This is a genomic window from Comamonas avium (assembly GCF_014836675.1).
Classification (GTDB): Bacteria; Pseudomonadota; Gammaproteobacteria; order Burkholderiales; family Burkholderiaceae_C; genus Comamonas; species Comamonas avium.
Genome location: NZ_JACSQK010000006.1, coordinates 57,672 through 114,320, shown reverse-complemented (window position 1 = coordinate 114,320; position 56,649 = coordinate 57,672). Strand labels below are relative to the sequence as shown.

50 protein-coding genes, 3 tRNA genes and 2 pseudogenes (1 of these 55 cut by a window edge) are annotated in these 56,649 nt (G+C 56.8%); 24 read left to right on the top strand and 31 right to left on the bottom strand.

Annotation, left to right across the window (positions count from 1 at the left end):
- The 8 genes and pseudogenes from H9646_RS12890 to H9646_RS12855 form a co-directional block, all read right to left on the bottom strand.
- Positions 1 to 76, bottom strand: a tRNA-Gly gene (locus H9646_RS12890).
- 59 nt (positions 77 to 135) lie between these two features.
- Positions 136 to 211: transfer RNA gene (locus H9646_RS12885), tRNA-Gly, on the bottom strand.
- Positions 212 to 319: 108 nt separating this feature from the next.
- Complete coding sequence (gene lon, locus H9646_RS12880; RefSeq protein ID WP_191723779.1) at positions 320 to 2,764, bottom strand: endopeptidase La; 2,445 nt, start codon at positions 2,762 to 2,764, stop codon at positions 320 to 322.
- Between the two features lie 113 nt (positions 2,765 to 2,877).
- Positions 2,878 to 4,140, bottom strand: coding sequence for an ATP-dependent Clp protease ATP-binding subunit ClpX (gene clpX, locus H9646_RS12875; protein ID WP_191723778.1), 1,263 nt, complete (start codon positions 4,138 to 4,140; stop codon positions 2,878 to 2,880).
- Positions 4,141 to 4,246: 106 nt separating this feature from the next.
- Complete coding sequence (gene clpP, locus H9646_RS12870; protein ID WP_191724056.1) at positions 4,247 to 4,855, bottom strand: ATP-dependent Clp endopeptidase proteolytic subunit ClpP; 609 nt, start codon at positions 4,853 to 4,855, stop codon at positions 4,247 to 4,249.
- Between the two features lie 154 nt (positions 4,856 to 5,009).
- Complete coding sequence (gene tig, locus H9646_RS12865; RefSeq protein WP_191723777.1) at positions 5,010 to 6,320, bottom strand: trigger factor; 1,311 nt, start codon at positions 6,318 to 6,320, stop codon at positions 5,010 to 5,012.
- Positions 6,321 to 6,873: 553 nt separating this feature from the next.
- Positions 6,874 to 7,530: pseudogene (locus H9646_RS18465) on the bottom strand (IS5 family transposase); the annotation flags it as partial.
- Positions 7,497 to 8,015, bottom strand: coding sequence for a GNAT family N-acetyltransferase (locus tag H9646_RS12855; protein ID WP_225214186.1), 519 nt, complete (start codon positions 8,013 to 8,015; stop codon positions 7,497 to 7,499). The gene H9646_RS12855 and the pseudogene H9646_RS18465, both read right to left, overlap by 34 nt.
- A 129-nt stretch (positions 8,016 to 8,144) precedes the next feature.
- Between H9646_RS12855 and H9646_RS12850 the strand changes: the two genes are divergently transcribed.
- Positions 8,145 to 8,297 (top strand): hypothetical protein, encoded by a 153-nt coding sequence (locus tag H9646_RS12850; RefSeq protein ID WP_225214185.1) that lies wholly within the window; start codon positions 8,145 to 8,147, stop codon positions 8,295 to 8,297.
- 56 nt (positions 8,298 to 8,353) lie between these two features.
- Here H9646_RS12850 and H9646_RS12845 read toward each other — a convergent pair whose 3' ends face one another.
- Positions 8,354 to 8,506, bottom strand: coding sequence for a hypothetical protein (locus tag H9646_RS12845; protein ID WP_191723775.1), 153 nt, complete (start codon positions 8,504 to 8,506; stop codon positions 8,354 to 8,356).
- Positions 8,507 to 8,987: 481 nt separating this feature from the next.
- On the opposite strand from H9646_RS12845, the gene H9646_RS18725 reads away from it, so the two are divergent.
- The 3 genes from H9646_RS18725 (at position 8,988) to H9646_RS12835 (ending at position 10,314) form a co-directional block, all read left to right on the top strand.
- Positions 8,988 to 9,194: a hypothetical protein gene (locus H9646_RS18725; protein WP_370551196.1), complete on the top strand. Its 207-nt coding sequence runs from the start codon at positions 8,988 to 8,990 to the stop codon at positions 9,192 to 9,194.
- A 111-nt stretch (positions 9,195 to 9,305) separates the two neighbouring features.
- Positions 9,306 to 9,653, top strand: a complete 348-nt coding sequence (locus H9646_RS12840) for an RNA recognition motif domain-containing protein (protein ID WP_191723774.1) — start codon at positions 9,306 to 9,308, stop codon at positions 9,651 to 9,653.
- A gap of 184 nt (positions 9,654 to 9,837) precedes the next feature.
- The gene (locus H9646_RS12835; RefSeq protein WP_191723773.1) at positions 9,838 to 10,314 is read left to right on the top strand and encodes a RidA family protein; all 477 of its coding nucleotides are present in this window, start codon (positions 9,838 to 9,840) and stop codon (positions 10,312 to 10,314) included.
- 118 nt (positions 10,315 to 10,432) lie between these two features.
- Here the strand turns inward: H9646_RS12835 and H9646_RS12830 are convergent, their stop codons facing one another.
- The 4 genes from H9646_RS12830 to H9646_RS12815 form a co-directional block, all read right to left on the bottom strand.
- On the bottom strand, positions 10,433 to 12,163 hold the full coding sequence (locus H9646_RS12830) for a methyl-accepting chemotaxis protein (RefSeq protein ID WP_191723772.1): 1,731 nt from the start codon (positions 12,161 to 12,163) through the stop codon (positions 10,433 to 10,435).
- Between the two features lie 636 nt (positions 12,164 to 12,799).
- Positions 12,800 to 12,886 (bottom strand) — tRNA-Leu (locus tag H9646_RS12825).
- A 99-nt stretch (positions 12,887 to 12,985) separates the two neighbouring features.
- Positions 12,986 to 16,168 (bottom strand): efflux RND transporter permease subunit, encoded by a 3,183-nt coding sequence (locus H9646_RS12820; RefSeq protein WP_191723771.1) that lies wholly within the window; start codon positions 16,166 to 16,168, stop codon positions 12,986 to 12,988.
- Between the two features lie 14 nt (positions 16,169 to 16,182).
- The gene (locus H9646_RS12815; protein ID WP_191723770.1) at positions 16,183 to 17,295 is read right to left on the bottom strand and encodes an efflux RND transporter periplasmic adaptor subunit; all 1,113 of its coding nucleotides are present in this window, start codon (positions 17,293 to 17,295) and stop codon (positions 16,183 to 16,185) included.
- A 74-nt stretch (positions 17,296 to 17,369) separates the two neighbouring features.
- Between H9646_RS12815 and hpnC the strand changes: the two genes are divergently transcribed.
- Positions 17,370 to 18,233, top strand: coding sequence for a squalene synthase HpnC (gene hpnC / locus H9646_RS12810; protein WP_318244921.1), 864 nt, complete (start codon positions 17,370 to 17,372; stop codon positions 18,231 to 18,233).
- 64 nt (positions 18,234 to 18,297) lie between these two features.
- On the opposite strand, the gene H9646_RS18645 is transcribed toward hpnC, so the two are convergent.
- A complete protein-coding gene (locus tag H9646_RS18645; RefSeq protein WP_287915350.1) occupies positions 18,298 to 20,007 on the bottom strand; it encodes a methyl-accepting chemotaxis protein in 1,710 nt (569 codons plus the stop codon).
- Positions 20,008 to 20,164: 157 nt separating this feature from the next.
- On the opposite strand from H9646_RS18645, the gene hpnD reads away from it, so the two are divergent.
- Positions 20,165 to 21,004 carry a presqualene diphosphate synthase HpnD gene (hpnD, locus tag H9646_RS12800; protein ID WP_191723769.1) on the top strand — a complete coding sequence of 280 codons (840 nt, stop codon included), beginning with the start codon at positions 20,165 to 20,167 and terminating at the stop codon, positions 21,002 to 21,004.
- Positions 20,974 to 22,338: a hydroxysqualene dehydroxylase HpnE gene (gene hpnE / locus H9646_RS12795; protein WP_318244920.1), complete on the top strand. Its 1,365-nt coding sequence runs from the start codon at positions 20,974 to 20,976 to the stop codon at positions 22,336 to 22,338. The genes hpnD and hpnE overlap by 31 nt, the downstream gene beginning before the upstream one ends.
- 106 nt (positions 22,339 to 22,444) lie before the next feature.
- Here hpnE and H9646_RS12790 read toward each other — a convergent pair whose 3' ends face one another.
- From H9646_RS12790 to H9646_RS12780, 3 genes are read right to left on the bottom strand one after another with little or no spacing between them, the layout of a single operon-like run.
- Positions 22,445 to 22,660: a DUF2788 domain-containing protein gene (locus H9646_RS12790; protein WP_191723767.1), complete on the bottom strand. Its 216-nt coding sequence runs from the start codon at positions 22,658 to 22,660 to the stop codon at positions 22,445 to 22,447.
- Positions 22,661 to 22,698: 38 nt separating this feature from the next.
- On the bottom strand, positions 22,699 to 23,529 hold the full coding sequence (locus tag H9646_RS12785; RefSeq protein WP_191723766.1) for a DUF2189 domain-containing protein: 831 nt from the start codon (positions 23,527 to 23,529) through the stop codon (positions 22,699 to 22,701).
- 36 nt (positions 23,530 to 23,565) lie between these two features.
- Positions 23,566 to 24,285, bottom strand: coding sequence for an HAD-IA family hydrolase (locus tag H9646_RS12780; protein WP_318244919.1), 720 nt, complete (start codon positions 24,283 to 24,285; stop codon positions 23,566 to 23,568).
- A 58-nt stretch (positions 24,286 to 24,343) separates the two neighbouring features.
- On the opposite strand from H9646_RS12780, the gene hemH reads away from it, so the two are divergent.
- The 3 genes from hemH (at position 24,344) to H9646_RS12765 (ending at position 27,606) form a co-directional block, all read left to right on the top strand.
- On the top strand, positions 24,344 to 25,405 hold the full coding sequence (hemH, locus tag H9646_RS12775; RefSeq protein WP_191723765.1) for a ferrochelatase: 1,062 nt from the start codon (positions 24,344 to 24,346) through the stop codon (positions 25,403 to 25,405).
- Between the two features lie 112 nt (positions 25,406 to 25,517).
- Positions 25,518 to 26,033, top strand: coding sequence for a nucleoside deaminase (locus tag H9646_RS12770; protein ID WP_191723764.1), 516 nt, complete (start codon positions 25,518 to 25,520; stop codon positions 26,031 to 26,033).
- A 334-nt stretch (positions 26,034 to 26,367) separates the two neighbouring features.
- Positions 26,368 to 27,606, top strand: a complete 1,239-nt coding sequence (locus tag H9646_RS12765; protein WP_191723763.1) for an MFS transporter — start codon at positions 26,368 to 26,370, stop codon at positions 27,604 to 27,606.
- Between the two features lie 182 nt (positions 27,607 to 27,788).
- Here the strand turns inward: H9646_RS12765 and H9646_RS12760 are convergent, their stop codons facing one another.
- The 3 genes from H9646_RS12760 to H9646_RS12750 are packed head-to-tail and all read right to left on the bottom strand — an operon-like array spanning position 27,789 to position 31,044.
- Positions 27,789 to 28,769 carry a Bug family tripartite tricarboxylate transporter substrate binding protein gene (locus H9646_RS12760; RefSeq protein WP_191723762.1) on the bottom strand — a complete coding sequence of 327 codons (981 nt, stop codon included), beginning with the start codon at positions 28,767 to 28,769 and terminating at the stop codon, positions 27,789 to 27,791.
- 53 nt (positions 28,770 to 28,822) lie between these two features.
- Positions 28,823 to 29,824 (bottom strand): hydroxymethylglutaryl-CoA lyase, encoded by a 1,002-nt coding sequence (locus tag H9646_RS12755; protein WP_191723761.1) that lies wholly within the window; start codon positions 29,822 to 29,824, stop codon positions 28,823 to 28,825.
- On the bottom strand, positions 29,821 to 31,044 hold the full coding sequence (locus H9646_RS12750) for a CaiB/BaiF CoA transferase family protein (RefSeq protein WP_191723760.1): 1,224 nt from the start codon (positions 31,042 to 31,044) through the stop codon (positions 29,821 to 29,823). Before H9646_RS12750 ends, H9646_RS12755 begins: the two co-directional genes overlap by 4 nt.
- Before the next feature lie 209 nt (positions 31,045 to 31,253).
- Here H9646_RS12750 and H9646_RS12745 point away from each other — a divergent pair, with 209 nt between their 5' ends.
- From H9646_RS12745 to H9646_RS12720, 6 genes are all read left to right on the top strand, one after another.
- Complete coding sequence (locus H9646_RS12745; protein WP_191723759.1) at positions 31,254 to 32,183, top strand: LysR family transcriptional regulator; 930 nt, start codon at positions 31,254 to 31,256, stop codon at positions 32,181 to 32,183.
- Between the two features lie 52 nt (positions 32,184 to 32,235).
- The gene (locus H9646_RS12740; RefSeq protein ID WP_191723758.1) at positions 32,236 to 33,087 is read left to right on the top strand and encodes a PoNe immunity protein domain-containing protein; all 852 of its coding nucleotides are present in this window, start codon (positions 32,236 to 32,238) and stop codon (positions 33,085 to 33,087) included.
- A gap of 197 nt (positions 33,088 to 33,284) precedes the next feature.
- Positions 33,285 to 34,232: a sulfurtransferase gene (locus H9646_RS12735; protein WP_191723757.1), complete on the top strand. Its 948-nt coding sequence runs from the start codon at positions 33,285 to 33,287 to the stop codon at positions 34,230 to 34,232.
- A gap of 139 nt (positions 34,233 to 34,371) precedes the next feature.
- A complete protein-coding gene (locus tag H9646_RS12730; protein ID WP_191723756.1) occupies positions 34,372 to 35,469 on the top strand; it encodes a YeeE/YedE thiosulfate transporter family protein in 1,098 nt (365 codons plus the stop codon).
- 15 nt (positions 35,470 to 35,484) lie between these two features.
- On the top strand, positions 35,485 to 35,652 hold the full coding sequence (locus H9646_RS12725; protein ID WP_191723755.1) for a hypothetical protein: 168 nt from the start codon (positions 35,485 to 35,487) through the stop codon (positions 35,650 to 35,652).
- Between the two features lie 387 nt (positions 35,653 to 36,039).
- The gene (locus H9646_RS12720) at positions 36,040 to 37,695 is read left to right on the top strand and encodes a methyl-accepting chemotaxis protein (protein ID WP_287915323.1); all 1,656 of its coding nucleotides are present in this window, start codon (positions 36,040 to 36,042) and stop codon (positions 37,693 to 37,695) included.
- Positions 37,696 to 37,890: 195 nt separating this feature from the next.
- Here the strand turns inward: H9646_RS12720 and H9646_RS12715 are convergent, their stop codons facing one another.
- Positions 37,891 to 39,423, bottom strand: a complete 1,533-nt coding sequence (locus H9646_RS12715) for a tripartite tricarboxylate transporter permease (protein ID WP_191723754.1) — start codon at positions 39,421 to 39,423, stop codon at positions 37,891 to 37,893.
- Entirely contained in the window at positions 39,414 to 39,977 is a 564-nt protein-coding gene (locus H9646_RS12710; RefSeq protein WP_191723753.1) for a tripartite tricarboxylate transporter TctB family protein, read from the bottom strand. Before H9646_RS12710 ends, H9646_RS12715 begins: the two co-directional genes overlap by 10 nt.
- A 211-nt stretch (positions 39,978 to 40,188) precedes the next feature.
- Here H9646_RS12710 and H9646_RS12705 point away from each other — a divergent pair, with 211 nt between their 5' ends.
- Both H9646_RS12705 and H9646_RS12700 read left to right on the top strand, forming a co-directional pair.
- Entirely contained in the window at positions 40,189 to 40,623 is a 435-nt protein-coding gene (locus H9646_RS12705) for an RNA-binding S4 domain-containing protein (protein WP_191723752.1), read from the top strand.
- A gap of 252 nt (positions 40,624 to 40,875) precedes the next feature.
- Positions 40,876 to 41,553, top strand: coding sequence for a DNA/RNA non-specific endonuclease (locus H9646_RS12700; RefSeq protein ID WP_318244926.1), 678 nt, complete (start codon positions 40,876 to 40,878; stop codon positions 41,551 to 41,553).
- Between the two features lie 83 nt (positions 41,554 to 41,636).
- On the opposite strand, the gene H9646_RS12695 is transcribed toward H9646_RS12700, so the two are convergent.
- Complete coding sequence (locus H9646_RS12695) at positions 41,637 to 42,272, bottom strand: LysE family translocator (RefSeq protein ID WP_191723751.1); 636 nt, start codon at positions 42,270 to 42,272, stop codon at positions 41,637 to 41,639.
- Positions 42,273 to 42,377: 105 nt separating this feature from the next.
- Between H9646_RS12695 and H9646_RS12690 the strand changes: the two genes are divergently transcribed.
- Positions 42,378 to 42,836 (top strand): Lrp/AsnC family transcriptional regulator, encoded by a 459-nt coding sequence (locus tag H9646_RS12690; protein WP_191723750.1) that lies wholly within the window; start codon positions 42,378 to 42,380, stop codon positions 42,834 to 42,836.
- Between the two features lie 71 nt (positions 42,837 to 42,907).
- Here the strand turns inward: H9646_RS12690 and murI are convergent, their stop codons facing one another.
- Together murI and H9646_RS12680 are read right to left on the bottom strand one after the other, a co-directional pair.
- Positions 42,908 to 43,801: a glutamate racemase gene (murI, locus tag H9646_RS12685; RefSeq protein WP_191723749.1), complete on the bottom strand. Its 894-nt coding sequence runs from the start codon at positions 43,799 to 43,801 to the stop codon at positions 42,908 to 42,910.
- Between the two features lie 137 nt (positions 43,802 to 43,938).
- Entirely contained in the window at positions 43,939 to 44,649 is a 711-nt protein-coding gene (locus H9646_RS12680) for a c-type cytochrome (RefSeq protein WP_191723748.1), read from the bottom strand.
- Between the two features lie 237 nt (positions 44,650 to 44,886).
- On the opposite strand from H9646_RS12680, the gene H9646_RS12675 reads away from it, so the two are divergent.
- Both H9646_RS12675 and H9646_RS12670 read left to right on the top strand, forming a co-directional pair.
- The gene (locus tag H9646_RS12675) at positions 44,887 to 46,629 is read left to right on the top strand and encodes a methyl-accepting chemotaxis protein (protein ID WP_191723747.1); all 1,743 of its coding nucleotides are present in this window, start codon (positions 44,887 to 44,889) and stop codon (positions 46,627 to 46,629) included.
- A 25-nt stretch (positions 46,630 to 46,654) separates the two neighbouring features.
- Complete coding sequence (locus tag H9646_RS12670) at positions 46,655 to 47,032, top strand: hypothetical protein (protein ID WP_191723746.1); 378 nt, start codon at positions 46,655 to 46,657, stop codon at positions 47,030 to 47,032.
- Between the two features lie 203 nt (positions 47,033 to 47,235).
- Here H9646_RS12670 and H9646_RS12665 read toward each other — a convergent pair whose 3' ends face one another.
- Positions 47,236 to 47,973 carry an IclR family transcriptional regulator gene (locus tag H9646_RS12665; RefSeq protein ID WP_225214184.1) on the bottom strand — a complete coding sequence of 246 codons (738 nt, stop codon included), beginning with the start codon at positions 47,971 to 47,973 and terminating at the stop codon, positions 47,236 to 47,238.
- Between the two features lie 122 nt (positions 47,974 to 48,095).
- Here H9646_RS12665 and H9646_RS12660 point away from each other — a divergent pair, with 122 nt between their 5' ends.
- The 3 genes from H9646_RS12660 to H9646_RS12650 are packed head-to-tail and all read left to right on the top strand — an operon-like array spanning position 48,096 to position 51,531.
- Complete coding sequence (locus H9646_RS12660; RefSeq protein WP_191723745.1) at positions 48,096 to 49,559, top strand: aldehyde dehydrogenase; 1,464 nt, start codon at positions 48,096 to 48,098, stop codon at positions 49,557 to 49,559.
- Between the two features lie 25 nt (positions 49,560 to 49,584).
- Positions 49,585 to 50,475, top strand: a complete 891-nt coding sequence (locus tag H9646_RS12655; protein WP_191723744.1) for an NAD(P)-dependent oxidoreductase — start codon at positions 49,585 to 49,587, stop codon at positions 50,473 to 50,475.
- Between the two features lie 42 nt (positions 50,476 to 50,517).
- Positions 50,518 to 51,531 (top strand): tripartite tricarboxylate transporter substrate binding protein, encoded by a 1,014-nt coding sequence (locus H9646_RS12650; protein ID WP_225214183.1) that lies wholly within the window; start codon positions 50,518 to 50,520, stop codon positions 51,529 to 51,531.
- A gap of 715 nt (positions 51,532 to 52,246) precedes the next feature.
- Here H9646_RS12650 and H9646_RS12645 read toward each other — a convergent pair.
- The 5 genes and pseudogenes from H9646_RS12645 to H9646_RS12630 all read right to left on the bottom strand — a co-directional run.
- Positions 52,247 to 53,419, bottom strand: coding sequence for a hypothetical protein (locus H9646_RS12645; RefSeq protein WP_225214182.1), 1,173 nt, complete (start codon positions 53,417 to 53,419; stop codon positions 52,247 to 52,249).
- A 937-nt stretch (positions 53,420 to 54,356) separates the two neighbouring features.
- Positions 54,357 to 55,358 carry an NADP-dependent oxidoreductase gene (locus H9646_RS12640; protein WP_191723743.1) on the bottom strand — a complete coding sequence of 334 codons (1,002 nt, stop codon included), beginning with the start codon at positions 55,356 to 55,358 and terminating at the stop codon, positions 54,357 to 54,359.
- 106 nt (positions 55,359 to 55,464) lie between these two features.
- Positions 55,465 to 55,575 (bottom strand): annotated as a pseudogene (locus H9646_RS18450) (alpha/beta fold hydrolase); the annotation flags it as partial.
- Complete coding sequence (locus H9646_RS12635) at positions 55,556 to 56,356, bottom strand: SDR family NAD(P)-dependent oxidoreductase (protein WP_191723742.1); 801 nt, start codon at positions 56,354 to 56,356, stop codon at positions 55,556 to 55,558. The pseudogene H9646_RS18450 and the gene H9646_RS12635, both read right to left, overlap by 20 nt.
- 107 nt (positions 56,357 to 56,463) lie before the next feature.
- Positions 56,464 to 56,649, bottom strand: partial view of an alkene reductase gene (locus tag H9646_RS12630; RefSeq protein WP_191723741.1) — the 3' portion only. Its footprint extends 897 nt past the window's final position; only the last 186 of its 1,083 coding nucleotides appear in the window; the start codon falls outside the window, past its right edge — the gene reads right to left on this strand; its stop codon occupies positions 56,464 to 56,466.

The window sequence follows — 56,649 nt, the reverse complement described above, 5'->3', positions numbered from 1 at the left end:
TGGAGCGGGAAATCGGGTTCGAACCGACGACCTCAACCTTGGCAAGGTTGCGCTCTACCAACTGAGCTATTCCCGCTTGTGCTTTCGATCACTCAAAAGCTTGAAATTTATCGACTGACAAACTCCAAATAATTCTGGAGCGGGAAATCGGGTTCGAACCGACGACCTCAACCTTGGCAAGGTTGCGCTCTACCAACTGAGCTATTCCCGCGTATCCAACGAAGCCTTAAATTCTACAACAGAAATAAAGGATCGCTGCGATGAGACGAATTGTAGCGCACTTTTTTCACGCATCTGAAAAGCACGCTACAAATTTTCTTCAATGCTTGATTGCACGCGTTTTCTTGGCTGCTGCTTTGGTTGCTACGGTTTTTGGAGCAGCAACAGGAATAGATGCAACCGTGTCTTCATCCAAAGCGACGGGCATGCGCTCAAGAGCAATCCTCAAAACGTCATCAATCCACCGGACTGGAATGATTTCCAGGTCAGTCTTCACATTCGCCGGGATGTCCTGTAGATCCTTCAAGTTCTCCAATGGAATCAAGACAGTTTTGATGCCTCCTCGCAAGGCTGCGAGCAGCTTCTCTTTCAGACCACCGATTGCGGTCACTTCACCGCGCAATGTGATCTCGCCCGTCATAGCAACATCAGCGCGAACTGGTATTCCTGTCAAAGCCGAGACAAAGGCAGTTGTCATTGCCGCGCCTGCGCTAGGCCCATCTTTAGGGGTAGCGCCATCAGGGACATGCACGTGAATATCGCGCTTCTCGAAAGCGGCATCTTCAATGCCCAAAGCACGTGAGCGACTGCGCACGACAGTACGCGCCGCTTCCACCGACTCCTTCATCACATCACCCAAAGATCCGGTGCGCAGGATGTTGCCTTTTCCAGGCATCGTTGCCGCCTCGATAGTCAACAGATCACCACCGACCTCCGTCCAAGCAAGACCAACAACTTGCCCCACCTGGTTTTGCTGTTCAGCACGACCATAAGTGTATTTATGCACCCCCAGATACTCATCCAGATTTGCTGCACTGACGACAACCTTTGGCTTTAGCTTTTGCAGCTGAAGCCCCTTCACGACTTTACGGCAGATCTTGGACAGCTCACGCTCCAAAGAGCGCACACCTGCTTCACGCGTGTAGTAACGGACGATGTCACGAATGCAATCATCCTTGACCTCCAGCTCGCCCTCTTTCAAACCATTGTTCGTTATTTGCTTAGGTAGCAAATAGCGCTTGGCAATATTGAGTTTTTCATCTTCCGTATAACCGGCCAGACGGATCACTTCCATCCGATCCAGCAGCGCTGGTGGAATATTCATCGAGTTCGAGGTTGCCACAAACATGACATCACTCAAGTCGAAATCCACTTCCACGTAGTGATCACCGAAAGCACTGTTTTGCTCTGGATCTAAAACCTCCAGCAATGCGCTCGATGGATCCCCCCGAAAATCCATGCCCAGCTTATCAATTTCATCCAGCAAAAACAGCGGGTTACGCGTACCCACTTTTTCTAAGTTCTGAATGACTTTACCGGGCATAGCACCAATGTAGGTTCGGCGATGGCCACGAATTTCCGCTTCATCGCGCATGCCACCCAACGCCATCCGCACATATTTGCGCCCCGTAGCCTTGGCAATAGACTGTCCCAGCGAGGTTTTACCCACGCCTGGTGGGCCAACCAGACACAAAATTGGCGCCTTGACCTTATCAACACGCTGCTGTACAGCAAGGTATTCCAAGATACGGTCTTTGACTTTTTCAAGACCGAAATGGTCTGCATTCAGCACTTCTTCTGCGTTCGCCAAGTCATGCTTGATCTTGGTTTTCTTGCTCCAAGGCAAACCAGTCAGTACATCAATGTAATTACGTACAACCGTCGCCTCTGCAGACATGGGTGACATCAACTTGAGCTTTTTAAGCTCCGCTTCAGCCTTTTTACGAGCCTCGGCCGGCATTCTGGCTGCCTTGATCTTCTTTTCGATTTCTTCTAAATCAACGCCATCTTCACCCTCGCCGAGCTCCTTCTGAATAGCCTTGACTTGCTCATTCAAATAGAAATCCCGCTGGTTCTTCTCCATCTGGCGCTTCACACGACCGCGGATCTTCTTGTCGACATTCAAAATATCGACCTCCCGATCAAGCTGCTCAAACAGATTCTCCAGGCGCTCCTTCACTCCTGCCAAATTCAGTACGACCTGTTTGTGGTCAAGCTTTAATGGCAAATGTGCTGCGATGGTATCGGCCAAACGGCCTGCATCATCAATACCAGCAATTGACGTCAAAATCTCAGATGGAATCTTCTTGTTGAGCTTGACGTACTGATCAAACTGCTGAGACACCGCCCGGCGCAAAGCCTCGATCTCACTGGCCTCCTTCTCCGAAGGCGTATTGACCGAAATCTCCAGACAGCGCGCTACAAAGTGGGTTTCATGGTCGAGCACATCGAGCAACTTGGCACGTTGCTGGCCTTCCACCAATACTTTGACCGTGCCATCAGGCAGCTTCAGCATTTGCAAAATGGTGGAAATACTACCGACCTCGAACAAGTCGTCGGCTGAAGGCTCATCCTTAGATGCCGTTTTTTGCGCAACGAGCATGATCCGGCGATCTGCTTCCATCGCTAGCTCAAGAGCCTTTATGCTCTTTGCACGCCCCACAAACAGGGGAATCACCATATGAGGAAATACCACCACATCACGCAAAGGCAACAGCGGCAGTTCAATACTCTCATTGGGGGACAAATCAGTAGATCCTGACATGAAACTCCTTGGCCATCACAGCACGCATATGCCGTGATTCATCATCTTTACACCCAAGCTTCAGCTTGTAGAAAAACATGGCTCTACGTAATGCAAAGCCATGTCCAATCCGCTTAAGCCTTTTTAGCGGCCTCTCGATAGACCAGTAGAGGAGCCTTGCCCTCTACGATAGTGGCCTCTTCCACCACAACCTTTTCCACATTCTCAAGATTGGGCAGATCAAACATAGTGCTCAAGAGTGACTGCTCAAGAATTGAGCGCAGCCCACGAGCCCCTGTCTTACGGGCAATCGCCTTGCGCGCAATTGCTGACAAGGCTGATGGGCGCACCTCCAGCTCAACCCCTTCCATGGAGAGCAATTTACTGTATTGCTTCACCAAGGCATTTTTGGGCTCCGTCAGAATGCGAACCAATGCCTCTTCGCTCAACTCAGTCAGGGCAGTCACGACAGGCATGCGCCCAACCAGCTCAGGAATAAGGCCGAACTTGATCAAATCTTCAGGTTCGATATCTTGAAAAAGCTCGGTCAGAGAACGGTTCGCCTTGTTGCGAACTGCAGCACCAAAGCCAATGCCCGAAGCTTCTGTGCGATTTTCAATAACTTTTTCCAGGCCCTGGAAGGCACCGCCACAAATGAACAAGATATTGGTAGTGTCAACCTGCAGAAAATCTTGATTGGGGTGCTTGCGCCCGCCTTGTGGAGGAACGCTGGCCATCGTGCCTTCAATCAATTTCAGCAGTGCTTGCTGCACACCCTCGCCAGAGACATCGCGAGTAATGCTCGGGTTATCAGATTTGCGCGAAATCTTGTCAATTTCGTCAATGTACACAATGCCACGCTGCGCACGCTCTACGTTGTACTCACAGCTTTGCAGTAATTTCTGAACAATATTTTCTACGTCTTCGCCCACGTAACCAGCTTCAGTCAACGTAGTTGCGTCAGCCATCACAAAAGGCACATCCAGTTGACGTGCCAGAGTTTGAGCGAGCAATGTCTTGCCCGAGCCTGTTGGGCCAATCAGCAAAATATTGCTTTTCGACAACTCAACATCTTCCTTGCCGGCTTTATCTTTGTGATTGAGGCGTTTGTAATGGTTGTAAACCGCGACCGCTAGCGTACGCTTTGCCTGCTCCTGATCAATCACATAGTTATCTAGACTTGCTTTGATTTCCGCAGGCGTAGGAAGATCGCCACGGGCCTCACGTGCGCTGGCATCCGGAACCTCATCGCGAATGATTTCATTGCACAAATCAATGCATTCATCACAGATGAAGATGGATGGACCAGCAATCAACTTTTTGACCTCATGCTGGCTTTTGCCGCAGAAGGTGCAATAAAGATTTTTCTCGCTGGTTGTGCCTTTTTTCTCGGCCATGGGGGCTACGCCTTGTTTACGTCAATAAGAGAAGAGGATGATAGCAATGTAAAAACGGCGCTCACCGAAGGGGAAAGCGCCGCTTGCTGCTGATCAGCGCTATGTGTTACGCGCGTTTTTCAAGCACGCTATCAACCAGACCATAGTCTTTGGCTTCTTGCGCCGACAGGAAGTAATCACGCTCCGTATCGTGCTGAATTTTTTCCAGCGGCTGGCCTGTTTGCTCTGCCAACAGTTTATTCAGCCGCTCTCGTGTCTTCAGAATTTCACGTGCGTGAATTTCAATTTCAGTGGCCTGACCTCGAGCACCACCCAAAGGCTGGTGGATCATGACTTGTGAGTTAGGCAGCGCAAAACGCTTTCCCTTCGCACCAGCAGATAACAAGAACGCGCCCATGCTTGCAGCCATGCCACAGCACAAGGTCGATACATCGGGCTTGATGAAGTTCATGGTGTCAAAGATAGCCATCCCTGCCGTCACACTCCCGCCAGGAGAGTTGATATAAAAGGAAATGTCCTTTTCTGGGTTTTCACTTTCCAGAAACAACAATTGAGCCACTACAAGATTGGCAGTCTGATCATTGACTTCGCCAACCAAGAAAATTACGCGCTCCTTGAGCAAGCGGGAATAGATGTCATAAGACCGCTCACCGCGACCTGACTGCTCAACCACCATGGGTACCATACCCAAACCTTGCATGTCCAATGCGCTCATGTTTTCTCCAAACAAGGGAACAGAACAAATACTGTAACCAAGAAATGAAATGGGGCTTGTGCGGCAAAGCACAAGCCCCGGATCTAGAACTTTTTAAGCGATGTCCGCATGATCACTGCACAGCGATCAACGGCGCTTTGTTCAAGCCAAGCTCTTAGGCTTGACCCATCAGTTCTTCGAACGACACAGCTTTGTCGCTTACCTTGGCCTTGCTCAAAACGAACTCAGTCACGTTGTTTTCAATCACCACAGCTTCCACTTCAGCCAGACGCTGACGGTCACCAAAGTACCAGCGAACCACTTCTTCAGGCTTCTCGTAGGAAGCAGCCAGCTCATCCACATGGGCCTTGAGCTGATCAGGAGTAGCTTCCAGCTTGTTGGCCTTCACCAGCTCTGCAACCACCAGACCCAGACGTACACGACGCTCTGCCTGTGGCAAGAAAATATCTTCAGGAATCTCAGCCTTGTCAGCATCTGGAATGCCACGCTGCTTCAAGTCAGCACGCGCACCCTCCATCAAGCGAGCCACCTCCGCCTGCACCGAAGCCTTAGGCAAATCCAGTTCAGCTACAGAGACCAAAGCATCCATCACAGCTTGCTTGTTGCGCGCCTGCAAGCGGAACTTCACTTCGCGCTCCAGATTTTTCTTGATATCTGCACGCAAGGCATCAACGCTGCCATCAGCAATACCCAGCGACTTTACCAATGCTTCATTCACCTCAGGCAAGCTTGCAGCTTCAACCTTCTTCAAGGTCACAAGGAAGTCAGCGGTTTTGCCAGCTACATCCTTGCCATGGTAGTCCTCAGGAAATGCCAAGGGGAAAGTCTTGGATTCACCAACCTTCATGCCACGGACTGCGTCTTCAAATTCCTTGAGCATTTGGCCTTCGCCAACCAGAAATTGGAAGTCTTCGGCCTTGCCACCAGCAAAAGTTTCGCCGTCAATCTTGCCTTCGAAATCTACGGTCACACGATCGCCATCCACTGCAGCTTCAGTTGCAGCGCGTTGTGCGAAAGTGCGGCGCTGTTTGCGCAGGATGTCCAAAGTTTTTTCAATAGCAGCGTCATCCACTTCTGCAGTCAGCTTCTCAACTTCAGCAGCGGTCAGATCACCGATCTTCACTTCCGGGAATACTTCGAAAACAGCTTCGAATTCTGCTTGACCTTCAGCGGCACCGTCCTTTTCGGAAATGCGAGGCTGACCAGCAACGCGCAGACCAGCTTCTTGCACGCTCTTGGCAAATTCTTCACCGACCTTGTCGTTCAGCACTTCGTACTGCACTGAGTAACCATAACGCTGAGCAACAACGTTCATGGGCACCTTACCGGGACGGAAACCGTCCATTTTCACAGTGCGCGCCACCTTCTTCAGACGATTTTCAACTTCAGTCTGGATTGCGGCAAGGGGCAGGCTCAGCGTAATTTTGCGCTCGAGCTTTTCTAGAGTTTCAACTGTAACGGCCATGGTGATTCCTAATTCTGGGGAAATAGTGGACTGTGCCGACTGCAGTTCACAGCCTGCACCGTATTCCGCATAGTCTCACTGGAATGTGGTGCGCGGGGCGCGGATCGAGCAGACAATAGATTCAACAAGTTATGCATTGTTTGCGGGATTCGCGCGGGACACTAAGTCACTTCCCAGCGCATTCTTAATCCAACATTATATCCAGCCAGAGACAGCCAAAACCGGCGCAACCTTACAAACAGCCAAGTTAGACCACCCAAGCCCCTGTACAGGGCCTCAGTTGCTGTCAAAACCCGTCGCCACCTGTTTTGCACTAACTGCAGTCAAAGGCTTGTGGAGCGTGTTTTTTCAACACCCCATCACCACCATCAAAATCAACACAAGAACTGCGCGGGCGAGGCGGGGTTTCGAGCGCGCGCTGGAAGATGCGGCGGGGAAGACTTTGTGACAGCAATTGCTTACAGATCGCGCTTGCACACATACTGTGCTTACATTCGGTGCTGTTGCATAAGCCCTGTCTGAAGCGAGCGCCTCCAAACCCTAGCCGCGGCCATGCCACGGCTGCCGCCTGAGGACGTCCCAGTTCACGCAATCCATTCAAGATAGCGGCCCGGATGTGCAACTTACTGACTTGGCGCTCAAAGGTGCGGGGCATCACGCATTCACCAAGTCGCTTGATGCAGTTCATCTTGGTTTTCCTCCACCAAGCTTTGCCAGTGACAACCACTCCAGTGCTTGCAGATGCTTGGCCCAAATCGCTTGCATGCGGCAATCGCTGCATGGAGCAATTAAAGACACTGCCTTTGCGGATGCGAGCATTCCTTCCAGGTGCAATGACTGGGGTCGTTCCGCGCCTCAACTTCACCTGCTGGACTGGCTGTGCTTCGTAAGCTCCATCGCCTGTCAGTCTCTCGAGGACTTCATCTTGCGGTAACTGCTGCTGCAGGTCAGGCAACACGGCAGCATTGCGGACATTGCTAAAAGTCATTCAAATGGACCGAATCTGCAATGTCTGGGCATCGATGCCAATGCGCAGCTTGCGCTACTGGCGGCGACGTTCAGGCCCTTGCTTTTTGCACTTGCACACGCCTTCACCTGGGAATTTGATGCCTGTCGAATCCACCAGCAGGTGCGACCCACCCTGGCTGCGTGTGTACGGCACCTGAACGTTCGGCCCTAATTGGCGTCTGCACTGCCGGGTGCATGGAGGCGATAACGCAAAAAACGAGTCCCCTCAATATCCAATGCGCCATCTGGCCGAAATCCCAACTTGAAAATCCCTTTTATTCTGGTTCTTGAAGGCGGCAGCAAGATTGTGATGGAGCTCAGTCCAAGACTAGTAAATGCACGCTTGACTATCTCTTGATAGATAGCTTTACCACTTCCCCAAAATTTGGGGTCAAGTACCAAAGCGAGGTCGGCATCACCTTCCTCGTACTGCAAGCCACCCCAGCCAGCAAATTGCTGATCAATTTCAAACGCCCATGGCCCATAGCCGTATTGCTGCCACTGGGCATCTTTTTGCCGAGCCCATTCATTTGCTTTCGCCAGGTCGAAATTTGCACTTCCGAGCGGCATTTGCCGTAGCACATCCGGATTGTTGTTCAGCGAAACAATCTGAGCCGGCTCAACTTCAGTGAGTCGCTTAAATTTTAAAATCATGCCTATATCTGGCTGTCTATCAATCAGACCCAAAGCGTATCAAAACGGTGGTTGCTGACCATGCATCTGAGCGTTAGCTAAGGCGCGACCTGCAACTGTCGCAATCCACAGCCAGAAGCGGTCATTCGCTTGCTGCAGCGGACTGGCGAGCAGATGGAGGGCATGGTGACCGTAATCAGCGAAAGCCATGCATGGCGTGCTGCAGCCAACGAACTGGGCAAAAGTTGGCAGGAGCGTGTGCAGGCGCTGGGTCATATCCCCTTGTTGGAGCGTGCTGTGCAAGGCCAATGGCCGGCGATGCTGGCCACGTTGTAATGGCCCAGTGCAAACGCTAACCGTGCGCCCCTGTGCGGGGGCGCACGGCGCACGTCTTATTTGTTTTTCAACTTGCCTTTGGGCAGCACCGAGGTGAGCGGGGCAATAGGGCGCATGGATTCCGGCGAGGTATTGACCAGCGGTGGCAAGCTGGTGTCCTTCTTCGGTTTTTTGACCAGTTTGTTGTTAAGTTGCATGCCTTTGGCCATAGAAATCTCCTGTATGAAGCTTCCAATGTAACCGTGGCACGCTCAGGCCAGGCTGTCCGGCCCCAGAAGGCCTTCACTCCATAACCTTAGAACGTGTTTACGATCTCCTGGGTCACGGGCTGTCAGCCGCCGCCACAAAGTGGTAGTTCTCGGTCAGGTGCAGTCAATCCATAAGCACAAGTTATCAAGGCTAAAGCAGCAGGCAGCCCAAGCACGGCCATCAAACCAAGAAAGCTAAAAACCAGAAACAATAAAAGTTGAATTTTTTATGCAAAAGACTTATAATAAAACTGTTGCCAGCAAACTTAAGTAGTTCCACAGCAACGCCAGCATGAGGTGAACAAGCCCTCGTGCAAGAAATTTCCGCGAAGTTTGTCGCGCCGTTGGCTGTCGAGCAGCAGCCAATCGAGTTATTGAAAGCTCATGCAGGTCTTTGAGACCTGCTCTCTGATTGAACTAGATTCCACTCTCTCCTATTGCCATGGGCAAGTACTTCGTTACGCCCTCATCACTTAAGACCCATTGCGGTCGCTTTCAAGCTTCCTTCGCACTTCAGCGCACAAAGCAAAACAGCAGCTACTGCCGTGTTTTCCGCTTTGACAAAACATTTGCCTCGACCGAAGCAGCAAAAATCTATGCTGTGACCCAAGGCTGGCTGCAGACGTCCATGCAGCCCCCCACGTGCTGAGCCTTTAGCAAACGCTCAACTCCATCCGGTTGCTACGGACTAGCACTCCCCACAGCCATACTCAAACGATGCGTCAATTTTTGACGAATCATTAATAAAAAGGCTCCTTCCATGAGCACCAAAATCTACGTTGGCAATCTGCCTTACTCCGTGACCGATTCCAGCCTGAAAAGCAATTTTGCTGAATTCGGAAGTGTGACCTCCGCCAAAATCATGATCGATCGCGACAGCGGTCAATCTAAAGGGTTTGCGTTTGTAGAGATGGCCTCTGCCGATGCTTGTCAAGCCGCTATTACTGCGCTCAATGGAATGTCGGTTGATGGACGCTCGATCGTCGTCAACCTTGCAAAACCTCGCGAAGAAGGACGTGGCTCCGGCGGCAACCGCGAATTCCGCGCCAGCTCTCGTCCTAACGTTGGCTATGGCAATGATGGCTATGGCGGCGGTACTGGCTACTGATTTAGCTACACACTCAAAAAACGCCCCACAATTGAGGGCGTTTTTTTGTGCCTGGAGATCGCCACTGGCAGGAAAAACTTATAGGCTGCTGGGTGACAATATTGAGCCAATTTGCGGCGATCTCGGGCTTGCCTGGGACCATACATCTCAAGTGCAGTGACTTCTGCGCAGGAGCAAACTATTCATGTCCCAATCGCGCGATTTCAATTTCGCAGCAGTAGAAGCCGCCCTTTCTTACAGCTTTGCAGGTGAGCTCAAGATTGGTGGAAACTATGTCTCCGTTGTCCGCCATGGCAACCAGGTGTTCATCAGTGGCCAGATCCCCCGCGTTGACAATGAAGTTGTCGTCACCGGAAGAGTTGGGGCAGAGGTATCTGTAGCAGAGGCGCAGCGTGCGGCAAAAGTATGCACCATGCGCGCACTGGCACTGCTACGGCAAGAGCTTGGCTCACTTGGCAGAGTTCAACGTATTTTGCGAATCACAGTGTTTGTCCAATGTGCGCAGGATTTCACTCAGCAAAGCGAGGTTGCAGATGGTGCATCCGAAGTACTTTATGCCGTCCTTGGTGATGCAGGTGTTCACACGCGAACATCGGTAGGCGTCTACCAACTCCCCAAAAATGCAGCAGTAGAAATAGATTTGATCGCTGCAGTCACGTAGTTATTAGAAATCTGTCAGCAACTGCCGTGCAGCAGCAGACAGATTTTCACGGTCACATCCACTATTCAAGCGGCCAGCTTCGCTGGCTTCTTGGCTGGCTCGTGCTGGGAGAACACTGTCAAAACGATCCCCAATCATCGTCATCCTTATTCGTCGATTGCTGAGCACCTGCCATCATTGCAGGGCGACGCAATGCTGGCGCCCTATCTTTGATGACTGAGCCTTGAGGACGCTCTAGCGTAGGGGCTGGATTAGTTTTTCGAGCCGGTGCAACAAACGGAGCCATTTCAGCGCCAGCCGTGTGCTCAAACGCTGATAGCTTGAAGACTGCGACGGCCCCCACCAATGACTGGGCCTGATTGTTCAAACTGCTAGCTCCAGCCGCCATTTCCTCTACGAGAGCGGCATTTTGCTGAGTGGTTTGGTCCATCTGCGTGACTGCCTCGCTAATCTGGGCCATACCAGTGCTTTGCTCATGACTTGCTGCACTGATTTCTCCCATCAGATCGGTGACTCTGCGAATTGCAGTAACCACTTCGGTCATAGTTTTACCGGCCTTGTCGACAAGCTGCGAACCATGCTCAACACATTCAACGCTGGTATTAATCAATAACTTTATTTCTTTGGCAGCTTCCGCACTACGCTGAGCCAGGGCCCGTACTTCGCTGGCCACCACTGCAAAGCCTCGGCCTTGCTCGCCCGCACGGGCGGCTTCTACTGCCGCATTCAGAGCAAGAATATTTGTCTGAAAGGCAATGCTGTCGATCACACTGATGATGTCGGCAATTTTATTGCTGCTCGCATCAATGTTCTTCATGGTTTCAACCACTTCAGCGACTACTTCGCCACCTTGAGCGGCAACGGAAGAAGCGCTGATTGCCATCTGATTGGCCTGGCGCGCGTTGTCGGCATTCTGTTTTACTGTAGCGCCGAGCTGCTCCATGGAGGCCGCAGTTTGCTCCAGCGCACTCGCCTGCTCTTCTGTGCGGCTGGATAAGTCACTATTGCCCACTGCAATCTGAGCGCTGGATGCAGCAACGCCCTGAGCATCGCTGCGCACGGTGGTCACTGTTTTGACCAAACTTTGCTGCATGCGCTGCAAAGCGTTGAGCAACTGCCCCATTTCATCTTTGGACTTCACTGTGATTTGCTCACTCAGGTCGCCACCTGCCACGCGATCTGCCACTGCGACTGCCTGGGCCAGCGGGCGGGTGATGGACCTGGTAATTGCAACAGCCAGGAAAATTGCAAGGGCCATTGCGACAACGCTGGTGATCAAAACATTACGTGATAAGTCGCGAGCTGCTGCTTCTGCTTGCTGGCTTGCTCGCTCTGAATCTTTTGTCTGAAGATTCAGAATTTCTCGAATGACATTTTGATATTCAAGCTGTGTCGGCCGCAGTTTGGTTTCAAGCAAGACCAAGGCTTCATCTCTTTGATTTTTATCGAGAAGCTCAATAAATTCGTTGCCAAATTTATGAAATTCTGCTCGCCCCTGCTTTAACTTGTCGACCAATGCCGAACCTTGTTCAGAGACAGCATGCTTTTGCAGCGTTTCGACTTCGGCAGAGACTTCGCTGCGAGATTTCTGAATAACGGCACGTGCAGATGCCTGAATTTTCTCTGCCGGAAACAGGCCTAAATTACGAAATTGAATCGCTTGTTCATTGGCACCATCCGTGATGTTGTTCAACGTTCTGATAACAGGAATTTGGCTCTGGGTAATTTCAGTGAGCACCGTACTTTGTGTAGACGACCCCCAAAGTGCCACTCCCCCCAACACCAGTAGCAGAGCCATCATGGCCATGAACACCAGAGTCATTCGGACAGAGATTTTCAAACGATCCATTCATACTTCTCCTGTTATCAATACATTGCTTATTGCTACAGTTTTGTTTTTTAAAATGAAATGAATTGCAACAAACTGTGTCTTTTATTAAAGCATTAAAATATTTATTTTTTGAAAAATTCGTCCCGTGGTTTTCCCTGTCATCAAACATCCATTAAGAAAATTAATAAATATTGATTTTTCAAATATTAAAATCAACCACCTTCTCATCAGTTTTGCGAAAAACTCCTACATACAATAAATCTGATTACCGATGAGCCGCACTATCTTCAGAATATTCTCAATAATATGTATTAAGCAGCTCAGTGATATCTACATGGCCGCTGATACGAGCCGGTGTCATCACATCCACACGGTTTACCCGGCAATGTCAAAGTTGTGGCTCGCTTGGTGGCCCGTGGGGCTGTACGCCGTGCACCTGGCCGCTCAACCTGTGTACGTCATCTGTCCCTCAGCACAGCAAAATTGCGCGCGGGATTGGATACGGGGTCAGCGCGAGAACGACATGCGGTTTTACACAGCCTTATGCCGAATAAGACAGGTAGACATCGGACAGTGTAGACAAGAAAAAAGCCCGTTCTCGCAGGGAGAAACGGGCTTATGCAGGACGAGCTTGGATCAAGCTGTTTTTATTCGTGGTGCGCGGGGCGGGACTCGAACCCGCACAGTGTTGCCACCGTCAGGACCTAAACCTGGTGCGTCTACCAATTTCGCCACCCGCGCGGTCTTGCTTAACTGCAGAGCTGGTGGATCACAAGCCTGAGTTATAGGTCAATAAAAGATTTTAACCGCGAAAATACACCTGACGCACGCTCCCTCACATCATTTTTCTGGCAAATACTCAACGCCAGGACGCTTCACACGGAAGCAGGCGGCATACATGGCAGGCAAAGCGAACAATGTCAGCACCGTAGCCACGACCAGCCCTCCCATGATGGCGACAGCCATGGGTCCCCAGAAAACACTGCGCGACAAAGGGATCATGGCCAGCACGGCGGCAGCTGCCGTCAACACAATCGGCCGAAAGCGCCGCACAGCAGCCTCCACAATGGCATCCCAGGTTGGAACACCACGCTGCCGATCGGTTTCGATCTGATCGATCAAAATAACCGAATTGCGCTGAATCATCCCCATCAGCGCAATCACACCCAGCAGTGCTACAAAGCCAAAGGGCCGGTTGAGCAACAGCAAAGCTGCAGCAACACCTGCAATGCCCAGCGGCCCAGTCATGAACACCAGCAACGCCCGGCTAAAACTATGAAGCTGCAGCATGAGCAAGGTGAACACCAGAAACAGCATGACGGGAATGCCTGCTGCAATCGATGAAGCACCTTTTGCACTCTCTTCCACAGCACCAGCTACCACAATGCGATAGTCGCCCAGACCCTTCTCGCGCCACTGCGCCTGCAGCTTGTCCATGTCTGGCTTGAGCGCCTGCGTCAATGTCGCTCCTTGCATACCGTCACGCACATCACCCTGCACAGTAATGGCATAGCTGCGTGCATCTCTCCAAAGTACGCCTGGCTCCCAGCCCAAAACAGGCTGAGCAATTTGCGCCAGCGGGATGGATTTACCAGATGACGTGGGCAAATAGGCTGCTGCCAAGTCATCCATCGCATCACGCTCATTCAAGGGCTGGCGCAATACGATGTTGATGAGTTTGTCCCCTTCGCGGAACTGACCAATCGTGGCCCCCGTCAGCATGGTCTGAGTGGCTTGCGCAATCGATTGACTGCTCACCCCCAGGGCCCGCGCTTTTTCTTGATCGACTTGCAAACGCATGACTTTGACTGACTCATTCCAGTTGTCATTCACGCCACGCATATCAGGATGCTTGCGCATCACATCTTTGACTTGGTCAGCCAGCTGGCGCAACTGCGAAGCGTCTGCCCCGACTACACGAAACTGCACCGGATATGGCACCGGAGGGCCACTTGGCAGCAATTTTGCGCGTGCACGCACCTCAGGAAAGGCTTGCGCCAAGCTCGCTGGCAATGCCTTCATCAATTGATCGCGCTCTTTAAGCCCCTGTGTCATCACAATAAATTGCGAGACATTGCTCTGTGGAAACACTTGATCCAAAGGCAAGTAAAAACGTGGCACGCCGGAGCCGACCCAGACGGTGACATCCTTGACACCGCCTTGTGCCTGTAAATAAGTTTCCATGCGCTGCACAACCTGCTGGTTGCCGGCAAAGGACGTGCCTTCAGGAAACCACGCGTCTACCAAGATTTCAGGTCGATTGGAATCTGGAAAGAACTGCTGCTGCACCCGCGTCATACCAAACACCCCCAGCGCAAATACCACGGCAGTCGCTCCAATGGTCAGCCAGCGATGTTCCACACACCAGTAAACAGCAGCGCGAAAACGTTGATAGAAAGGGCTATCGAATACTTCATGGGGATCGTGCTCAATACCCTCCCGGGCTTCTCGGGCCTTGGGTTCTTTCAGAAAAATACTGCCGAGATACGGAACAAAGTACACAGAGACCACCCAGCTAATGATCAGGGCGATCACAGTCACCGCAAAAATTGCAAAGGTGTATTCGCCGGTCATGGACTTGGCCATGCCAATGGGCAGAAAACCTGCGGCAGTAATCAAGGTGCCGGTCAACATCGGCATGGCCGTGATGTCATAAGCGAAGGTGGCAGAGCGCAGCTTGTCATAGCCCTCTTCCAGCTTGCGCACCATCATCTCGACAGCAATGATGGCATCGTCCACCAGCAAACCCAGCGCAATGATGAGTGAACCCAGCGATATTTTATGCAAGCCAATGCCCCAGTACCACATGGCCAGAAAGGTGGCTGCGAGCACCAGGGGGATGGTCACCGCCACCACCAATCCGGGCCGAGGATCAATGTACCAACGCCTCCACCACACCGTTGCAGTTGTGCGTTTGTGCAAACCCAGGCTGATAAAACTCACGGCCAGCACCACCACCACGGCCTCGATCAGCACCTTGATGAACTCATTGACGGAATCCGTGACGGCCTTGGGCTGGTCTTGAATATTGACCAGGCTTACCCCTGCAGGCAGCGTCAACGCAATCTGCTCCACCGATGCATGCAGGGCTTTACCCAGCCCTACGATATCGCCACCCTTGCTCATTGAAATACCCAGAGCAATTACTTCTTGCCCGTTGTGGCGCACCTTCACGCCAGGGGGGTCTTCGTAACCTCGCTCAATATCCGCAATATCGCCAAGACGCAGTTGCACACCAGTAGCAGCGCGCACAGGCATGGAACGCACCTGCTCCACTGCATTGAACTGCCCAGCTACACGCACCTGAACCTGCTCCTGAGGCGTTTGCAGCACGCCTGAGCCTTCGATCGCATTTTGCTGATTCAGCTGTGCAATAACCTGGTTGATATCCAGCCCCATAGGGGCCAGGCGCTTTTGCGACAGCTCGACAAAAATGCGCTCATTCTGGACGCCAAACATCTCCACCTTGGCGACATCTTTGACTCGCAAAAGCTGCTGGCGCGCATCATCGGCAAAGGTTTTCAGCTCTGCATAGCTGTAACCATCGCCAGACAGACCATAAATGACGCCGAATACATCACCGAACTCGTCATTAAAAAATGGGCCCTGCACACCCTGCGGCAAGGTGTAGCGCATGTCGCCAATTTTCTTGCGTACGGTGTACCAAAGATCGGTCACATCCTGTGGTCGCGAGTTGTCTCGCAACTGAAAGATGACCTGAGACTCTCCCGGCTTGGAGTAGCTGCTGATCTTGTCTGCGTAGGGCACCTCCTGCAGGGTGCGCTCAATCTTGTCCGTCACCTGCTCTGCTACCAACTGGGCAGAAGCACCCGGCCAGTAGGTGCGAACTACCATGGCCCTGAAGGTGAAGGGAGGGTCTTCATCCTGACCCAGCTGAAAGTAAGCAGTGCCTCCCAGCAATAAGATTGCCACCAGCAAATAGCGTGTCAGGGGAATATGCTGCAGCGCCCAGCGCGAAAGATTAAAGCCTGTTTTTTCAGGCGCCTGGTTCGAAGAACTCATCTCTGACTCCAAGCTTAGCGCGCTGTTTCGGGGTAACGGGGCTGATAAACACTGACCTTCTGCCCTTCAGTTAGCACATGCGTGCCCGCCGCTACCAGTTGCATGCCCGGCTGCACGCCAGCAGTGATCAAGATCTCATTGCCGTCAACGCCTGCCACCTCTACTTTGCGTGCGTGCACCGTCGACGTGCTGGCGTCAAATTCCCACACTGTGGAAGAGCCGCCTTGATCGAGCACCGCTGTTGACGGCAATTTGATGGCATCGTCCGAAGCTTTTTCTGCCAGATGCATGCGCACATAGGCAGTCGCTCCCAGCGCTGGCTGGTCAGCGCCTTGCACCTTTACCTTGGCGGCATACGTGCGCGTTACAGGGTCTGCACTGGCACCTAGCTCTCGCACAGTGCCCTCCAGCAAACGGTCTTGTGACCAAATGCGCACCTGCACGATCTGCCCCAGCTTTATATGACTGCGGGCAGTTTCCGGCACCGCGACCACGACATCTCTAGCTCCATCGTGGGCCAGCTGCACCACCGGGGCCCCTGCCGCGACCACTTGCCCGGGTTCAGCCTGTACGCTCGTTATCACCCCCGCTGCGCTGGCAAGCAAACGCGTATAGCCACTTTGATTGCTCTGTGCAGAGGCCTGTGCCTGCGCCTGCTCGAGCTGCGCTTGCGCTGATTGCAAATTTGCGCGGCGTCGATCCAGCTCTACACCGCTGATAAAGCCCTGGTTCTTGAGCGCCGAAAAACGCTCCCAATCCGCTTTGGCCAAGTCACGCTGGGTTTTCGCTGCTGCAACCTGGGCCTGTGCAGCCTGGGCAGCCAACGCGTAATCTTGCCCATCCAGCTCCGCCAGCACTTGCCCCTTGCGCACCACATCACCCGCATTGACAAAGCGCTGCACGAGCTTGCCAGCCACCTGAAAACCAAGACGTGATTCGATTTGCGCACGCACCTCACCTGCGTACTCCACCTCTGTATTCAAGGCATGCGCACCAACTTCGATGAGTTTGACAGCACGAATGGGCTCGGGTGCCGGGGCCTGTCGTGAACACGCCGTCAGCAACCCTAAAACAACTGCACCAACAAAAAGGCCCTGAATGGGCCGCACAACAAAGAAGGAAGGCATGTGAAATGTGGTTACTGACTAATTGGTTAGCAATCTAAGGAAGGCCACGCCTGCTGTCAAGCGACAATGCTGCAGTGAATGCTCCAGACCCCACCCGCACCCAAGCAAGCCCGGTGACGCACTACGAGAACTTTCCCGTAGCGTCATGGCTGTGCCCGGCCCATCTGCGTCAGCCTGTCGCGGCCATCTACGCTTTTGCCCGGGCGGCTGATGACATCGCTGACGAAGGCACAGCGACCGCTGCACAGCGCCTGGCCGAGCTGCAGTCATACCGCGCACAGTTGCATGCCATTGCACAAGGGCAAGCACCCCAGCCACGATGGATGGCCATCTTTGGCCCTTTGCAATTGAATATTCAACAGCACCAGTTGCCCGTGGCGCTGCTGGATGATCTGCTCAGCGCCTTCATTCAAGACATTGAAAAAACGCGCGATGCAGCCACCTATGCCGACCGCGCTGAGCTGCTCGATTACTGCCGCCGCTCTGCCAACCCGGTTGGCCGGCTGCTGCTGCATTTGTACGGCGTGCACAACGAGCAGGCGCTACAGCAAAGTGACGCCATCTGTACAGCGCTGCAGCTCATCAACTTTTGGCAAGACCTGAGCGAAGACATTCCACGCGGGCGCCACTACCTCACCGATGCAGACTGCGCGCAGCACGGAGTGAGCCGCCACGAACTTGCTTTGCTAGAAGTGACCCCGGGCATTGAAAAGCTCATAGCGTCCAACGTCTTATGGGCAAGGCAAAGCATGCAAAACGGTCTCAACCTGGTTCACGGTCTGCCTGGTCGTATCGGCTGGGAGCTGCGCCTGGTAGTGCAAGGCGGGCTGTGCATTTTGGACAAGGTCCAAGCGCAGCGTGGTCACAACCTGCATGCACGTCGCACGCTGCGCAAAACAGATATGCCGCGCATGCTGTGGCGCGCACTCTGGATGTAGTCAAAAGTACTGCAGCCATAAAAAAACCGGCGCACAGGCCGGTTTTCTTGTTGCAGCAGGCTGCTTAAAAAACAGTCTCTTGCTGCGTCTGTGCGTGGGGCAATGCCGCCTTCGATGAATCTGTGGCCGTCACTTTAGCCGTACTACCTGCCTTGGCCGCTGGGCTGTAGTTGCTCACATAAGCGCTAGTTGCAGTACCAGCCTCCAGCACAAACTGCGACGACATGCTGGCCATCTGCCGCGCTTGTTCTTGCAGTGAACTGGAGGCTGCTGAGGTCTCTTCCACCAACGCTGCGTTTTGCTGGGTGACATCATCCAGATTGGCAACGGCATCGTTGATTTGCGCCAAGCCCTTGGATTGCTCGCGGCTGGCGTCCGCAATCTCGCCAACGATGTCTGACACGCGGGCAATGCTCTGGACGATGTCCTGCATGGTGCGGCCAGTACGGTGCACTTGCTCGCTACCTGTGCGCACCCGGTTGACGGAGTCGTTGATCAGGACCTTGATCTCCTTGGCCGCTTCAGCCGAGCGGCCAGCCAAAGAGCGCACCTCGCTGGCCACCACGGCAAAGCCACGGCCTTGCTCCCCGGCACGCGCGGCTTCTACCGCTGCATTCAAGGCCAAGATATTGGTCTGGAAAGCAATGCTGTCAATCACACCGATGATGGCCTCAATCTTCTTGGCCGAGGTGTTGATGTCTTCCATGGTGGACACCACCTCTGACACCATTTGCCCGCCCTTGGCGGCCACATCAGTGGCACCGCGCGCCAGTTCGCTGGCGCGAATGGCGCTGTCCGCGTTTTGCTGCACGGTGCTGGAAAGCTCTTCGGTGGCAGCTGCCGTTTGCTGCAGCGATGCAGCCTGCTGCTCCGTGCGCATCGACAAATCACCCGTACCCGCAGCCACCTGGGTTGACGCACCAGCAATGGCATCAGCACCGCTGCGTACTTTGGAGATGATGTCATGCAGATGGCTGCGCATGTCTTCCATCTGTACCAGCAGCTCCGTGATTTCATCTTTGCCGCTGGAGGTGACACGCTGCGAAATATCTCCCGCTGCAATGGCCTGGGCTGTGTGGTGCGCTGATTTAAAGCCCTGACTCATTCGACGCAGCAAGGAAATCGACAGCACCGTCGCAGGCAGACCACCCAGCAGCACGCACAAGGCAAACACCAAAATACTGACGTGGTAGCGCGCATCAGCGGCTTGGTAAGCCTCGTCCGCTTGCGTTACCTGCAAGCCCTTGAACGCGCCAACCAGCGCCACCAGCATGTCGCCTTCTTCACGACCCATGGCCAGGAAGCGCGACATCAGGTCGCTGCTGAAGTCACCCGCCTCCATGCTGCGCACCAGCTCGCTGAGCTTTGCGTTCCAATCGGTTTGCACGCGAATGGCTTCGGCGAACATGTCTTTCTCCATGCCAGGAGAAATCATCTTGTCCAGCTCTTTTTGCCACTCCATGCCTTGCTGCAGGCCATGCTTGACCAGATCCAGATGCAATGAAACGGGGTGGTCGTGCAAACTGGCCAGCGAGCTATCGGGCGCATGCTGAAACGACAAAAGCATCTGCATGCGCGATTGCAACACGCTCTCGTTGATCGAATCTGCCAGCAAAATGCGCTGGAGTGATTCATCGTGCAGGGCTCGCAGACTGTCACGCGAGCTCATCAACCCATGCCAACTCATGCCAATGACCACCGCCATGGATAAAAAGTAGCCACCAAAAACCAGCATGTAGCGCTGAGTTAACCGCAGGGAATTGAAGCTGGGCATCTCGTTCGATGTATCTAATTGCAACCTCTTGATCTTAGAGGCTGCCCCCCAAAAACAGCACACCAAAACAGTGCCGACGATTGATGCACATCAAGAGCACGCTGCTTCCACCGCATTTGCGGGACAGAACCCAAGGCATGGGACAATCCATCGCAATATGAATCCGGAAACTTACGTCCAAGAAAAAGCAGCTGCATCGGGCAGCAGCTTTTATTACGCTTTTCTATTTCTACCCGCCAACCGCAGAGCGGCCATTACCGCGTTCTATGCATTTTGCAGAGAGGTGGATGACGTGGTGGATGACGTGCAAGACCCGGGCGTAGCAGCGCAAAAGCTGGCGTGGTGGCAGCAAGAAGTGGCACAGGCCTTTGCAGGCAAGCCCACGCACCCGGTCATGCTGGCGTTGATGCCTCACACCCAGCCATTTCAAATTGAGCAACGCCACCTGCAAGCCGTGATTGAAGGCTGCCAGATGGATCTGGACCAAACCCGCTATCTGGACTACCCCGGCCTGCAGCGCTACTGCCACCTGGTCGCCGGTGTGGTGGGAGAAGTGGCTGCGCGCATTTTTGGCCAGACCGATGAAGCCACCACCGCCTACGCCCACAAGCTGGGGCAAGCATTTCAGCTGACCAACATCATCCGTGATGTGGGTGAAGACGCCCTGCGCGGACGCATTTACCTGCCCATCAGCGATTTGCAGCAGTTTGATGTGAAGGCGCATGAAATCACCAAGCGCGAGTACTCCGATCGCTTCACGGCATTGATGCGCTTTCAGGCCCAGCGTGCGCACCAGCTGTACGAAGAAGCGTTCGCTCTGCTGCCCGCACAAGACCGGCGCACGCAAAAGCCCGGTCTGATGATGGCCAGCATCTACCGCACGCTGCTGCGCGAGATTGAGGCTGAAAACTTCCAGGTACTGCACCAGCGCATTGGCCTGACACCGCTGCGCAAGCTGTGGCTGGCGTGGAAGATGCAAGCGCTGGGCCGCATGTAGCAGTGACCGGCACAGCAACACCTCGGTGCATAGCCATCATTGGCGGTGGCTGGGCAGGCATGGCTGCAGCGGTACAACTGCAGCAGCAGGGCCAGCACGTTCACATCTTTGAAGCCAGCCGCATCTGGGGTGGCCGCGCGCGCGCACTGACTCTGAACGGCCCTGCTGGCCAAGCGTGGACCGTCGATAACGGCCAGCACATTCTGATTGGCGCCTACCAGGGGTGCCTGCAGATGCTGCAGACCGTGGGCGTGGATGCATCGGCAGCAATGCTGCGGCTGCCACTGGATTTGCGCTACATGGATGGCCAGGGGCTGCACCTGCCCCATTGCAGCCCGCCATGGGATGCCGCCATTGGCATTGCCCGCGCCAGAGGCTGGAGCTGGAGCGAAAAACTGGCGCTGGTGCGCACCGCCCACCGCTGGCAGCGCAACCGCTTTAACTGCGCCCCCGGGGCCACGGTGGCAGATATCTGCCACGGCTTGCCCGCGCGGTTGATGCAGGATTTTGTCGATCCCCTGTGCATCTCAGCCCTCAACCTGCCTGCCACACAGGCCAGCGGCCCCATCTTCTTGCGCGTGCTGCAAGACGGATTGTTCAGCGGACAGGGCGGCTCCAACCTGCTGATTCCGCGCACAGATCTGAGCAGCCTCTTTCCCGCCACAGCCGTCCAGTGGCTGCAAACGCGTGGCACGCAGGTGCACCTGGGGGCAAGAGCCCAGGCACTGGCCCATGACGCTGATACCGCGCAATGGCGGGTCAACGGGCAAGCGTTTGATTCGGTGGTGCTTGCCACCTCCTGCGCAGAAGCTGCACGGCTGGTAGAGCAAGCACAGCTGTCAGCAGCTTGGCAAGCCAGAGCAGCGCCGTGGGCGGCGGTGGCCCACGCCCTGCCGCACACAGCAATTGCCACGGTCTACGCTTTCAGCCATCAGCCTTTGCGCAATGGCAAGCTGCTGCCCGCGCCCATGGTGGCGCTACGCAGCCATGCCGGGGCGCCCGCGCAGTTTGCGTTTGACAAGGCCCAGCTGAACGGGCCGGAAGGTTTAATTGCGCTGGTGGTCAGCGCCAGCCATGGCGATAAGGACACGCTGCAAACCCAGGTGCTGGAGCAAGCCCGCACCCAGTTGCAGCTGCCTGATTTGCAGGCACTTCAAACGGTGATCGACAAACGCGCAACTTTTGCCTGCACGCCGCTGGTGCAGCGCCCTGCGCACCAGATACTGCCCGGCCTGTGGGCATGTGGTGACTATGTGGATGGCCCCTACCCGGCGACGCTGGAAGGAGCGGTGCGCAGTGGCATGCAGGTGGCACAAGATATTGCGCTCACCTGAATAAAATTTAAAAAAAGAGCTGCTAGCGCTTATCCACTAGTCATTTCAGATACTTATCTATCTGAAATGCTTTAAGGCTAAGCGCTGGCAGCTCTCTTTTTAATATTTACTTGTGCTCCAGATACCACTGGATAACGGCCTTGGCGATAAAACCAATAAAGCCGACGGACAAGCCCAGGAACAGCACAAAAGTGCCGAACTTGCCCGCTTTGGATTCCCACGCCAAATGCCCGATGATGAACAGCATGAAGACAATGAAGGCCCCAATGCCATAGGTCAGAAAAAATTCAGAGATTTGTTCTTCTGTAAAACCAAAAATCACAACACGTATCCTCGAAACCGCAAAGCGCTTGGTGTGCGCTAACCGACTGCCTCGCGCAGCGCAAAGTCTGATGCATCCACCAAATCACGGTAGGCATGCCAGCTGGCATGGCCCAGCATGGGGATCACCAGCACCAGACCCAGCAACAGCGACGCCAAGCCCAACAACGTAAACATCACAATCAGCGCCGCCCACAAAGCCATGGCAATGGGGTTTTGCAAAATCACAGACCAGCTAGTGAGCACGGCCTGCGACAAAGTCACTTTGCGATCCATCAATAAAGGCATAGAAATAACGCTGGATGCAAAGATGGGCGCTGCCAGAAAGCTGCCCAGTGCCAGCCACAGGTGAAACAGCGTGCCATCGGGTGCCAGCACCACGTACTGCATGAAGTCCATCGGCGTAGCAATACGCACCGGCGCCATCAAGGTAATCAGTGACGCAGAGACCAGCACCCAGCCCGTGGCCGAAATGGCCAGCAGCAGCCCGAACTGCACCAGACACCAGTAGTCATTGCCCAGCTTGCTTTGCCCTTGCTGCCAGTGCATCCACGTGCGTCGCACCAGGCGCCAGCTCACTGGCTCTTTACGCTCCAATGCGCGGCTGATTGCATACAAACTGGTCGCCACCACCGGGCCCACCACCAGAAAACCAGACAGCGCGCCCGCCATCAACCAAAAGCGATTGTGCCCCACCAGCAAGATGGCCGCCCCTAGCAGCGCCAGGAAAACGCCGTGTGACAAGCTAAGCAGCGGGGTGCGGCAAATATCCCTCCAGCCCAGCGCCAGCCAGGTCAATGGCTGCATCCATCCGATGCGCAGCGCTACAGGCAGATCCAGGCTGGGTGCACGAGACAAGGTATTGGGCATGCGCGGACTCCTCTTTCCCCATGGGGCAATGGTCACTCAGGCCGCCAGCAAGTCACATAAATCCAACAAGCTGCTGACCGTTGTGGGGGGGTGCTGTTCCTCTATGGGCCAATCTAAGCCGCTGCGATTGAGCCAAACAGCGTGCATACCCGCATCCCGTGCAGCGACTGCATCCAACTTGGCATCGTCTCCTACATGCAAGATGGCGGACAGCGGCAGCTCCAGTGATTGGGCCGCGCAGTGAAAGATGCGCACATCGGGCTTGGCAAAGCCCGTGCGCGTAACGTTAAAGCTGTCCTGAAAGAACTGCCCCAGCCCGATTTGCTCAATGTCAGAGTTGCCGTTGGTCACAGCCACCACGGGCCAGCGCGCCGCCAGACGCTCCAGGGCGGGCACGGCATCACCAAACAGCTCAACGCGCTGGCGCGCTGCAAAGAAAATTTCAAAGGCCGGCATAGCCAAATTTTCATCATCGCCTGCCTGGCACAAAGCCTGGCGGATGGATGCCTGGCGCAAACCGCTCAGATCGTGGCGCAGGTCCGGGCGCTCTTGCTCGACTCGATTGCGGATGGCTCGTAATGCTTCTGGCGTGCTGAACAATTGTGCAGTCTGAGCAGCGTGCTCTTTTAACCATAGCAACAAGACTTCTTCAGCGCGGCGAATGGTGGGCCAGATGGGCCACAGCGTATCGTCCAGATCAAGCGTAATGGCGCGAATTTTTGATGGGTCAAACATGGCCCAAGAATACTGGAGCACACAAGCACTGCATCCATGCCGGTCTTCAAAGGCCCAAGCTTTTGTCACAATGGTGCCCATGCTGTCACGCTTTGCCCCCGAACCCCAACTCCCCGCAGGCCAACCTGAACGCACCGCCATTTTGCTGTGCAATCTGGGTACGCCCGATGAGGCCACGCCTGCCGCCGTGCGCCGCTATCTGGCGCAGTTTCTGGCAGATGACCGCGTGGTGGAAATCCCCAAACTGGCCTGGTGGCCCATCTTGCACGGCATTATTTTGCGCACCCGCCCCAAAGCGTCGGCAGCCAAATACGCCACCGTGTGGAACCAAGGCGGCGCTACAGGCTCCCCCCTGCTGTACTTCACCGAGCGTCAGGCCAGCTTGCTGTGCGACTGGCTGGGGCAGGCCGGTGCCAACGTACTGGTGGCCCCTGCCATGCGCTACGGCAACCCTTCGATGGCATCGCAACTGGATGCCCTCAAAGCGCAAGGCGCCACCCGTATTCTGGTTTTGCCGCTGTACCCCCAGTACTCAGGCACCACCACTGCCAGCGTGTGCGATGCCGTGTATGACTGGGCCAAAACACAGCGCCATATTCCTGAGCTGCGCTTTGTGCAGCGCTACCACGACCACCCCGGCTACATCGACGCGCTGGCCCAGACCGTAGAGCAACACTGGCGTGAAAACGGCAGGGCACAAAAGCTGGTGCTCAGCTTTCACGGCGTGCCTGAGCGCACCTACCAATTGGGCGACCCCTACCGCGACGAATGCCTGACCACGGGCCGCCTGCTGGCACAGCGACTGAATCTGAGCGATGCGCAATATGTGCTCACCTTCCAGTCACGCTTTGGCAAGGCCAAGTGGCTGGAGCCGTACACCGAGCCCACCTTGGTGGAGATGGCCAAGCAGGGGCTGGAGAGTGTGGACATCATGTGCCCCGGCTTTACCAGCGATTGCATCGAGACCCTGGAAGAGATCAACATGGAGGCGCGCGAAGCCTTTGTGCACGCAGGCGGCAAGGACTACCGGTTCATTGCGTGCCTGAACGACCACAGCGCCTGGATCACTGCGCTGCGCGACATTGCACAGCAGCACATGCAAGGCTGGCCTGTTCAGCCACAGCCGCGCAATCAGACTTAATCAGGCTTAGTTTGGGCGCGCACCTGCGGGTTACCCAGCAGGTGCGCACACTAATTGCTTGCACATCGGTGCACAGGGCAAGCTTGACCCTTCACTTTCCAAAGTTCGACCGATGACTACCCCCCTCAATTTGCCGCCTCAAGGGCTGACGCCCACCCACGAACAGATCTGCCGCCATCTGCGCCACACCCAGCAAGTGGCTGAACGCGCCATCGCTTTGGGGCACCACCCGTTTGGTGCCATTTTGGTGGGCCCGGACCAGGAAACCGTGTTGATGGAGCAATGCAACATCGACACGGTGAACCACGCCGAATCGACCCTGGCGCGCATGGCTGCCACCAACTTCACGCCCGAGTATTTGTGGGGCTGCACGCTCTACACCAATGTTGAGCCTTGCTGCATGTGCGCAGGCACGGCCTACTGGGCCAATATTGGCCGCGTGGTGTTTGGCATGACCGAGCACGAGCTGCTGCACTGCACGGGCAGCCACGGAGAGAACCCCACCATGAGCGTGCCCTCGCGCTACGTGTTTGACCACTGCCAAAAGCCGGTGCAGCTGATTGGCCCCGTGCCAGAGATGGCCGCTGAAATCGCCCAATTGCAGCAGCGGTTCTGGGCATCGCGCTAGAGGGCGCTGCACCGGACTGCACCTATCAACGCCTGCAGGGTTCGCGCACGCGAATGGCATGAATGCACACTTTGCGCAGGTGTTGCTGCCATATACCGCCGAGCTGCACGGCTGTTACGCCAGCGCCAGCCAGGCAGCAGCGGCCCTGCCTAGAATCACACTCCGAATCTGCGGCCTGCGTTTTCTGCGCAGGTTTTTGGCACGCCCTGTACCCGGCGCTGCTGCACAACTTGGCTGGCTCTTTGGCCCCGAGGTCTTTGCACCTTGGGGGTTTTGCTTTTTGTAGAAACACCACTTGGTGAAGCTTCAAAAAACAACAAGGAAAACCACAGCCATGACCTCCCCCTCTTGCGCACCCACGGGCCAGCTAACGGCCATCAACAGTTACAGCTGGAAAGCCCTGGCCGGCTCTGCCGTCGGCTACGCCATGGACGGCTTTGACCTGCTGATTTTGGGCTTCATGCTCAGCGCCATCTCGGCAGACCTGAACCTCACGCCCGGTCAGGCTGGCTCGCTGGTCACCTGGACGCTGATTGGCGCCGTGTTTGGCGGCATTGTGTTTGGCGCACTGTCAGACCGCTACGGCCGCATTCGCGTGCTGACCTGGACCATCATGCTGTTTGCCGTGTTCACAGGGCTGTGCGCTTTTGCCACTGGTTACTGGGATTTGCTGATCTACCGCACCATCGCCGGTATTGGTCTGGGCGGTGAATTTGGCATTGGCATGGCGCTGGCTGCAGAAGCCTGGCCAGCGCGCCACCGTGCGCGCGTGTCCTCGTATGTGGCGCTGGGCTGGCAAGTGGGTGTGCTGGCGGCAGCCTTGCTGACCCCGCTGCTGCTGCCTGTGATTGGCTGGCGTGGCATGTTTTTGGTGGGGGTGATTCCGGCCATTGTTGCCTGGGTGATTCGCAACCGCATCCACGAACCTGAGGTGTTTGTGCGCAAGCCAGCAGCCACCAAAAGCCAGCGTTTTGAAGCCTTCAAACTGCTCATCAAAGACAAGGCCACCACCAAGATCAGCCTGGGCATCATTGTGCTGACCTCGGTACAGAACTTTGGCTACTACGGCATCATGATCTGGATGCCCAGCTTTCTGTCCAAGCAACTGGGTTTCAGCCTGACCAAGTCTTCGATGTGGACCGCTGTGACCATCGTGGGCATGATGGCCGGCATCTGGATTTTTGGCCAACTGGCCGACCGCATTGGCCGCAAGCCCAGCTTCCTGATCTTCCAGCTGGGCGCAGTCATCATGGTGCTGACGTACTCGCAACTGTCGGACCCCACCGCCATGCTGTGGGCTGGCGCGGTACTGGGCATGTTTGTCAACGGCATGATGGGCGGCTACGGCGCGGTGATGAGCGAGGCCTACCCCACCGAGGCACGCGCCACGGCGCAGAACGTGCTGTTTAACATTGGCCGCGGCGTGGGTGGTTTTGGCCCCGTTGTGGTGGGCGCAGTGGCCATGAGCTACGGCTTTCAGATGGCCATTGCCATGCTGGCGGCCATCTATGTGCTGGACATGATTGCCACGGCGTTCCTGATTCCGGAACTCAAGGGCAAAGAGCTGCAATAAACTGCACGGCTGGAGCCAGCGCCCTGCGCTGGTTACCACAAAAAAAGAGCTGCCATCGCTTGCTGAGCCTTGTTTTCAGATACTTTCATATCCAAGAACCAAGCTATATATGCGCTGGCAGCTATTTTTTTAGATAAGCCGGTGCACCCAATTTTGCACCGGGTCACTATTTCATCTCAGGCTCAATCGGCCTTGATGTTGGCCTCTTTGACCACCTTGGCCCACATGGCGTAATCACGCTTGACCATGTCGCCCAGTGCCTTGCTGTCCATGAAGTCAGCCGTTGCACCCTGGTCCAGTGCCTTCTTCTGGAAAGAGGCATCGCTGAGCATGTTGCGCACATCGGTCTCCAGCTTGCGCACAATGTCTTTCGGTGTTTTGGCAGGTGCAAACAGCGCAAACCACGAGGTGGCATTCACGCCCGCAAAACCGGTCTCAGCAGTGGTGGGCACCTTGGGCAGGCTGGGCAGACGCTCTTTGCCCGTTACCGCCAGCACCTTGAGCTTGCCTGCCTGAATGTGGGCCATGAAGGGGGGCGCTGTACCAAAGGTCAGGTCCACCTGGCCGCCCAGCAAGTCCTGCAAGGCCGGGCCTGTGCCCTTGTAAGGCACGTGCACCATTTGAATGCCTGCCGCCTGCTCCAGCTGAACGCCGGTGACGTGCTGCAGCGATCCGTTGCCCGAGGAGGCGTAGTTGAGCTTCATGGGGTTGGCTTTGGCATACGCCACCAGCTCCTGCATGGTGTTGGCGGGCAGGTCGCCGCGCACCACCACGATTTGTGGAGCCGACAGCACATTGGCCACGGGCACAAAGTCGGCCAGCTCCCAGCTGGACTTGCCCAGATGGGGCGAGATCACATGAAAGCCCGAGTACTGCATCAGCAGGTTGTAGCCATCGGCCTCGGCGCGCTTGACCTGTGCGGCTGCAATGTTGCCGTTGCCACCGCCCTTGTTTTCCACCACGATGGTCTGGCCCAGCACGGGGCCCAGTGCCTGCGCAGTCATGCGGGCGGCCAGATCGGTGGTGCCACCAGCGGCAGCGGGCACCACCATGTTGATGGGCTTGCCGGGGTAGCCGGCCTGCGCTGCTGCAGTGCCTGCAAAGCCCAGCGCCAGGCCTGCGGCCAAAGCCAGCTGGCCAAATTGTTTGCGGTTCATGTTCATGGTTGTCTCCTTGGTTTTGTTATCAGGCCTTGCTGGCCCTGTGGTGCAAAGCATCAGCCCTGTTGCTGTTGTGCCTGCATCCGCTCTTGCGCACGGGTGCGCACTTGCTCAAACGATGCTGGCCTGGGGTGCAACTGCTGCACAGGCCCGGCTTTCACAATCGCACTGGGTATGTCGTGCCCAATCAGCGCGGGCAAACTGGCCGCCACACGGGTCAAGGCCGTCAAATCCACGCCGGTGTCGTAGCCCATCAACTGCAGGGCATGCACCAGCTCTTCGGTGCAGGCATTGCCGCTGGCACCCGGTGCATAGGGGCAGCCGCCCAGCCCCCCGACCGAGGCATCAAACCGGTCTGCGCCTGCGGCAATGGCCGCCAGCGCATTGGGCAGCGCCATGGCGCGTGTGTCGTGAAAGTGCAGCGTCAGCGTGGTGCCGGGCCAGCGCGCCTTAAAGGCGGTAACCAGCGCGTGCACCTGCGTGGGGTGGGCCATGCCTGTGGTGTCGCACAGCGTGATGCCTTGCACACCCGCATCGACAAAACTCTGCACCCAGGCCAGCACTTCATCGGCAGGCACATCCCCTTCCATGGGGCAGCCAAAGCTGCACGACAGCGACACGTTGATGGCCACACCACCGCGCTGCGCCACAGCAATCACTTCTTGCAGCGCTGCAAACGACTGGGTGCGCAGCATGCGCAGGTTGCACAGGTTGTGGGTTTCGCTGACGGACATCACCAGATTGAGCTCATCAGCACCTGCCGCCATGGCGCGCTCTGCACCCTTGACGTTGGGCACCAGGCATGTCATCACCGTGCCGCTGGGGCGCTCAATGCCGCGCAGCACTTCTTGCGCATCGGCCAGCGCTGGAATGGCAGTGGGCGAGACAAAGGCCGTCACCTCCACCTTGGCCATGCCCGCTGCAGACAGCGCGTTGACCATGGCGATCTTGTCTGCCGTGGACACAAACACTTTTTCCATCTGCAGGCCATCGCGCGGGCCCACTTCCTGGATGTAAATGCGCCGCCCGCCGCCGTTCCATACATGCTGTGCATTCATTGGATGACTCCCTGTGTGCGCAACTGGGCAATTTGCGCGCTGCTTAAACCCATGTCTGCCAGCACAGCGTCGGTGTCATCACCCAGTCTGGGGGCGCTGGAGCGAATAGTGCCCGGCGTTGCCGACAGCTTGGGAACAATGCCCGGCACTTCCACGCTGTAGCCATCGCGTGTCTCCTGCGCCAAAATCATGTCGCGGGCGCGGTAGTGCGGGTCTTCGCAAATGTCTTTGGCGGTGTAAACGCGCCCGGCGGGCACACGTGCGGTGCCCAGCTGAGCCAGCACATCGTTGATGCTGCGCGGCTGCGTCCATGCGCCGACGGCGGCATCAATTTCCTGCACCCGCGCCACACGGCCTGCGTTGTTGGCCAGATCGGGGGCATTGCCCAGATCGTCACGGCCAATGGTCTGCATCAGCCGCTTGAAGATGCTGTCGCCATTGCCCGCCACCAGCACCCAGCCATCGGCGCAGGGGTAAGCGTTGGAAGGCGCAATGCCGGGCAAGGCACTGCCCGCCGCTTCACGCACCGCGCCAAAGGCGCTGTACTCGGGGATCAGACTTTCCATGACGTTGAACACCGCCTCGTGCAGCGCCACGTCAATCACCTGTCCTTTGCCGCCATTGACCTTGCGGTGGTACAGCGCGGTGAGCACGCCAATCGTGCCGTGCAAGGCGGCCAGGGTGTCGCCGATAGAGACACCTACGCGCACCGGCACGCGGCCCGGCTCCCCCGTCAGGTGGCGCAGGCCGCCCATGGCCTCCCCCACTACGCCAAAACCGGGCAGGTCGCGGTAGGGGCCGGTCTGGCCGTAGCCAGAAATGCGCAAAATCACCAGACCGGGGTTCAGCGCATGCAGCTCCTCGGGCGACATGCCCCAGCCCTCCAGCGTGCCGGGGCGAAAGTTTTCAATCAGTACATCGGCTTCTTTGAGCAACTGCCGCGCCAGCTCTTGCCCCTGCGACTGGCGCAGGTCCAGCGCCACCGACTTTTTGTTGCGCGACTGCACCTGCCACCACACCGAGGTGCCTTCCTTGATCATGCGCCAGTTGCGCAGCGGATCGCCCGCGCCCGGCGCTTCAATCTTGATAACTTCGGCACCAAACTCACCCAGCGTCTTGCCTGCGAAAGGGCCAGCGATGAGCTGCCCCATCTCCACCACCCGCACACCGGCCAGCGCACCGGCTTGCAGCTGTGGCAACTTGTTCATTGTTTCTTGCATCTTGTCATTCCCTGTGGGCCCAGCTGAGGCGCAGCGCGCAACCCCGGCTGAAGACGCATGATGCAAAAGAGTTTTCAGTCTTCAAAACGCTGTTTTGCGCAACTGCCATCGCATTTCGGCATAGCAGACAGAAAACATAGTGAATACCCTTGTATTTCGAGCTATATAAACAAGAGCGCAATGCTGTTTAAGCAAAGCAAAATGCAGGCATGCGACTCGACCCCATCTCCTTGCGCCTGTTTGTTGCTGTCATGGAAGAGCAGGCCATTGCCCGTGCTGCCGTGCGCGAGCACATTGCCACCTCTGCTGCCAGCCGCCGTTTAGCCGAGCTGGAAGCCCAGCTGCAAGTGCGCCTGTTTGAGCGCAGCAACCGCGGCATTGCACCCACGCCTGCGGCCTATACCTTGCTGGATCTGGCGCGCAACGTGCTGGGGGAGATGGATGGCATCACACGCCACATGCGCGAGTACGGCAGCGGCATGCGCGGGCATGTGCGCATGGTGGCCAACATCTCGGCCATCACCCAGTTTCTGCCTGCGCAGCTGCAAAGCTTTATGAGCCAGCACCCGGAGGTGCAGGTCAACCTTCTGGAAAAAGTCAGCAGCGAAATTGCCCTGGCCGTAGCGCAGAACACCGCAGACTTTGGCATCCTGAACGCGGGCAACTACGGCGGCGATCTGGCCTACGTGCCCTACCGCCAGGATGAGCTGATTTTGATTGCCCCCAGCGGTCACCCGCTCACCCACAGCACGCACGTCACCATGCAGCAAGCGCTGGCCTATGACTTTGTGGGCGCGCATGCGGGCAGCGCCATCAACGGCCTGCTCAACCGCAGCGCAGCACTGCTGGAGATGCCGCTGAAGCTGCGCATTCAGGTCACCAGCTACGACGCGCTGTGCCTGATGGTGGCCTCCGGTCTGGGCGTGGGCATCTTGCCGCGCCAAAGCGCAGCGCTCTATCAGGGCAGCCTGCCCATTCAAGCCATGACGCTGGCAGAGCCCTGGGCACACCGCCAATTGGTGCTGTGCATGCGCGCATACAGCGCGCTGCCCCCGGCTGCGCGCACGCTGGTTGATCACCTGACTCAGGCACCCGCCGGCCCCACTGACAGCCCTGCGGCCACCGCCACGCAGTCGTAACGGCACCGCCCTCCGCTATGCTTGGCGCCACAGCCACCCTGAGGCCACCACCATGCACGCTTACGCAGACCTTCCCCAACTGATTGCGCAATGCCAGCACCTGCATCTGTCCGCGCTGGAGCCAAGGCGCACGCTGCATCTGCCCAGCTGGCAAGAAGAGTGGGACGACAACATCGCCATGCTCACCAGCTTTGTGCAGGAAAGCCTGTACGGCATGCCCATGACCGACATCGATGCCGATGACCAGCAAGATGCCTGCCTGCAGTGGGAAAACGCTGCGCAAACGGCCTCCACACTGCTGCGCCTGGCACTGGATCGCGGTGTGCCAGCCCATCTGCTGCGCCCCCTGTATCTGAGTGTGGTGTCTGTGTGGCGTGAATATGCGGCGGTGCTTGAGCAGGCGCGCCATGCAGGCAGTGCGCACACACCCCAGGCCATTCGTCCGGAGACTGCGGAGTACCAGTTCGCGCTGCAGCTGCTGGCCATGGCGGTGCTGCTGGATGAGGAAGGGGAAATCCCCGCCATCGTTGAGCACCTGCTGCACGGGCGCACCGACCGCCTGCTGGACTACCTGAGCGCAGCCGCCACAGGCTTGCTGGAAGCGTCGGACGAGTGCCTGCACCCCCAGCCCTTTGAAGGCTTGAGCGAGTTTTTTGACCAGTATGGCGACATCACGCCCGAGCCCTTGCTGCCCTATGTGGATCAGCACTACAGCCGGTTTTTTGCACTCACTGCCCAGGCTCAGAAAAATCACCCCCGCCTCAAAGGTGCTCAGGCCTGGGGCTGGTGGGCGCTGGAAGCGGGTGCGCTGGTGGCCCTGTATGGGCTGGACGACAGCGCACTGCGTGAGCTGCCCCACTACCCGGCCGATCTGGTGGACTACGCAATGGGTGTGCGCGACTGACCACCTGCGCTGAGGGCTGAAGGCCGGTGACTGGCGGCTGCTGCACGCTGCACGTCCCCTCTGGATCGGGTAGATGCAAATAGCAGCAGGCTATATGCAAGCAAATAATTATTCGTTGTGGGCACATTCTTGACGCAGGACAATAGAGGCTTTGCCACAGCCGTGGTTACTGCACAGTCCTTGTACGGGTGCTCCTTATGAAAAACAGACAATTCCTTGCTCTGGCACTGACGCTGGGAACCAGCGGATGGGCTTTGGCTGCGCCTGCCCTGCTGACACCCGCCGAGCTTTCACCCTTGCTGCAAAACCCCGAAGTGCGCGTGATCGATATCCGTACGCCCAAGGAATTTGCCAGCAATCACATTCCCGGCTCGGTCAATGCACCCTACGGCCAATGGCGTGGCCCCGCCACCAACCCCGGCGAGCTGCCTGACCACGACAAGCTGGTGGCTCTGGTGCAGTCGCTGGGGCTGACCCCAAAGACCCACGCGGTCGTGGTCTCGCACGGCAAAGATGCCACCGACTTTGGTGCCATGGCCCGCGTGTACTGGACGCTGAAGTCACTGGGGCTGACCGAGCTGTCCATCGTCAACGGCGGCCTCAAGGCCTGGGAAGACGCCAAGCTGCCCTTCTCCAAAGTGGCCATTCAGGTCGCCCCCAGCACCTACGCGCCCACCTTTGACGCCACATGGCTGTCCACGCGCCAAGACATCCAGCAAAACCTCAAGCTGAGCAACGCGGTGCTGGTGGACTCGCGCCCCGACGCGTTCTACCAAGGCAAGACCCAGGCGCCCGCCGCCAAAATGGCCGGCACGCTGCCCGGTGCAGTCCAGCTTGATTTCAACCAGTGGTTTGTGCCCAAGACCTCGCTGTTTGTCGATGTCGACAAAGCCAAGGCCATTGCCGCCCACATTCAGGTGCCAGAAGGCCAGAGCGCCGTGGCGTTTTGCAACACCGGCCACTGGGCGGCCACCGACTGGTTTGGCATGAGCGAAGTGGCGGGCATTCCCAACGTGAAGCTGTACGCAGGCTCGATGGTCGACTGGACGCAGCAGCCCGATACACCGCAACTGCAAAACGCACCCGGACGGGGTGAGCAATTACTGCGCTCCACCAAGCAGTGGTGGGAACGCAAGTTCAACTAAAACAATTCAAAAAATTAAAAGTGAGCTACTAACGCATACAAGCCGTGCATTTCAAATACAAAACACTTTGAAATGCATAACCTGTAAGCGCTAGCAGCTCATATTTTTAATACCTATTGATAAGAGAGGCTGTCTTCGAATGAAGCGATTACCTTTGGCCATCATCATGGCCGTTTTCTTTGGCTGGCTGCTGTGGTCTGTCTCCGTGCGCCAGGCCGCGTTGTTTGCCGTGGGTATTGGCCTGGGTGTGGTGCTGGCTGGCAAGCGCTTTGGCTTTACCACCGGCTGGCGCATGCTGGTGGAAGACAAGGACCCGTCGGGCGTGTTCGGCCAGCTGCTGCTGCTGGCACTGGCCGCCTGCCTGGCCATGCCACTGCTGGGCCACTTTCCGGAATTGACCGCCGCACTCGGCCCCCCCAGCGTGAGCCTGATTGTGGGAGCCTTCGTGTTTGGCCTGTGCATGCAGATTGCAGATGGCTGCGGCAGCGGCACGCTGTACAAGGCGGGACTGGGCATTCCGATGAACGCGGCCATCTTGCCCGTGTTTGCCATTGGCAGCTTTTTAGGCAGTGTGCACCTGGGCTGGTGGCTGGACCTGGGCCGCACCGCACCGGTGGGCCTGGTGACTGAATGGGGCTGGGACGTAGCCCTGGCCGCCACGCTGGCCGGACTGGCGCTGGTGGCAGCAGGCGTGAGCTTTTACTGCAAGCGCGCCAACCTCCAAGCAGGCCGTCAGATCAAGCCATTGTTTGTGCGCAAGTGGGTCATCGGTGCCGTGCTCCTGGCCTTGCTGGCCACTGCCAACCTGGTGATTGCTGGCCAGCCCTGGGGCGTGGTCTACGGTTTTGGTCTGTGGGCTGCCAAGGTAGCCACGGCAACAGGCGCGGTGGACCTGTCCACCAACTGGTTCTGGACGCAGCCGGGCAACGCTGCACGCCTGACCGAAACCGTGCTGCTGGATGTAACCAGCATCACCAACATCGGTATCTTGGCCGGTGCACTGTGGGTGAGTGCCTCCACACCTGCCAGCGCCAAGCCTTTGAGTGGCAAGCAGTGGGCTGTCGCCCTGATCGCAGGCCTGGTGCTGGGCTACAGCTCACGCCTGGCATTTGGCTGCAACGTGGGCGCCATGTTCTCTGGCATTTCAACCGGCTCTATCCACGGCTGGATCTGGGTGCCGCTGGCCTTTGTGGGCACCATCTTTGGTCTGCGCATTCGCCGCCACTTTGGCTTTTAAGAAAGGGGGCACACCATGACACAAGCAACCGTGCTTCGCAGTGCATTCTGGGCGGTCCTGATCGCCTTTGTGGTCTGGGATTTCACCCACTCCAAGCCCGTCGATCTACGCTATGAAGCGCCACTGATTGCCGCCGGATCTGGCGTGGCCGTACAAGGCGGCCACTGCTCCATGCCTGATTGAGCAGGCACTCACTGTGACGTCAAGGCCGCATGCTTGCGGCCTTTTTTATGCCTGTAATACCCGCCAGGGTGCACACACGAACAGGTCAGCTGCAGTGCACCAGCGCACAGGCCCACGTCCATCGCCAACCAAGATAGCTAGCATATCCATGCAGAAAACATAGGCCTTCTGTCGCTTAGAGCGTGCCATAGCCGGGCATTTGTTTACATATATGTGCAAGCCCCCACTAAATAGCCGTCACCAACTTGTAACAAGAACCCCAGCCCATTAACAATCTGCCACAATTTCATGCATAGAATTGGCAAGGATCATGTTCTTGCCAGTCATTCACCAGTGCACTGCAATGTGCGCAGCTTCTGAAGGACATGGGTTTTAGACATGCAAGTTATGAGAAATATCAGCATCCGGGCCAAGCTATGGCTGTTGGTCGCAGGACTGCTGACACTGACTGTTGCCATCACTGCGGCCTTGGTGCACCAGCTCAATGCCAGCAACGAGCGGCTGGCAGATATTTACACCAACCGTGTCGTGCCCACACAGCAGATCAAGCTGATCTCAGACGGCTACGGCATCAAGCTGGTGGAAATCACCAACAAGGTCTACAACCAGCAAATCCTGGCTGAATCGGGCAAGGAGCAACTGGCAGAAATCAAGAAAAATGCCCAGGAAGCCTGGCAGGCCTACCAGGCCAACGTGGAGACCAATACCGAAGACGAGAAGGTACTTGCACAGCGCGTGGGCACCTTGATTGACGCCATCACACCGCGCATTGATGATTTGCTGCGCTTGTTTGAGCAGCAGGACCACGACTCGCTGGGCTCGTTCATTGAATACCGCCTGTTCCCTAGCGTCAGCCCTTTGGCAGCTAACTTGCAACTGCTGTCCACCATGCAAGAGGAACTGGCACTTGCCGCTTACGAAGAAGCGCAATCTGCCTTGTCCCGCGCCATGATGCTGGCGGCCATTGCCGTGGCCGTCCTGCTGGTGCTGGCACTGTTCGGTGCCAGCCTGCTCATCCGCATCATTACCCGCAGTCTGGACAGCGCCGTGCACGTGGCTGAGACGGTGGCCCAGGGCGATTTGAGCTCCACAATCGAGGTGAAATCCAACGATGAGCTGGGCCGCCTCATGCAAGCCTTAAAGAGCATGAACGGCAACCTGATCGGCATCGTGAACCGCATCCGTGACAGCAGCGAATCGATTGCCACAGGCGCTACCGAAATTTCTACCGGCAACAACGATTTGTCGCAGCGTACCGAAGAGCAAGCCAGCAACCTGCAGCAAACTGCAGCCAGCATGGAGCAACTGGCCTCCACCGTGCGTCACAACACAGAAAACGCCCAGCAAGCCACTGCCCTGGCACGCGATGCAGCGCAAACGGCCGCACAAGGCGGCCAGGCCATGGCGCAGGTAACGCAGACCATGGAGACCATCTCCACCAGCTCGCGCAAGATTTCCGACATCATTGGCGTCATTGACGGCATCGCTTTCCAGACCAACATCCTGGCGCTCAATGCCGCAGTGGAAGCCGCACGCGCCGGCGAACAAGGCCGCGGCTTTGCCGTGGTGGCGGGCGAAGTGCGTGCGCTGGCTGGCCGCAGTGCGGATGCGGCCAAGGAAATCAAGCAACTGATTCAGCAAAGCGTGAACCAGGTGAGCGAAGGCACACGCCTGGTCGATGCCACCGGCCAGACCATCAGCGAAGTGGTACGCCAGGTGCAAAGCGTCTCGACCCTGATTCAGGAAATCAGCAACGCCAGTCAGGAGCAAAGCCAGGGCGCAGGCCAGGTCAGCGACGCGATTGCGCAGCTGGACCAGGTCACCCAGCAAAACGCTGCACTGGTTGAAGAAAGTGCCGCCGCAGCCAGCAGCCTGAACCACCAGGCCGCGGAACTGAACCAGCTGGTTGCCACCTTCAAAACTGGCACAGGCACTTCTGCTCGCTTTGCGAGCATTGCGCCCAAGCTGGCACCAGCGTCTGCTGCACCACGGACCTTGAAACAGCCACAGGCTGCGGCTGAAGAGCCCATGATGCTCAATTAAATTTCTCCGTCCTCCACAAAAAAGGCCTTGGCATGTACCAAGGCCTTTTTTGTCAGTGCACATGAACATCTGTTCAGGCTGAGGCGGCCACACGCTGCGCAAATGGAAGTCTTGCAGTCGCCCACATCCACAGACACAACCAGCACTGCATCACGCCACCAAGCACCGGCGCACCGACGGTGGCACCAGCGGCTCTTAGAGCCCCTCCTCTTGCGCATAAGCACGTGCCTGTGCCATGCGGCGGTTGGCCCAGCCTTGCAAGGCTCTGGGCACAACCACCAGCAGCAACACGACAACCAGCAAGGCCAGCGACCACGGCCGCTGGACAAAAATAGCCAAGCTGCCATTGCCCACCGCCACGGCTTGCCGCAACTGCACTTCCGCCATCGGCCCCAGAGCCAGACCGACCACCAAAGGCGTCAAAGGGAAATCAAAGCGCCGCATGGCCACACCCAGCAAGCCCAGTCCATACATGATGAACACGTCCCCCATGCTCTGGCGCATGCCATACACACCCGCCGTTGCCAGAACCAGCATGGCTGCATAGCGCTGCGGGCGGGGTATGCGCAGCAGCCACGTCCACATGCGTGCCATGGGCAGGTTCAGCACCAGCAGCATCAAATTGCCAATGAACAGCGACGCAATCAGCACCCACACCAGCGCGTGCCCGACAGCAAACCACTGGTGCCCCGGCATCACCCCATAGTTCTGGAAAGCGCCCAGCATGACGGCGGTGGTATTGCTGGTGGGAATGCCCATGGTGAGCAGTGGAATCAATGCCGCCGTCACCGTAGCGTTGTTCGCAGCTTCTGGCCCGGCGACACCTTCAATTGCACCTTCTTTGCCAAATTCATTGCGGTACTGCTCGCGCACCATATAGCGCTCAGAGGCATAACTGACATAGGTGGGCATATCAATACCGCCCACAGGCACACAGCCAAACGGCGTACCGATCACCGTACCACGCAGCCATGGTCGCCAGGATCGCTTCCAGTCCTGGGGCGACATGCGCACTCGACCCACCGTATTGAGCGTGCTGCGTACACGCCCTTCATACATGGCGGCATGCAGCACCTCGGCAACCACAAACAGGCCCACGGCCACCAGCACCATATCGATACCGTCATACAGCAAAGGCCAGCCTGCGGTCCAGCGCTCAGCTCCGCTGGTGGACTCAATGCCCACACACGCCAGCGCCAACCCGATGAACAAGGCTGTCATCCCGCGCAACGTGCTTTTATCAATTGCGGCACTGACGGCGCCCAGTGCCATCACCATCAGCATGAATGTTTCTGCAGGGCCAAGCTTTTGCGCCACCCCTGCCACCCACGGCGCCGCCCACACCACGAACACTGCCGCCAGCGTACCCGCAACAAAAGAGCCAATGGCAGCAGTGGCCAGCGCCACCCCGGCTCGCCCGTTCAACGCCATGCGGTTGCCTTCCATGGCCGTGACCATGCTGGCACTTTCCCCGGGGGTATTGAGCACGATCGACGCCGTAGAGCCGCCATACATTCCGCCGCCTGCAATGGCGATGAAGAAGATAAAAGCTTGCGTGATATCCACATGAAACGTCATGGGCAGCAGCACCGCAATGGCCACCGAAGGGCCAAAACCCGGCAGCACCCCCATGGCGGTACCCAGCACACAACCCGCCAATGCCCACAGGAGGTTTTCTGGCGTGGTAGCCACCGCCAGCCCTTGCCACAAAGCGTGTATCAATTCCATGCCAACCACCCTGCTGGCAAATCAATGCCCAAGACCTGTGTGAAAAGCGCATACACCACGCACGCAATCAGCGCCCCTGTGGCCAGGTCACCTGCCCAGCGTTGAACGCTGACACGCAATTGCGGTTGCGCAGCCAGCCGCAGGCCCTGCAATGCCAGCACATAACACAGCGTGGCAGCCACCACAAAGCCACTGCGAGCCATCAGCAAGCCACTGAGCAAAATGCCCGCACTCACCCACACCCACGGGATCACTTGCACCCTGACATCACTGCTGAAGGCCGGCGCATGGCGCCAGCCGCCATGGCGTGCCTCCCACACCAGCCATAGTCCGCACAGCAGCAACGCGCCCGCACACAAACCGGGCACCAGGCGCGCACCACCATCCATCGCATGCGGCTGCGATGGAATCTGCCAGGTGGCCCATGCCAGTAGCACAGCCACCAAAGCAATGGCCAAGCCCACACCGGTTTGCCATCGGGCAGCTATCAAATCGGCGTGTGCAGACAACGCAGACTCACCCTCCAGTGGCTGCGCTGCATCTTGTTCGGTCATATCAGACACCTTTTTTGGATTGCTTTACCAACTCAGTCAACGCCCAAGGCTGCCACCTGCCCAACGCAAAGGCTCTGCGCAGGATCAAGCTTGCTTGGCTGCCGCATCATCCCGTTCATCGGCGCATGCGCAGCCGGTACAAACCCGTATGACACAGCGCAAAGATGCACGACGAACGGCAGCGCACATCGCCTTCCCTGACAATAGTGGCATGACTGAAAATTCTTCCATGCGCTTAGACAAATGGCTGTGGGCTGCCCGTTTTTACAAAACCCGCAGCCTGGCCGTGGAGCAAATCAGTAAAAACCGTGTCACCGTCAACGCAGCAGCGGCCAAGGCATCACGCGAGGTGCGTGTGGGTGACACCATCATGCTGCGCCAGGGCAATGTGCCCAAAACCGTCAAGGTGCTGGGGCTGAGCGCCATGCGCGGCCCTGCCCCTGTGGCCCAGCAGCTTTATGCAGAAACCCCCGAGAGCATGGCCGAACGCGAGCGTCTGGCCGAAGAACATCGGCTGGCCCCAGAGCCGGCCAGCACCATTGCCCTGCAGCACGATGGCCGCCCCACCAAGCGTGACCGCCGCGAGATTGAGCGCACGCGCCACCAGTGGGATGACCGCTGGAGCGCCAGCTGGGACGGCAAGTGATGCCTTGCTGCAATAGATAACCATTCGTCGGAACCTTTTATCGAAAACTGTTTCAATCCCTTGCTATTGATTTGTGAACACCAGCCATAGAGGCTGCAAGGGATTTCAGTGATTTTTAAAAAGTTCTCAGCGCGCAGTGCACGCGCTGTTGTGGCATCCGCTCTGGGCGCTGCATTGCTCAGCGCCTGTTTAGGCAATACATCCCCTCCCCAGTCCACCACCAGCACCACGGCCCCAGCCAAGACAGCCCCGGTGCCTGCTGCGGCCGGCAGTCGTTTTCAAGACTGCCGCCAGTTCTTTGCGACGGGTGTACCACCAGTGGTGCATGCCCAGCCCAAGCTGCGTGAGCTGTGCTTTGATGCCTTTGCCATTTTGCACAACGGCAGCACCCGCACCCCCCTGTTTGTGGCACAGCGCATGAACAAGGCCCTGGTTGCCGATGCCAACGAAAAACGCACCAACAAGTTTTACGCCGATGCGCGCCTGCCGCGTGCCGAGCGCGCTGAGCTGAGTGACTACAAAGGCTCTGGATACTCTCGCGGGCATATGGCCCCTGCTGCCGACATGCCCACAGCTCAGGCCATGGCGCAAAGCTTCTCGCTGGCCAATATGGTGCCCCAGTCCATCAAGCAAAACAGCGGCCCCTGGGCACACATTGAAAAAGACACCCGTCGTTACGCCAGCCGCGCCAAAGGTGATGTCTTCATCATTACAGGCCCCGTGTATGAACCACAGCCCGCCACCGTAGGTGGCAATCAGGTGGCTGTGCCCGCTTATTTGTACAAGCTGGTCTACGACGCCGAGACCAACCGCGCATGGGCGCACTGGCAGGCCAATCGCGACGATGAGCGCATCAGCAAGCCCATCAGCTACAGCGAACTGGTTGAGCGCACGGGCATTGAGTTTTTGCCCGGCATCCAGCCTAAGTAAGGCCGCAGGCCCCTGCAAAAAAAGCGCTCCGTCAGAGCGCTTTTTTGATGCGGCTTTCATTACCCATCCCTGGCACAGCAGCCTTACCCGCCCTGCGTGCCATGCCAGGCACGCTCAGCAATCAGCATCATCGCAATACCGACCATCAGCACACCCGACAAGCGCGACACCCACAACGCAGCCACAGGGCGTGCCCCCAACACCCGCTGCGAGCCCAGACCGACGCCCATGTAAACCACGCAGCAGCTGGCTGCATGTACGCCCCCCAAGGCCACAATTTGCAGCGCCACCGACCAAGGTGCCGTTTGCTGCACAAACTGCGGCAGCAAAGCCAGCAGCAGTAACAGCAGCTTGGGGTTCAGGCCACTCACACAGGCACCCCTGGCCATCCAGCGCCATGGCGAGTCGTGGACCTGGGCCGCAGCAACTGTGGCTGTAGAAGGCTTGCGCAGCATGGCCACACCCAGCCACAGCAAATACGCAGCACCCACAAGCGTCATCACCGTAAGCAGCGCGGGGTGCTGGGCTACCAAGGCGCCCACTCCCGCAGCTACGGCGACGGTCGCCAGCATGGCCCCGGCAGCCAGCCCCACAACGGCTGGAGCCACCTGTGTGCGCCCTCGCAAGCCTGCAGAAATGGCATACGCCCAGTCGGCACCTGGCGTGATCACCAGCAGAAAAGAAACCAGCCAAAAAGCAGCAATAACTGACACTGACACAAGATACTCACACAGCAATAGAAAGCAGCAAGGATATGAAGCTTCTTGCACAATGTGCTTTCAATAATTTCCTGTTTGATTTTCTAAATTAGAAGATTTCACCCCATGGATGCCTTAGACAGAAAAATTCTTGCACAGCTTGAAGGCGATGGCCGATTAACGGTCACAGAGCTGTCTGAGCGTGTCGGGCTCAGCCTCTCGCCTTGCCATCGGCGCGTGCGGGCACTGGAGGACTGCGGCGTCATCCGTGGCTATCGCGCACAGCTGGATGCACGCTCTCTGGGGCTGGAATTTGCCGCTCTGGTTTTTGTGACTCTTACTGGCAGCAAGGCTGTGGCTGAATTTGAGCAAGCGGTGGCGGCGCTGGACAATGTCATTCAGGCGCAGCGCCTGTTTGGCGAACCCGACTATTTACTGCACGTAGTGGTGCGCGACCTGTCGGCCTTTCAGCGCTTTTACGATGAACGCCTCACCACACTGCCTGGCATGCACCGCATGACTTCGACCCTGGTGATGAAAGACGTTGTGGCCAACCGGCCACTGACAGCGGCCATGGCGGGATAGAGATGCGAGTCAAAAGCGCTTCAAATGCCTGTGCATCAAGCGTTAAAGATCAACTTTTAAAAATCAACAGCCTAAACATCCACTGTCGTGCAGCAGCTGGCGGGTAAATCCAGCCAGCGCTGGGCCGCAGCCTGCAGCGATGCCACCTGCCCTGTCGTCATCAGCTGTATCTGCTCGGCACTCGCTATGGGCTGCAGCGGCAACTGTGACTGCAACTGCAACGGCAACTGCGCAGGTTCAGCACGCAAGGCCATCGTCGTGTCCAGCAAACGCCGGGTCTGCCGCGCTACCGCTGCACCCGTATCAATCAGCAGCACCTCAGGCCCCAGCAAGGCGCGCAACTCGTCCTTGATAAAGATGTAGTGCGTGCAACCCAGCACCAGTGCATCCATCTCACCAGTTTTTAAACCGAATTGGCCTAAATCACTGATGTAGCGGGCGCTCAGCGCTTCAATTTCTGTCACTTCGCCTTCTGCTTTGGGTTGCTGCAAAGTGCTCCATTCAATGGCGCGCGCCAGACCATCACAGGCTTGCACATGAAAGTGCACATGCTGGCCATATTCAGCCAGCAATTTTTTAAACCGGCGGCTTTCCACCGTGCCTCGCGTGGCAATTACCCCAACATGCTGGGTTTGGCTGGATGTGCTGGCGGGCTTGATCGCGGGCTCCACCCCGATCAATGGCAAATCTGGCATGAAGCTGCGCAAAGACTCCACCGCCGCTGCCGTGGCCGTGTTGCAGGCAATCACCAACGCTTTGATGCCGTGTTTCGAGCGCAGGTGCTGCGCAATAGCGTGCGTGCGCGCCTGTACAAAATCGTCTCCGCGCTCGCCATACGGTGCATTCCCACTGTCTGCCAGATAGACAAAGTGCTCATGGGGCAGCTCGTGCCGCAAAGCCTGCAGCACGCTCAAGCCGCCAATACCGCTGTCAAAAACGCCAATGGGCGATGCCGCCAAAGTCATGGTGCAAAAAATGAAGGTGGATATACAACAATCTGCCAAGTATGCGCCTGCCCGAGCACGCCTTGCCACAGCACCAGAAACAAACCCCTGCTGGCGCAAACCATGCAGGGGTTGTGAAACTTTTGCAAGGCAGCCGTTTAAGGCATGGTTTCCAGATAAGTTGCCACCGCTTGAATGTCCTGGTCAGACATGCCCTTGGTCACAAAGGCCATGTTGGCATTGGCACGCACGTCGCTGCTGTCGCGATAGCGTTTGAGCGTCAAATTGACGTAGCCATAGTGCTGGCCCGCAATGCGCGGCAATTGCTCATTGCCATGACCATCTGCCGCATGGCAGTTGATGCAGACCCGCTCGTAATACGCCCTGCCCTTTTGCAGCATGGCCGTATCTTTCGCTGCACGGGGTGGCAGTTTTTCTTTTTCGTAGAACAACACCATGCCCACCATTTCGTCGCGGTTCATGGCTTTCAAAATGCCTTCCATGAAGGTGTTTTTGCGCAGGCCCTGAGAAAACTGGCGAATCTGCTCGACCAGATACGCTGGATTTTGCCCATCCAGATAAGGCACTTCCAAAATCGCTGTCCCGTTCTGGTCTGCGTGGCAATTGGCACACACAGCGGCCACTTTGCGGCCAACGGCATAGAGCTTTTGCTCAACCTCAGGATTGGTTTTGGCTTCCAGCAAACGCGCCTGCAACTCGGCCTGCGTGATCTGCTTGCCTGGCTGCGCATACGCCACAGGCCATAGCACAACAGACAGCAGTGCTGCACTCACAACAGTTTGAAAGCAGGCATGCAGCGAGGCAGAAAAGCGCAAATTCATGAGTAAATCCGGGGCGTGCAGCAACATAGAACCAATTCATTATCTGCACATCGCCAGGTATTACCAGCCTCATCCGCTAGCTCTCCAAAGCTTGATCTAGCCGCTTGCCAAAGCCCGCAATCTTCGCCCTCAAACTGAGGCAAAGACCGCCAGCAATGCGCGTATGCCCCAATACGAAAGCATTCACATTTAGTTTCAACTACGGTTTCGCACGACCGTGCTTTTTAAAGCATTACACATCTACCCCGTTCAAGAGAGACCGCCATGAAGCACATCAGCGTCACAAAAAAGCTTTGGCTCGGCGTTGCCAGCATTGTGATTGGCGCGGTCATCATCATTGGCCATGCTGGCTACAACTCAGCTGCACACCAGAAGAAATTCAACCAGCAAGACAGCTTGCTGTCGCAGCGGCTGGACCAGGCTTCTCAATGGGGTGCGCTGTCGCAAGTCAACATCGTGCGCACACAGGCAGCGCTGGCAAGCAGCGATCCACAAGACGCCGCTGAGTTGAGCACGCAAATTGCGCAGACAGACCAGAACATTCAAGCGCTGCAACAGATGCTGCAAGCCAGCAGCGCCAGCAGCGCCAGCAGCGCCAGCAGCGCCAGCAGCGCCAGCAGCGCCAGCAGCGCCAGCAGCGCCAGCAGCCAAGATCAGGCACATCTGCAGCAACTGGCCCAGTTACGCCAAGCCATGCAAACGCAAAGCACACATGCCCAGTCATTCAAGGACCGTGGCCAAACCGATGAAGCACGCGAGGCCGCACGCAGCAGTTTCCGAGCAGCCGCTGATGCTTACACCCAGGCGCTGAACCAGTACGTACACCAGCAAGCCCAGAACCTGGCGCAGATGCGTGCAGACATGGGCGCTGCCCGCCAGGGGGTGGTTCGAACAGCGGCCATCAACATGGTGTTTTTGCTGCTGGGTATCGCGGTGGGAGCCTATCTGCTGATTGGCAATATCCGCCGCTCCATGCAAGAGGCCAATCACATTGCCGAGCGTATTGCCGAGGGGGACTTGCGCCCCCGCTCCCACGAAGAGCGCCGTGATGAATTCGGACAGTTGCTGCAATCGCTGCAGCGCATGAGCCTGTCACTGTCGAGCATGATGAACGATGTGCGCCAAAGTGGTGATGCCATCAGCCTGGCCAGCAGCGAGATCGCTTCTGGCAATCAGGACCTGTCGCAGCGCACCGAGATCACTTCAAGCCATCTACAGCAAGCGGCCGCCGCCATCATGCAGCTGACGCACACCTTGAAAGACACCGCCTCCAGCGCCCAGCAGGCAGCAGGTCTGGCCCAGCAAGCTTCGGGCATTGCGCAGCGCGGCGGTACAGTGGTCCATGAAGTGGTGGAGACCATGACCGACATCCACAGCCGCAGCCAGAAGATTGCCGACATCATTGGCGTGATTGATGGCATTGCTTTTCAGACCAATATCCTGGCCCTGAACGCTGCGGTAGAGGCCGCCCGCGCGGGCGAGCAAGGCCGTGGTTTTGCCGTAGTGGCTGCCGAAGTGCGCACTCTGGCACAGCGCAGCGCCCAGGCAGCCAAAGAAATCAAGCAGCTGATTCAGGACTCAGTGAGCCGCATGGCCGATGGTGCACGTCTGGTCCAAGACGCAGGTACCACCATGACCGAGGTGGTGCAATCTATTCACCGCGTGACAGAAGTGATGCAGACCATCAACACCAATGCTGCTGAGCAGCGCGACGGGGTGGCCCAAGTCAACGAGGCCGTGGGCTCTCTGGACCAGATGACGCAGCAAAACGCAGCGCTGGTTGAGCAAAGCGCTGCTGCTGCGCACAGCCTGCGCGAGCAGTCCGAGCATTTGCGCGAGCTGGTCCAGCGCTTCAAGGTAGCTCCCAGCGCTGAAGAGGCTGCGGCTCTAACGCACTCACTGGTGCCTGCAGCCGCCCCACTCACTATGGCTCGCCCCATCAGCCATGAACACAAGATGGAAAGCATGCGTGAGCACCACCCCAAAATAGCTGCTCTGGTCGACTAAAACCCGGGCAACCCAAGGCCGAGCTTTGGCAATCTATGTCTGCTGCGCAGCTATTCCTGCCAGTCACATCTGCAAGTCGAAGTACCGGTTCTGCCCTGACAGAGTTCTACTGTTCCCCAAAAGCGGGGTTGGAGCAGTTGAATACAAGAACTTCTCCCTTGGGGTGGCCGATTCAAGATTCCACAAAGTCGGCGTCGCTCCTGAAGATGCGACCATCGCAGGCAATGCTTGGCGCTTTGTTCACAACAACGGTACGCCTGATCGCCGCTTTAAAGACAACGAAGAGATCCCGATCTGCCTGTATAGCAACCTCCAGGTGGCCGGACTAGATGTTCGCTTCCTTGCATCCAAGAGTGGAGTCTTTGATAACTTGCCAGAGCGAGTTACCGCGATGGAGGTTTAAGCATCTGCTTGACTAAGCACAATGGGCTCGTATGAGCCCATTGATGATCTGCAAAAACGTATCGAGTCACATTGATATATGTGACTGATTCGCACCTCCTGTGGGTCACTTCTGGGTCGAGATCAACAACCAAAGCGTTGAACTACTGAATCATGCCAGATTGTGGCTGCTCAGTAGAGCGTTTTCTTAAATCTCAGCAGACCCTAACCGTGGGGCCATACACCGCCCAGCAGGCTAGTCGCCTTCTGGCATGCCGCCAGCAAGACCGGGCCCATCACATGCACGGTGCTGAGGTTGAAGCGATCCAGCGGCCCAGAAAACGACAGGGCACCCAACAGCTCCTGCCCCGGCCCGAATACCGGCCCTGCTACTGCCGCACAACTTGGATCTCGCTCACCAAATGACACTTGCAACAGTGGACTGATGTCTGCCACCTGAGGGTCCGGGGCCGCCTGCCGCAACACCTTTCCCGGAGCACCCGCATGCAATGGCAGGAGATCGCCCACACGTACGCGATCGAGTGTGGAATGCATCGAATCTACACGCAGCATACAGATGCGGGAGTGCGCGTCGTGCACCACATGGAACGACGGACTTTCCATGCCATCGCGCACCAATTGTTCCATCAGCGGTTGCAACGATGCTTCGAGTGGCATGCATGCGTCATAAGCCCGGCCTAAACGCACTGCAAACGGCCCCAAGGTGTAGCTCTGGTCTGAACGACGTACGACTAATCCACCTCGCTCCAAACTGACCAGCAATCGCAAGATGGTGCTCTTGTACAGCCCTGTGTGGTGCGCCAACTCGGTCAGGCTCAGCGGTTGTCGTGCAACCTCCAGCGCCTGTGCAATTGCCAGCGCACGCTCCACCGCCGCTACCCCATCCATGTTGGCGGCGTGGCCAGCGGAGGCCTGCTTCTCGACAGCATCATGATTATTCATAAAGTAATTCTGACAGACAGAACAACTGTAATGACTAGGAAAACCCTAGTACCACTTTCAAAAATAGGCCTATAGACTGATAAAAACAGAACATCTATTCTGATCAACAGAACTAAAGACCTATGTCCTCTACTCGCAAAAAACTTTGGATTAACGGCCAGGCCGTCGATGGTGAATCCGGCATCGCCCCACTGGTGTCCGTCAATCCCGCTAACGGTGCCGTGAACTACGAGGTCGCTACGGCGGGCTCGACACTGGTGGATGCGGCCGTACGTAATGCTGAAGACGCCGTGCGCAGCAAGGCCTGGCGCCAGATGCTGCCGCCGCAGCGCGCGGCCATTCTGTCGCGCATCGCCGATGGCATGGAACGCCGTGGCGACGAGTTGGCAAAACTGCAGATGATGGAAAACGGCAAGGTCTGGCGCGAGTGCCAGGTACAGGTAAAAAGTGCCGCTGCCACCTTCCGCTACTACGCAGCCGTATGCGAAACCACAGGCTCCGAAGTCACCCCTTCGCGTGGTGATTACCTGTCAATGTCAGTGTATGAACCCTATGGCGTGGTCGCAGCGATCACGCCATGGAATTCGCCCATGACCATGGAGGCCCAGAAAGTGGCGCCAGCACTGGCCGCAGGCAATGCCGTGGTACTCAAGCCATCAGAGATCACTCCTTCCACCGCGTTGGTCTTGGCAGAAATCGCCAGCCAGGCAGGCCTGCCCGCCGGCATTCTTAATGTGCTGCCCGGCACCGGTGCTCTGGTTGGGGCCGCATTGGTCGAGCATCCCAAAGTGCGTATGGTCTCCTTCACGGGCGGCACCGAAAGCGGCCGCCGCATCGCCGAGACTGCAGCCCGCAAGCTGATGCCGGTGGCGCTGGAGTTGGGTGGCAAGTCACCACATATCGTGTTCAACGATGCACCCGTGGATGCGGCTGTAGCTGCATTGGCAGGGGGTATTTTTGAAGGCAGCGGGCAGTCATGCGTCGCGGGTTCGCGTGCTTTTGTACAGCGCGGCATTTACGACGAACTGGTGACCAAATTGGTGGCGACTGCCCGCGCACTGAAGGTGGATTTACCGGATGCAGCCGGCGCCGAAATGGGACCTCTCGCCACATTCACTCACCGTGACAAAGTGGCCAGCATGGTCGATACCGCTCGCTTAGCGGGTGCCGACATTCTGGTCGGCGGTCACCGCCCTGACGTCTCAAATCTGGCGGCCGGCGCCTACTACTTACCCACCGTGGTGGCTGGCATCACCAACCAGGCCGCGATTGCACAGCAAGAAATTTTTGGCCCCGTGCTCTGCGTGATCCCGTTTGACGATGAAGCCGACCTGATCACCCAAGCCAACGACACCGCATTCGGTTTGGCGTCTGGCGTCTGGACACGCGATTACCAGCGCGCCTGGCGTGTAGCACGTGCACTGCAAGCAGGTACGGTCTGGATCAACACCTACAAGCAACTGTCGATTGCCACACCATTTGGCGGCTTCAAGGACAGCGGCATCGGTCGCGAAAAAGGCATCAATGGCATGCGCTTGTACCAACAGGCCAAGGGCATCTACTTCGGCATGAGCGCTCTCGCCTAACCCTTCCTGAAAATTCACAAAAATTATGCGTAAAGTTCAAAAAATCGGTTTCATTGGTCTGGGTGTCATGGGTGAGCCCATTTGCCGCAATCTCACCCGCAAAGCGGGGGTGCCTGTCATGGCATTCGACCTGTCCTCGGAACCACTGCAACGACTCGCCGTCGAAGGTGCGGAAATCGCTGCATCTCCTGCCCAGGTGATGCAGCAGTGCGATGTGGTGTTCCTCTCGCTTCCATCAGGTGAGGTAGTGGCCAAGCTGGCACGTGATGCGGACGGTCTACTGACACACGCCAGCGAGGACCAAATCATCGTTGACCTGAGCACCTCCGCCGTAGACAGCACGCGCGCATTGGCTGAGGAATTTGCACACCGTAAAGCCCATCTGGTCGACGCTCCCGTGGCACGGACCCGCGCTGCCGCAGAGGCCGGGACGCTGGCAGTGATGGTCGGCGCCAGCCCCGACTTGTTTGAACGAGTGAAGCCACTGATTGGTACTTTCGCCTCCGACATCGCATTGTGCGGCTCTGTGGGCTGTGGCCAGGTGCTCAAGATCCTGAACAACATGGTGCTGTTTGAAACGGTTGTCGCGGTCAGTGAAGCCAAAGCAATAGGCGAACGTGCAGGCGTAGACCCTACTGTGCTGTTCAACACCTTATCAATGGGCTCCGCTGACAGCTTCGCACTGCGCAACCATGGCATGAAGGCGGTGCTGCCGGGCGAGTTTCCTGAACGCGCCTTCTCGGTGCGTTATGCCCAAAAGGACCTGCACTACGCATTGCAATTGGCCGCACAAACTGGCGTGGACGTCCGTGGTGCACAGGTCGTGGATAGCTGGTTCACCCAGGCCATTGCCGCCGGTAAGGGAGAGGCTTACCACCCTGTCATCAGTACCCTCATGTCTAAAGGCGCGCAGTAAGGTTTTTTTAACCCCAAGACTTTTTATAAAAAGGCGAGACATATGACAACGACTACTTTCCTCACATCGACCGTGCGCCGTGCTCTGCTGGGCGCAGCAGTGGCCGGTTGCGTGGTCCCGATGGTGCTCAGCACAGCCTCGGCGCAGACTGCGACCACCAAGTTCAACGCCGCTCCAGTCAAACTGGTAGTTCCGTATGCTGCCGGTGGCGCCACCGACATCGTGGCCCGCGCTGTCTCTGAAAAAATGGCCACATTGTGGGGGAAGCCAGTTGTTGTCGAGAACAAGCCCGGTGCAGGCACCACACTCGCAGCATCGCAAATCGCTCGTATGCCTGGTGACGGCTCCACGCTGTACATGACCACGTCGGCACACACCATCAGTGGCAGCATCTACAAAAAGCTGGACTTCAACCCAGTGACTGATTTCACGCCGGTGACCATGATCGTCAAGGTACCGCTGGTACTGGTAGTGCGCCCCAGTATGAACGTGCATAGTCTGGAAGGCTTTCTGCAATACGCCAAAGCCAACCCAGACAAGCTGTCCTTCGCCTCACCTGGCAACGGCACAGCCCAGCATCTGACTGGCGAGATGTTTAACACCAAGGCCAAGGTGCGCATGACCCACGTTCCGTATCGTGGCGATGCACCTGCCATTACCGATCTGATGGGGGGCTCGATCGATGCCATGTTTGCAACACTGACTGCCGTGTTGCCGCACATTGCTGCAGGCAAGCTCACCGCCATCGCTTTGGCCAACGACAAGCGTGTCGAGAAAGTGCCGGAGATTCCGACCTTTGCAGAAGCTGGCATGAATAATTTCGAGGCTGCCACTTGGTTCGGCATTCTTGCACCAGCCTCCATGCCTGCAGCGTTGCGCGATTCCATAAGTCAGGACATTCGCGCCGTGGTAGCCCAGCCCGACATGCGCAAGAAATTGATCGATTTGGGCGGCGAAGTTGTCAACAGCGATCCCGCAGGCTTTCAGCAATTCATGCAAGCCGAAACAGCCAAATGGGCAGACATCATCCGTACGTCTGGTGCTGCCGTGAACTGATTTTCAGCAAACTACTTGTCGGCTTCAAGATGATTGCGCACGTTCTTTACGAATAACGCCGGCACCTTCATCCTTTAGTTTTGAGTGCTTGCACTGGGGCTTCATGCCCCAGTGCCTTTTGCGGCAAGTGGTGCGGTTAAACAGCCAGATAAAACGGCGTATTACCTTATCCAGATCTTCAACGCTGGTTGTCGTGCCGCAGCTTCTCTGCGGTACTGGATATAAACCTGCTCACGGCTTCGATCAACGAAGGCAGGACATTGATGGAGTGGCCAAAACTGCGCGTGCAGGCGATCTGCTGCGTTGCTCCAGACAGATGCTGCTGATGCTTGCGCACCGTGCGCTCCAGAAGCACGCTCTACTAGTTCCGGCCCTGAATGGCAGGAATCTTGGCCACGTACAAGTAGGTAATGGCTGCTGCCCATATGCATATGACATACGACCGATCACTGCCACGTTGCTGCCGTTCAGGTGCTGGACCGCGAATGACTCAGTTCAGCCTGAAGCCGTCATATACAGGAAAACATGTGAGCACCACTTCTGGCTGTTACGCACCTGACGGCAATCGACTCAAAGATAACTGCTGATCTGCTGAAGTAGTCACCTAACAGCAACCACTCGACGGCACAGTAAGCAACTTTCTGCGAGCACTTGCATCTGCGGAAGCTTTTAGCACAAGCGCTCAAATGCGTACAAAACGGCTTCATCCCATCTGTCAGGGCTTGTAGGGCATATTGCTGCGCCGATAGCCTTCTCCTGGCGAAGAAACCCGATAGTCATCACTCAGAGCAAAAACACATTGCAGGTAGTTGCTGGCATCTGCCCACTTAGCCCCATCGGAGTGAAGTTCAAACAGATTGCGAGTCACCTCCACGGCTTCTGGCCACCTGTCCTTTGCTACTGCTGTCATGGCTTCGCGGCTGTCGTCGTGGTCATGCAATGCACCATCTTGAGCGCCGTATGCGTGAAACTCCACGAGCTTTGCTGGTGTCGTGAACGACGAACCTTCACACTGCGCACCAATGGACTGTGGTTCGCGCTCGGCGTGGGCTGCTGCGAACGAATCCTGAACGGTGTGCAGTACCGAGCCAAAAGCAATTTCACGAATCTGAGTAACTAGACCGCTGGCGTTATCTTGTCGCCCTAAGAGATACAGATCTACGACCTTCCACTCGGTGCAACCGAAGTGCTGCTTGATGGTCCGGTTGTCGATGTCCTTCAGGAAGGTTTGAGGCAAGATTTCCTTGGACGACACCTTCCATGCAAATTCCAGCCAGTCCAGTATCTGGCCTCTCGTATCGAAGGGGTGTATGTCAGACGCATTGGCCATGCCATGCAGGAACTGAAGGTCACCAAAGTGTGACCGCGTCATCAAGTTTCCTGGAACGCTGTTCGCCGTTCTGTTGCAGCCCGCGATGGTCTTGGTCTGTGCCTGACGCTCGGCATCCTTGAAAAGGCAATACCAGCAAGCTGGCTGGGTCGAAAACCTGATCGTCTGGTCTGCTCGGCAAACGTTCTTTTTCCCCATGTAGTCGCAGTTGCCCTGACCTTGCTCCAGGCGAAACGGCGGCAGATCGTTCCACCGAACTCCGTAAATCACATACGGAGAGGAAAATCCAACGTCACGACCACTGCAGTAAGTGTCAGTGGCAAGATCGGCTTGCTGCACATGACACCACTTGCCGAGATGGGTGATTTCCTCATGGACAGGAGTCTTGATCAAAACTCCCAGCGATCCTGCGATGCGAGCCAGCGTCGAATTTGTCTCGTTGGTCAAGCGTTCTTCGTGCTTGGTTCCGAGGGGGCCGATCTGAAATGCACCCACCCAAGTGCTCACCAGCAATAAGCATGCGATCACGCACCCTCTTGAAGCTTTCCAAAGCTGCATAGTTTCCCCTTCTCTTTGCGCGCATTCTCAGGAGCTAGCAGCAAGTAAGCAAGGGAGTAACTACCGCTGTCATTTGCGGTGCGTCAATTGGACGGTATTCAAATGCTCAGGTACTTCAGCATTGAAGGCAACGGCCATGACGCCATTAATGGGGGCACAATCCAAATGCCCGAACCAACTCGCGACACAGCGCCCAACGACCTTTGGTTGAGGCAAGAAAAGCTGCCGTTGACGCACAATGAAAGCAGCATTTCCGAAAGCTGACCTTTGCGGAGGTCAGGAACTGGCCGAAGCAGGGTCCAGCTACTTGTGAGCGCAGCACCGCAAAGCTGACCTTCGGGGCTGCGCCTTGAGCGTCCGCAGTCAACATGTGTGGGGCGTCATCAGTCGGCCAGAAGATATCGTCCGGCGTGTGGCCGCGAACGACAGGTCTTGGCAGAGAGCCATCATCGACTTATGGCTGATCGATGACGGCTGCTGCAGACACCCGCCTGTGCAAGGCGTTCTGCCTGAATTTCCGCTGTGCAAATTGCCACGTGGAGGCTCTCGCTGAGGTGCTGGTTGGCTACCTCCGAGGGGAAATTCAAAGGCTAGGGAGAATCGATCATGAAGAAATTTCTTCGATTTTGAATATCTAGCAGTCTGGTGCAGATTCTGCAAGGCTCGAGCAAACGTCGTTCGCGTCGAGTCCCCATCGTTTCTGTTCACTCATGAGGCCGACTCGATGGTTAACCAACATTAAACGAAACAGTGTCAATCGGCCTAGGTTCTTTCGTGGCATCGCGCAAAGCGTAATGTGGGTGTCGAGGTCTGGCAACACCAAGCAGCTATCGCCTGCTTCGATTACTTGCAAGCGGCTACCTTTAGCGAAAAACCTTCCCTCTACCTGTATGCCGCTCAGGACTTGCAGCATGGAGTGCATAGTTTTTATGCACTCCTATTGCATCCTCACTACGACTTTGCCTTTGGAGCGTCCTTGGGACAAGTACTCCAGCGCCTGCTTCGCTTGGTCGAACGGAAACACTTTGTCTACAACCGGATGGATATGACCGGCGTCAAGAAGTGCGCCTATTTCGTTCAACTGTTCACCGTCAGGTCGCACGAATAGAAACGAGTAATCCACATCCTTCTTTGCTGCCATGCGGATGATTTTTCTGCTCATGAGACCAAAGATCAGTTCGAGCACGAAGCTGAGCTTGCGAGCTTGTGCAAATGCAGCATCCAGCGGACCAATCAGCGAAATAATCTTGCCGCCGGGCTTGAGGATGCCAATCGACTTCTCCAATGCATTCCCGCGGATGGTCCCCAGTACCACGTTGTATCCTTGCAGCACCTGCTCAAACTCCTGCTTTTTGTAGTCAATCACATCGTCTGCGCCCAGACTCTTGACCAGCGCAACGTTGGCGGTACTTGTGGTCGTTCCTACATAGGCACCGAGGTGCTTGGTCAACTGAATCGCAAACGTGCCGATACCGCCTGAACCTGCAGGGATAAATACTCTTTGGCCTGTCTGCACGTCGGCACGTTCTTTCAGAGCCTGCCAGGAAGTCAACCCAACCATCGGCACAGACGCCGCCTGCACGAAGTCGAGATTGGCAGGTTTGCGTGCAGCCAGATCTTGGGGAACCACCGCAAACTCGGCGAGTGATCCCGTGCCTTGATCGAAGAGGCTGGCAAAGACCTCATCGCCCGGCTTGAAGCGGGTAACACTGCCCCCCACTTCAACTATCACTCCGGCCAGGTCGCTGCCCATGACTGCGGGAAGTTGGAACTTCAGCACAGGCTTGAACATTCCCGTCGTGATCATATTGTCGATAGGGTTTAAGCCTGCTGCATGCACCTTAACCAGCATTTCATCGGGCCGAAGCGTTGGGCGAGGCACCTCAGTGATGCCGATCTCTGGGGTCTTGCCGTAGCGCTTAAATGTGAGGGCTTTCATGATGCTCCTGCTTGAGTGTTGCGAAGGCGGCCATGCGCAAGTGCCTGGTGTAGCCTCATCATCAGCTCCTGCTTTGTTGTGCCGCTCCGGAGCCGTTGTTCAGCTATTACTGTGCGAGGAAGGCAAGAGCCTTCGGCACAAAGGCCTCGTGATACTGGAATACCGCACCGTGACCCGCATCGGGATAAATGAGCAGCTCACTGTTGGGCAGGCGCTTGAGGTTGGTAGCGTTCAGCGGCATGCGCTTGACGGATTTCGGACATCAGTCCTTGTCGCGCCTGCTCCAGTTCGTCCCAACGCTCTGCGACATGCAGGGGCGGAATCGTCACCAGTTCCTTGCGATCGAAGCCGATGAGTGCGGCATCAACCAGTTCGTTGACATCCATCACCTCTGGCAGCGTGTTGATATCCATGCCGGCGCGGCTCCAGATCTCAGTACGGGTTGCAGCAGGCAGTACGGCTTGCACATAGATTCCCTTAGGCCCTAGTTCCAAATTCAGGCCTTGTGAGAGAAACAGTACAAATGCCTTGGTCGCACCATAAATAGTCATGCCTAGCTCGGGAGCAAAGCCAACAACCGAGCCGATGTTGACGATGGAGCCCTTGCCTTCCTGAACAAAGCGCGCAGCGACTGCTGCAGCGAGGCGCGTGGGCGCCGTGGTGTTGAGCATTACCAGACGGTCAATGCTCTGCGCGTTCTGTTGGATGAAGGATCCGGACTGGCCCATGCCAGCGTTGTTGATCAGAATCCCGATCGACGTGTCTTCGCGCAGACGAGACTCGATCTCAGCCAGGTCTTCCTGTTGTGTAAGGTCGGCTTGAATCACGTCTATGGTGACCATGGTCTCTTCGCGCAAGCGGGAGGCTAGGAGGTCCATGCGAGCTTTATCGCGGGCAACCATGACGAGGTTGTGGCCACGGCGGGCGAAGCGCTCAGCGTAGGTGGCCCCGATGCCAGACGACGCACCGGTGATCAAGGCTGTAGGCAGATTAGTCATAGTTTTAGATCCAGAAGTGGTTTGGAAAGATCAATGGGTAGACGCGCGATCCGGTGGTCTGTTGTCCATCGGGGAACAGAGCGGTCTCCTGTTGGATGCACTGGTGATCAGGCAGCGAGCGCGGGATAGTCGGTGTAGCCTGCGGCGCCACCGCCGTAGAGCGTGGCCATATCCATTTGAGCCAGAGACGCATCGGTCTTCAAGCGCTCGACCAAGTCTGGGTTGGCAATGAAGGCGTGACCAAAGGCGACCAAATCGAGCTTGCCTTCCTGCAGACGAGCTTCGGCCAACTG

Excerpts from the sequence above, each read along its gene's own strand:
- lon (WP_191723779.1), bottom strand. The coding sequence starts at position 2,764 with ATGTCAGGATCTACTGATTTGTCCCCCAATGAGAGTATTGAACTGCCG.
- clpX (WP_191723778.1), bottom strand. The coding sequence starts at position 4,140 with ATGGCCGAGAAAAAAGGCACAACCAGCGAGAAAAATCTTTATTGCACC.
- clpP (WP_191724056.1), bottom strand. The coding sequence starts at position 4,855 with ATGAGCGCATTGGACATGCAAGGTTTGGGTATGGTACCCATGGTGGTT.
- tig (WP_191723777.1), bottom strand. The coding sequence starts at position 6,320 with ATGGCCGTTACAGTTGAAACTCTAGAAAAGCTCGAGCGCAAAATTACG.
- H9646_RS12850 (WP_225214185.1), top strand. The coding sequence starts at position 8,145 with ATGGTGACCGTAATCAGCGAAAGCCATGCATGGCGTGCTGCAGCCAAC.
- H9646_RS12845 (WP_191723775.1), bottom strand. The coding sequence starts at position 8,506 with ATGGCCAAAGGCATGCAACTTAACAACAAACTGGTCAAAAAACCGAAG.
- H9646_RS18725 (WP_370551196.1), top strand. The coding sequence starts at position 8,988 with ATGGGCAAGTACTTCGTTACGCCCTCATCACTTAAGACCCATTGCGGT.
- H9646_RS12840 (WP_191723774.1), top strand. The coding sequence starts at position 9,306 with ATGAGCACCAAAATCTACGTTGGCAATCTGCCTTACTCCGTGACCGAT.
- H9646_RS12835 (WP_191723773.1), top strand. The coding sequence starts at position 9,838 with ATGTCCCAATCGCGCGATTTCAATTTCGCAGCAGTAGAAGCCGCCCTT.
- H9646_RS12830 (WP_191723772.1), bottom strand. The coding sequence starts at position 12,163 with ATGGATCGTTTGAAAATCTCTGTCCGAATGACTCTGGTGTTCATGGCC.
- H9646_RS12820 (WP_191723771.1), bottom strand. The coding sequence starts at position 16,168 with ATGAGTTCTTCGAACCAGGCGCCTGAAAAAACAGGCTTTAATCTTTCG.
- H9646_RS12815 (WP_191723770.1), bottom strand. The coding sequence starts at position 17,295 with ATGCCTTCCTTCTTTGTTGTGCGGCCCATTCAGGGCCTTTTTGTTGGT.
- H9646_RS18645 (WP_287915350.1), bottom strand. The coding sequence starts at position 20,007 with ATGCCCAGCTTCAATTCCCTGCGGTTAACTCAGCGCTACATGCTGGTT.
- hpnD (WP_191723769.1), top strand. The coding sequence starts at position 20,165 with ATGAATCCGGAAACTTACGTCCAAGAAAAAGCAGCTGCATCGGGCAGC.
- H9646_RS12785 (WP_191723766.1), bottom strand. The coding sequence starts at position 23,529 with ATGCCCAATACCTTGTCTCGTGCACCCAGCCTGGATCTGCCTGTAGCG.
- hemH (WP_191723765.1), top strand. The coding sequence starts at position 24,344 with ATGCTGTCACGCTTTGCCCCCGAACCCCAACTCCCCGCAGGCCAACCT.
- H9646_RS12770 (WP_191723764.1), top strand. The coding sequence starts at position 25,518 with ATGACTACCCCCCTCAATTTGCCGCCTCAAGGGCTGACGCCCACCCAC.
- H9646_RS12765 (WP_191723763.1), top strand. The coding sequence starts at position 26,368 with ATGACCTCCCCCTCTTGCGCACCCACGGGCCAGCTAACGGCCATCAAC.
- H9646_RS12760 (WP_191723762.1), bottom strand. The coding sequence starts at position 28,769 with ATGAACATGAACCGCAAACAATTTGGCCAGCTGGCTTTGGCCGCAGGC.
- H9646_RS12755 (WP_191723761.1), bottom strand. The coding sequence starts at position 29,824 with ATGAATGCACAGCATGTATGGAACGGCGGCGGGCGGCGCATTTACATC.
- H9646_RS12750 (WP_191723760.1), bottom strand. The coding sequence starts at position 31,044 with ATGCAAGAAACAATGAACAAGTTGCCACAGCTGCAAGCCGGTGCGCTG.
- H9646_RS12745 (WP_191723759.1), top strand. The coding sequence starts at position 31,254 with ATGCGACTCGACCCCATCTCCTTGCGCCTGTTTGTTGCTGTCATGGAA.
- H9646_RS12740 (WP_191723758.1), top strand. The coding sequence starts at position 32,236 with ATGCACGCTTACGCAGACCTTCCCCAACTGATTGCGCAATGCCAGCAC.
- H9646_RS12735 (WP_191723757.1), top strand. The coding sequence starts at position 33,285 with ATGAAAAACAGACAATTCCTTGCTCTGGCACTGACGCTGGGAACCAGC.
- H9646_RS12730 (WP_191723756.1), top strand. The coding sequence starts at position 34,372 with ATGAAGCGATTACCTTTGGCCATCATCATGGCCGTTTTCTTTGGCTGG.
- H9646_RS12725 (WP_191723755.1), top strand. The coding sequence starts at position 35,485 with ATGACACAAGCAACCGTGCTTCGCAGTGCATTCTGGGCGGTCCTGATC.
- H9646_RS12720 (WP_287915323.1), top strand. The coding sequence starts at position 36,040 with ATGAGAAATATCAGCATCCGGGCCAAGCTATGGCTGTTGGTCGCAGGA.
- H9646_RS12715 (WP_191723754.1), bottom strand. The coding sequence starts at position 39,423 with ATGGAATTGATACACGCTTTGTGGCAAGGGCTGGCGGTGGCTACCACG.
- H9646_RS12710 (WP_191723753.1), bottom strand. The coding sequence starts at position 39,977 with ATGACCGAACAAGATGCAGCGCAGCCACTGGAGGGTGAGTCTGCGTTG.
- H9646_RS12705 (WP_191723752.1), top strand. The coding sequence starts at position 40,189 with ATGACTGAAAATTCTTCCATGCGCTTAGACAAATGGCTGTGGGCTGCC.
- H9646_RS12690 (WP_191723750.1), top strand. The coding sequence starts at position 42,378 with ATGGATGCCTTAGACAGAAAAATTCTTGCACAGCTTGAAGGCGATGGC.
- murI (WP_191723749.1), bottom strand. The coding sequence starts at position 43,801 with ATGACTTTGGCGGCATCGCCCATTGGCGTTTTTGACAGCGGTATTGGC.
- H9646_RS12680 (WP_191723748.1), bottom strand. The coding sequence starts at position 44,649 with ATGTTGCTGCACGCCCCGGATTTACTCATGAATTTGCGCTTTTCTGCC.
- H9646_RS12675 (WP_191723747.1), top strand. The coding sequence starts at position 44,887 with ATGAAGCACATCAGCGTCACAAAAAAGCTTTGGCTCGGCGTTGCCAGC.
- H9646_RS12665 (WP_225214184.1), bottom strand. The coding sequence starts at position 47,973 with ATGAATAATCATGATGCTGTCGAGAAGCAGGCCTCCGCTGGCCACGCC.
- H9646_RS12660 (WP_191723745.1), top strand. The coding sequence starts at position 48,096 with ATGTCCTCTACTCGCAAAAAACTTTGGATTAACGGCCAGGCCGTCGAT.
- H9646_RS12655 (WP_191723744.1), top strand. The coding sequence starts at position 49,585 with ATGCGTAAAGTTCAAAAAATCGGTTTCATTGGTCTGGGTGTCATGGGT.
- H9646_RS12650 (WP_225214183.1), top strand. The coding sequence starts at position 50,518 with ATGACAACGACTACTTTCCTCACATCGACCGTGCGCCGTGCTCTGCTG.
- H9646_RS12645 (WP_225214182.1), bottom strand. The coding sequence starts at position 53,419 with ATGCAGCTTTGGAAAGCTTCAAGAGGGTGCGTGATCGCATGCTTATTG.
- H9646_RS12640 (WP_191723743.1), bottom strand. The coding sequence starts at position 55,358 with ATGAAAGCCCTCACATTTAAGCGCTACGGCAAGACCCCAGAGATCGGC.
- H9646_RS12635 (WP_191723742.1), bottom strand. The coding sequence starts at position 56,356 with ATGACTAATCTGCCTACAGCCTTGATCACCGGTGCGTCGTCTGGCATC.